The organism is Paraburkholderia sp. C35, assembly GCF_003121405.1.
Classification (GTDB): domain Bacteria; phylum Pseudomonadota; class Gammaproteobacteria; order Burkholderiales; family Burkholderiaceae; genus Paraburkholderia.
In genome coordinates this window covers 1-57671 of the sequence record NZ_QBUY01000018.1, presented here as the reverse complement: position 1 = coordinate 57671, position 57671 = coordinate 1, and the positions used below count along the sequence as shown (strand labels likewise).

General features: G+C 62.7%; 49 protein-coding genes and 6 tRNA genes. 21 read left to right on the top strand and 34 right to left on the bottom strand.

Features of this window, described 5'->3' with window-relative positions:
• Nucleotides 1-139 precede the first annotated feature (139 nt).
• Together lplT (DK391_RS14250) and thiD are read left to right on the top strand one after the other, a co-directional pair.
• Nucleotides 140-1447 carry a lysophospholipid transporter LplT gene (lplT, locus tag DK391_RS14250; RefSeq protein WP_109478608.1) on the top strand — a complete coding sequence of 436 codons (1308 nt, stop codon included), beginning with the start codon at nt 140-142 and terminating at the stop codon, nt 1445-1447.
• A 70-nt stretch (nt 1448-1517) separates the two neighbouring features.
• Entirely contained in the window at nt 1518-2324 is an 807-nt protein-coding gene (gene thiD / locus DK391_RS14245; protein ID WP_109478607.1) for a bifunctional hydroxymethylpyrimidine kinase/phosphomethylpyrimidine kinase, read from the top strand.
• 62 nt (nt 2325-2386) lie between these two features.
• Here the strand turns inward: thiD and DK391_RS14240 are convergent, their stop codons facing one another.
• Genes DK391_RS14240 through tsaB form a run of 4 tightly spaced genes read right to left on the bottom strand, consistent with a single transcriptional unit; the run spans nt 2387 to nt 5709 of the window.
• The gene (locus DK391_RS14240) at nt 2387-3397 is read right to left on the bottom strand and encodes a DUF1853 family protein (RefSeq protein WP_109478606.1); all 1011 of its coding nucleotides are present in this window, start codon (nt 3395-3397) and stop codon (nt 2387-2389) included.
• Nucleotides 3394-4452 carry a uracil-DNA glycosylase gene (locus DK391_RS14235; RefSeq protein ID WP_109478605.1) on the bottom strand — a complete coding sequence of 353 codons (1059 nt, stop codon included), beginning with the start codon at nt 4450-4452 and terminating at the stop codon, nt 3394-3396. The genes DK391_RS14240 and DK391_RS14235 overlap by 4 nt, the downstream gene beginning before the upstream one ends.
• Nucleotides 4439-4933 carry a ribosomal protein S18-alanine N-acetyltransferase gene (rimI, locus tag DK391_RS14230; RefSeq protein ID WP_109478604.1) on the bottom strand — a complete coding sequence of 165 codons (495 nt, stop codon included), beginning with the start codon at nt 4931-4933 and terminating at the stop codon, nt 4439-4441. Before rimI ends, DK391_RS14235 begins: the two co-directional genes overlap by 14 nt.
• Complete coding sequence (tsaB, locus tag DK391_RS14225; RefSeq protein WP_109478603.1) at nt 4930-5709, bottom strand: tRNA (adenosine(37)-N6)-threonylcarbamoyltransferase complex dimerization subunit type 1 TsaB; 780 nt, start codon at nt 5707-5709, stop codon at nt 4930-4932. Before tsaB ends, rimI begins: the two co-directional genes overlap by 4 nt.
• A 170-nt stretch (nt 5710-5879) precedes the next feature.
• On the opposite strand from tsaB, the gene DK391_RS14220 reads away from it, so the two are divergent.
• The 3 genes from DK391_RS14220 to aceA all read left to right on the top strand — a co-directional run bounded on the left by DK391_RS14220 (nt 5880) and on the right by aceA (nt 9916).
• Nucleotides 5880-6149, top strand: coding sequence for an acyl-CoA-binding protein (locus DK391_RS14220; protein ID WP_109478602.1), 270 nt, complete (start codon nt 5880-5882; stop codon nt 6147-6149).
• Nucleotides 6150-6542: 393 nt separating this feature from the next.
• Nucleotides 6543-8213: a DEAD/DEAH box helicase gene (locus tag DK391_RS14215; protein ID WP_109478601.1), complete on the top strand. Its 1671-nt coding sequence runs from the start codon at nt 6543-6545 to the stop codon at nt 8211-8213.
• Nucleotides 8214-8608: 395 nt separating this feature from the next.
• Nucleotides 8609-9916: an isocitrate lyase gene (aceA, locus tag DK391_RS14205; RefSeq protein WP_109478599.1), complete on the top strand. Its 1308-nt coding sequence runs from the start codon at nt 8609-8611 to the stop codon at nt 9914-9916.
• A gap of 277 nt (nt 9917-10193) precedes the next feature.
• On the opposite strand, the gene DK391_RS14200 is transcribed toward aceA, so the two are convergent.
• Nucleotides 10194-10628, bottom strand: coding sequence for a universal stress protein (locus DK391_RS14200; RefSeq protein ID WP_012400765.1), 435 nt, complete (start codon nt 10626-10628; stop codon nt 10194-10196).
• 230 nt (nt 10629-10858) lie between these two features.
• Complete coding sequence (locus DK391_RS14195) at nt 10859-11761, bottom strand: LysR family transcriptional regulator (protein WP_109478654.1); 903 nt, start codon at nt 11759-11761, stop codon at nt 10859-10861.
• A gap of 151 nt (nt 11762-11912) precedes the next feature.
• Between DK391_RS14195 and DK391_RS14190 the strand changes: the two genes are divergently transcribed.
• Nucleotides 11913-12722 (top strand): haloacid dehalogenase type II, encoded by an 810-nt coding sequence (locus DK391_RS14190; RefSeq protein WP_109478598.1) that lies wholly within the window; start codon nt 11913-11915, stop codon nt 12720-12722.
• Nucleotides 12723-12799: 77 nt separating this feature from the next.
• Nucleotides 12800-14392 (top strand): malate synthase A, encoded by a 1593-nt coding sequence (aceB, locus tag DK391_RS14185; RefSeq protein WP_109478597.1) that lies wholly within the window; start codon nt 12800-12802, stop codon nt 14390-14392.
• A gap of 82 nt (nt 14393-14474) precedes the next feature.
• Here aceB and DK391_RS14180 read toward each other — a convergent pair whose 3' ends face one another.
• Complete coding sequence (locus DK391_RS14180) at nt 14475-14882, bottom strand: gamma-glutamylcyclotransferase family protein (RefSeq protein WP_109478596.1); 408 nt, start codon at nt 14880-14882, stop codon at nt 14475-14477.
• Between the two features lie 49 nt (nt 14883-14931).
• Nucleotides 14932-15426 carry a ribonuclease E activity regulator RraA gene (gene rraA / locus DK391_RS14175; protein ID WP_109478595.1) on the bottom strand — a complete coding sequence of 165 codons (495 nt, stop codon included), beginning with the start codon at nt 15424-15426 and terminating at the stop codon, nt 14932-14934.
• A 154-nt stretch (nt 15427-15580) separates the two neighbouring features.
• Here rraA and DK391_RS14170 point away from each other — a divergent pair, with 154 nt between their 5' ends.
• Nucleotides 15581-16465, top strand: coding sequence for a helix-turn-helix transcriptional regulator (locus DK391_RS14170; RefSeq protein ID WP_109478653.1), 885 nt, complete (start codon nt 15581-15583; stop codon nt 16463-16465).
• 54 nt (nt 16466-16519) lie between these two features.
• Here the strand turns inward: DK391_RS14170 and DK391_RS14165 are convergent, their stop codons facing one another.
• The 7 genes from DK391_RS14165 to gltX all read right to left on the bottom strand — a co-directional run bounded on the left by DK391_RS14165 (nt 16520) and on the right by gltX (nt 19435).
• Nucleotides 16520-16984 carry a GNAT family N-acetyltransferase gene (locus DK391_RS14165; RefSeq protein WP_109478594.1) on the bottom strand — a complete coding sequence of 155 codons (465 nt, stop codon included), beginning with the start codon at nt 16982-16984 and terminating at the stop codon, nt 16520-16522.
• A gap of 174 nt (nt 16985-17158) precedes the next feature.
• Nucleotides 17159-17235: transfer RNA gene (locus DK391_RS14160), tRNA-Asp, on the bottom strand.
• A 78-nt stretch (nt 17236-17313) separates the two neighbouring features.
• Nucleotides 17314-17389 (bottom strand) — tRNA-Glu (locus DK391_RS14155).
• A gap of 66 nt (nt 17390-17455) precedes the next feature.
• Nucleotides 17456-17532: transfer RNA gene (locus tag DK391_RS14150), tRNA-Asp, on the bottom strand.
• Nucleotides 17533-17610: 78 nt separating this feature from the next.
• Nucleotides 17611-17686 (bottom strand) — tRNA-Glu (locus DK391_RS14145).
• A 143-nt stretch (nt 17687-17829) separates the two neighbouring features.
• Nucleotides 17830-17905: transfer RNA gene (locus DK391_RS14140), tRNA-Ala, on the bottom strand.
• Between the two features lie 120 nt (nt 17906-18025).
• Nucleotides 18026-19435: a glutamate--tRNA ligase gene (gltX, locus tag DK391_RS14135; protein ID WP_109478593.1), complete on the bottom strand. Its 1410-nt coding sequence runs from the start codon at nt 19433-19435 to the stop codon at nt 18026-18028.
• A 431-nt stretch (nt 19436-19866) separates the two neighbouring features.
• On the opposite strand from gltX, the gene DK391_RS14130 reads away from it, so the two are divergent.
• Nucleotides 19867-20823, top strand: coding sequence for a patatin-like phospholipase family protein (locus DK391_RS14130; RefSeq protein WP_109478592.1), 957 nt, complete (start codon nt 19867-19869; stop codon nt 20821-20823).
• A 107-nt stretch (nt 20824-20930) separates the two neighbouring features.
• Here DK391_RS14130 and DK391_RS14125 read toward each other — a convergent pair whose 3' ends face one another.
• The 5 genes from DK391_RS14125 to DK391_RS14105 form a co-directional block, all read right to left on the bottom strand.
• Nucleotides 20931-21602, bottom strand: a complete 672-nt coding sequence (locus DK391_RS14125) for a C40 family peptidase (protein ID WP_109478591.1) — start codon at nt 21600-21602, stop codon at nt 20931-20933.
• 158 nt (nt 21603-21760) lie between these two features.
• Complete coding sequence (locus DK391_RS14120) at nt 21761-23380, bottom strand: dipeptide ABC transporter ATP-binding protein (RefSeq protein WP_109478590.1); 1620 nt, start codon at nt 23378-23380, stop codon at nt 21761-21763.
• Entirely contained in the window at nt 23377-24480 is a 1104-nt protein-coding gene (locus tag DK391_RS14115) for an ABC transporter permease (RefSeq protein ID WP_109478589.1), read from the bottom strand. The genes DK391_RS14120 and DK391_RS14115 overlap by 4 nt, the downstream gene beginning before the upstream one ends.
• A 1-nt stretch (nt 24481) precedes the next feature.
• Nucleotides 24482-25522 (bottom strand): ABC transporter permease subunit, encoded by a 1041-nt coding sequence (locus DK391_RS14110; RefSeq protein ID WP_109478588.1) that lies wholly within the window; start codon nt 25520-25522, stop codon nt 24482-24484.
• A 49-nt stretch (nt 25523-25571) separates the two neighbouring features.
• Nucleotides 25572-27407 (bottom strand): extracellular solute-binding protein, encoded by a 1836-nt coding sequence (locus tag DK391_RS14105; protein ID WP_239482819.1) that lies wholly within the window; start codon nt 27405-27407, stop codon nt 25572-25574.
• A 209-nt stretch (nt 27408-27616) separates the two neighbouring features.
• On the opposite strand from DK391_RS14105, the gene fabI reads away from it, so the two are divergent.
• Nucleotides 27617-28408 carry an enoyl-ACP reductase FabI gene (fabI, locus tag DK391_RS14100; protein WP_109478586.1) on the top strand — a complete coding sequence of 264 codons (792 nt, stop codon included), beginning with the start codon at nt 27617-27619 and terminating at the stop codon, nt 28406-28408.
• A 102-nt stretch (nt 28409-28510) separates the two neighbouring features.
• On the opposite strand, the gene DK391_RS14095 is transcribed toward fabI, so the two are convergent.
• From DK391_RS14095 to cysS, 7 genes are all read right to left on the bottom strand, one after another.
• A complete protein-coding gene (locus DK391_RS14095; RefSeq protein WP_109478585.1) occupies nt 28511-28858 on the bottom strand; it encodes a hypothetical protein in 348 nt (115 codons plus the stop codon).
• A gap of 465 nt (nt 28859-29323) precedes the next feature.
• Nucleotides 29324-29417: transfer RNA gene (locus DK391_RS14090), tRNA-Ser, on the bottom strand.
• A gap of 208 nt (nt 29418-29625) precedes the next feature.
• Nucleotides 29626-30876 carry an aspartate kinase gene (locus tag DK391_RS14085; RefSeq protein WP_109478584.1) on the bottom strand — a complete coding sequence of 417 codons (1251 nt, stop codon included), beginning with the start codon at nt 30874-30876 and terminating at the stop codon, nt 29626-29628.
• Between the two features lie 461 nt (nt 30877-31337).
• Nucleotides 31338-32756: a tRNA lysidine(34) synthetase TilS gene (gene tilS / locus DK391_RS14080; protein WP_109478583.1), complete on the bottom strand. Its 1419-nt coding sequence runs from the start codon at nt 32754-32756 to the stop codon at nt 31338-31340.
• Between the two features lie 51 nt (nt 32757-32807).
• Nucleotides 32808-33779 carry an acetyl-CoA carboxylase carboxyltransferase subunit alpha gene (locus tag DK391_RS14075; RefSeq protein WP_109478582.1) on the bottom strand — a complete coding sequence of 324 codons (972 nt, stop codon included), beginning with the start codon at nt 33777-33779 and terminating at the stop codon, nt 32808-32810.
• A gap of 134 nt (nt 33780-33913) precedes the next feature.
• On the bottom strand, nt 33914-34969 hold the full coding sequence (locus DK391_RS14070) for a DNA-3-methyladenine glycosylase (protein WP_109478581.1): 1056 nt from the start codon (nt 34967-34969) through the stop codon (nt 33914-33916).
• Between the two features lie 47 nt (nt 34970-35016).
• A complete protein-coding gene (gene cysS, locus DK391_RS14065) occupies nt 35017-36414 on the bottom strand; it encodes a cysteine--tRNA ligase (protein ID WP_109478580.1) in 1398 nt (465 codons plus the stop codon).
• 249 nt (nt 36415-36663) lie between these two features.
• On the opposite strand from cysS, the gene DK391_RS14060 reads away from it, so the two are divergent.
• The 4 genes from DK391_RS14060 to DK391_RS14045 all read left to right on the top strand — a co-directional run bounded on the left by DK391_RS14060 (nt 36664) and on the right by DK391_RS14045 (nt 39693).
• The gene (locus tag DK391_RS14060; RefSeq protein WP_109478579.1) at nt 36664-37488 is read left to right on the top strand and encodes a tetratricopeptide repeat protein; all 825 of its coding nucleotides are present in this window, start codon (nt 36664-36666) and stop codon (nt 37486-37488) included.
• A gap of 82 nt (nt 37489-37570) precedes the next feature.
• A complete protein-coding gene (locus tag DK391_RS14055; RefSeq protein WP_109478578.1) occupies nt 37571-38152 on the top strand; it encodes a peptidylprolyl isomerase in 582 nt (193 codons plus the stop codon).
• A gap of 179 nt (nt 38153-38331) precedes the next feature.
• Nucleotides 38332-38826: a peptidylprolyl isomerase gene (locus DK391_RS14050; RefSeq protein WP_109478577.1), complete on the top strand. Its 495-nt coding sequence runs from the start codon at nt 38332-38334 to the stop codon at nt 38824-38826.
• A 66-nt stretch (nt 38827-38892) separates the two neighbouring features.
• Nucleotides 38893-39693, top strand: a complete 801-nt coding sequence (locus DK391_RS14045) for a UDP-2,3-diacylglucosamine diphosphatase (protein ID WP_109478576.1) — start codon at nt 38893-38895, stop codon at nt 39691-39693.
• A 106-nt stretch (nt 39694-39799) separates the two neighbouring features.
• On the opposite strand, the gene cysE is transcribed toward DK391_RS14045, so the two are convergent.
• The gene (gene cysE / locus DK391_RS14040; protein WP_109478652.1) at nt 39800-40600 is read right to left on the bottom strand and encodes a serine O-acetyltransferase; all 801 of its coding nucleotides are present in this window, start codon (nt 40598-40600) and stop codon (nt 39800-39802) included.
• 253 nt (nt 40601-40853) lie between these two features.
• Nucleotides 40854-41669 (bottom strand): RNA methyltransferase, encoded by an 816-nt coding sequence (locus tag DK391_RS14035; RefSeq protein ID WP_109478575.1) that lies wholly within the window; start codon nt 41667-41669, stop codon nt 40854-40856.
• 311 nt (nt 41670-41980) lie between these two features.
• Here DK391_RS14035 and DK391_RS14030 point away from each other — a divergent pair, with 311 nt between their 5' ends.
• The 4 genes from DK391_RS14030 to DK391_RS14015 all read left to right on the top strand — a co-directional run bounded on the left by DK391_RS14030 (nt 41981) and on the right by DK391_RS14015 (nt 48270).
• Entirely contained in the window at nt 41981-42784 is an 804-nt protein-coding gene (locus DK391_RS14030; protein WP_109478574.1) for an inositol monophosphatase family protein, read from the top strand.
• 133 nt (nt 42785-42917) lie between these two features.
• Complete coding sequence (gene lplT / locus DK391_RS14025; RefSeq protein WP_109478573.1) at nt 42918-44216, top strand: lysophospholipid transporter LplT; 1299 nt, start codon at nt 42918-42920, stop codon at nt 44214-44216.
• A 120-nt stretch (nt 44217-44336) separates the two neighbouring features.
• A complete protein-coding gene (gene mutS / locus DK391_RS14020; protein WP_109478572.1) occupies nt 44337-47015 on the top strand; it encodes a DNA mismatch repair protein MutS in 2679 nt (892 codons plus the stop codon).
• Nucleotides 47002-48270 (top strand): hypothetical protein, encoded by a 1269-nt coding sequence (locus DK391_RS14015; RefSeq protein WP_109478571.1) that lies wholly within the window; start codon nt 47002-47004, stop codon nt 48268-48270. Before mutS ends, DK391_RS14015 begins: the two co-directional genes overlap by 14 nt.
• A 134-nt stretch (nt 48271-48404) precedes the next feature.
• Here the strand turns inward: DK391_RS14015 and DK391_RS14010 are convergent, their stop codons facing one another.
• Nucleotides 48405-48956: a peptidylprolyl isomerase gene (locus DK391_RS14010; RefSeq protein WP_109478570.1), complete on the bottom strand. Its 552-nt coding sequence runs from the start codon at nt 48954-48956 to the stop codon at nt 48405-48407.
• Between the two features lie 32 nt (nt 48957-48988).
• Here DK391_RS14010 and DK391_RS14005 point away from each other — a divergent pair, with 32 nt between their 5' ends.
• Together DK391_RS14005 and DK391_RS13995 are read left to right on the top strand one after the other, a co-directional pair.
• On the top strand, nt 48989-50236 hold the full coding sequence (locus DK391_RS14005; RefSeq protein ID WP_109478569.1) for a cupin domain-containing protein: 1248 nt from the start codon (nt 48989-48991) through the stop codon (nt 50234-50236).
• 231 nt (nt 50237-50467) lie between these two features.
• Nucleotides 50468-50743: a hypothetical protein gene (locus tag DK391_RS13995; RefSeq protein ID WP_081767573.1), complete on the top strand. Its 276-nt coding sequence runs from the start codon at nt 50468-50470 to the stop codon at nt 50741-50743.
• Nucleotides 50744-51029: 286 nt separating this feature from the next.
• On the opposite strand, the gene DK391_RS13990 is transcribed toward DK391_RS13995, so the two are convergent.
• From DK391_RS13990 to DK391_RS13980, 3 genes are all read right to left on the bottom strand, one after another.
• Entirely contained in the window at nt 51030-53291 is a 2262-nt protein-coding gene (locus DK391_RS13990) for an ATP-dependent DNA helicase (RefSeq protein WP_109478651.1), read from the bottom strand.
• Nucleotides 53292-53360: 69 nt separating this feature from the next.
• On the bottom strand, nt 53361-53579 hold the full coding sequence (locus DK391_RS13985) for a DUF465 domain-containing protein (RefSeq protein WP_109478568.1): 219 nt from the start codon (nt 53577-53579) through the stop codon (nt 53361-53363).
• Nucleotides 53580-53712: 133 nt separating this feature from the next.
• Nucleotides 53713-54711, bottom strand: a complete 999-nt coding sequence (locus tag DK391_RS13980) for a colicin transporter (RefSeq protein WP_239482817.1) — start codon at nt 54709-54711, stop codon at nt 53713-53715.
• 161 nt (nt 54712-54872) lie between these two features.
• Here DK391_RS13980 and DK391_RS13975 point away from each other — a divergent pair, with 161 nt between their 5' ends.
• Complete coding sequence (locus DK391_RS13975; protein WP_109478567.1) at nt 54873-57224, top strand: Tex family protein; 2352 nt, start codon at nt 54873-54875, stop codon at nt 57222-57224.
• Nucleotides 57225-57487: 263 nt separating this feature from the next.
• Here DK391_RS13975 and DK391_RS44870 read toward each other — a convergent pair.
• On the bottom strand, nt 57488-57671 hold a 184-nt coding region (locus tag DK391_RS44870), incomplete at its 5' end, for a hypothetical protein (protein ID WP_204117361.1).

The window sequence follows — 57671 nt, the reverse complement described above, 5'->3', positions numbered from 1 at the left end:
ATCAAGGATTCTGCTAGTCGGGATTCGGCTATTTTCGTGATATAAAGCCGTGCGCACAACCCATTTCGAACGGAATAAGCCCGGACGCACATCTCACGGCCGGGGCGGACAGACCGCAGCGAGGAAAGCATCGCATCAGATGAAAAAAGGTTTTTACACCATCATGGCCGCGCAGTTTTTTTCCTCGCTGGCCGACAATGCGCTTCTGATCGCTGCTATTGCACTGCTGAAAGATCTTCACGCCCCAACCTGGATGACGCCGCTGCTCAAGCTGGTCTTTGTGCTGTCGTACGTCGTTCTTGCCGCCTTCGTCGGCGCCTTCGCGGATTCCCGCCCGAAGGGCCGCGTGATGTTCGTGACCAATACCATCAAGGTGGTCGGCTGTCTGACCATGCTGTTCGGCGCCCATCCGCTGCTGGCGTACGGCATCGTCGGTTTCGGGGCAGCCGCCTATTCGCCTGCCAAATACGGCATTCTTACCGAGCTGCTGCCGCCTGATCGCCTCGTCGCCGCAAATGGATGGATCGAAGGTACGACCGTCGGCTCGATCATTCTCGGCACCGTGCTCGGCGGCGCACTCATCAGTCCGCATATTGCATCGCACGTCATCAAGCACACGCCGCCCGCGATCCATACGCCGGCGGAAGCCGCGATGCTCATCATCATCCTGATCTATATCGTCGCCGCGCTTTTCAATCTGCGCATTCCCGACACGGGCGCCCGCTATCCGCGGCAGGCGCATGGCCCGATCAAACTCATTACCGATTTCGCCGACTGTTTCCTCGTGCTGTGGCGCGACAAGCTCGGCCAGATTTCGCTCGCCGTCACCACGCTGTTCTGGGGCGCAGGCGCGACGCTGCAGTTCATCGTGCTGAAATGGGCGGAAGTGTCGCTCGGCATGTCGTTGTCGGAAGGCGCGATTTTGCAGGCCGTGGTAGCAGTGGGCGTCGCGGCGGGCGCGATGATCGCCGCCGCGCGCATCCCGCTGAAGAAGTCACTCTCGGTGCTGCCCGTCGGCATCATCATGGGCATCGCCGTGATGCTGATGGCGTTCTATACGAAAAGTCGGTTTCCGGCGCACTGGGGCTTCAACTTCGGCCGGATGCATGTGCCCGGCTATCTGATCTTCGCTTATATTTTCCTGATGATAGTCGGCGCGCTGTCGGGCTTCTTCGTCGTGCCGATGAACGCGCTACTCCAGCATCGCGGGCACGTATTGCTGTCGGCGGGTCACTCGATCGCCGTGCAGAACTTCAACGAAAATCTCTCCGTGCTGGTGATGCTCTGCCTGTACGCCGTGCTCGTGTGGCTCGACGTACCCGTTGCCATCGTGATCGTGCTGTTCGGCACCTTCGTGTGCGTGATGATGTGGCTCGTGATGCGCCGTCACCAGGCAAACCAGCGCGCATTCGATTCCGTCTCGCTGATCGGCGAAGCGCGGCACTGACGCCCGCGCTGCACCAACCTCATTGGGCGCGCGCAGCGCCCTTTGCTTTTCAGGCTCTCCAGGTTTTCACATGACCCGACCGATTCCCAACGTCCTGACGATCGCCGGTTCCGATTCCGGCGGCGGCGCCGGCATTCAGGCCGATCTCAAGGCCTTTTCGGCGCTCGGCGCGTACGGCGCAAGCGTGATCACAGCGCTGACCGCGCAGAACACGCGCGGCGTGACGGCCATCCATACGCCCGACCCTGGCTTTGTCACGGCGCAACTGGACGCGGTATTCGATGACATCCGCATCGATGCCGTGAAGATCGGCATGCTGGCCAATGCGGGCATCGTGCGTGCCGTCGCCGATGCATTACGCCGCCATCAGCCGAAGCATGTGGTGCTCGATACCGTGATGATCTCGAAGAGCAATCACGCGCTGCTCGCGCCCGAAGCCGTCGATGCCGTGCGCGACGAACTGCTGCCGCTAGCCGATCTGCTGACGCCGAATCTGCCGGAAGCGGCTGCGCTGCTCGGCACGTCGAGCGCCAACGACGAAGCGGAGATGGTCGATCAGGGCGAAGCGCTGCGCAAGCTGGGCGCGCGCGCCGTGCTGATGAAAGGCGGCCATCTCGCCGCCGCCGACAGCCCCGACTGGCTGATCCAGGACAGCGGCACGATGCGCCTCGCCGCGCCGCGCGTGCCCGTGAAGAACACGCACGGCACGGGCTGCTCGCTGTCGTCGGCGATTGCGGCGCTGATTCCTCAACGCGACGACCTCGCCAGCGCAGTCGCCGATGCGAAGGTCTGGTTGACGGGCGCGCTCGAACAGAGCGGACGGCTCGATGTCGGTCATGGCGTCGGGCCGGTGCATCACTTTCATCGCTGGTGGTAAGCGGGCGCGCGCATCTTGCTGAGATCAAGCGCACGATCCATTGAGATTCCGCGGAAGCCTGCTCAGCTGGCTATCTCAGGCCGCTTCGACGCAGGGTGGTGCGGTATCGCCCGCGCATAGGCGTGCGCCCGCTCGGGCCAGTCGTCCGGAACGATGAAGCCGCGTGAGCGCTCCTTCCACCGCCCATCCTGCTGCTCGACAAATGCAGCCACCATCGTCGGCCCCGTCTGCTGTGCAACTTGCTGCGCCAGTTCATCTGCAGACACGAAACCTGGCGCAGGTTGCGCATCGCGCAGACGTGGCGCAAGCCATTCGAGCCTCGGCAGCAGCATCCATGCATCGGCGTGCCGGCTCGCAAACGACGGCCACTCGGTGTGCGTCGCCCACCAGCCGCGTGCGTGCGAAGGATCGATTTCAGCGGGATCGCGCTCCGCGAGACCGTTACGGTAGAACAGCCAGCCCTTGACGAACATCTGCGCCTCCCACGGACCGCGATGTCCCAGCGACGCAAACTCTTCGCGCGCGCTCAGCGGCAGCTGATGATCGAGCAAATGGGTGAGCTTCAGATCGAAGCGATCCTGCAAATTAGGCCCGACATAATCGGCCAGTGCGCCGCGGCCATCGCCCGCGTGCAGATAGCATTTGACGGCCAGTTCCCAATGCAGCCGCCTGCCCGTCTTCGTCTCCACCAGAAAGTCGCATTCGCCGAGCGTGATGCCCGCGCGCCGCAGCGGCACGTTCGCCGCGATCAGCCGCGCCGCCGGGCCTTCTTTCAGGAACCACGCGAGCAGACACTCGGCATAACGTCCGAGACGCGTTACGCGCGCCGCCGAAATATGACGATGCAAGTTGGCGGGGGCCGCATCCTGTGCTTCGAGCCAACCTATGGCGGCGGCTGCTTCAGCGGGAGATTCGAACGGCGTCGCCAGCACGCCGGGCGGCCGTTGCGGGCGCAACAGATCGGGACTGAAGAGCAGCCATGCGATATCGCGTACGGCTGTATCGGCAAGCGCATCCAGCCGGGCTGCTAACGGCGCCTCGAGTGAAGCGGTCGGCCCGGCGTCTTCGCTCATTTCGCCGCGTCCTCGATCTGTCCTTGCTGTCCTTGCGCGGCGGCGTTGCGCCAGGTGTCGCGCGCGAGGCACAGATCCTGCCAGGATTTCGCCTTGTCGCCGAGGCTGCGCAGCAGATACGCCGGATGGTACGTGACGATCACAGGCACGCCTTCGTACTCGTGAACGCGGCCTCGCAGCGACGAAATGCTCGCCTCCGTCTTCAACAGGCTTTGTGCGGCAAAGCGTCCGAGCGCGACGATCAGCTTCGGCTTCACCAGCGCGACCTGACGCTGCAGATACGGCTCGCAGCGCGCGACTTCATCCGGTTCAGGATTGCGATTGCCCGGCGGCCGGCACTTGATCACGTTCGCGATATACACGTTCGTGTCGCGCGCCAGTTCGAGCGAATGCAGCATGTTGTCGAGCAGTTTGCCGGCCTGACCGACGAATGGCTCGCCCTGCTTGTCCTCGTTTTCGCCGGGCGCTTCGACCATCAGCATCCAGTCGGCCTCGCGGTCGCCGACGCCGAACACCGTGTTCGTGCGGCGCTCGCACAGGCGGCAGCGTTCGCATGCCGAGACGCGGGCTTCGAGTGCCGTCCAGTCGAGTGTGTCGATGCCGGGCTGCGCGGGGCGATCGGCTTTCGCTTCGCTATCCAGCACATGCGAGAGAGGCTCGGCGGGGAGATCGTCGAACCAGGCGAAGTCGTCGTCGCTGGCGGGCGGCGGTGCGATGGGTGTTTCAGGCGCTTGCGCCTTTCGTGGCGACGGCGCCGTTTCTCCGGCCTTCGCCTCGGCGCGCGCGACAACCTGTTCGGTCTTCGTTTCGCCTGCATCGCGCGCAAGCGCGGACTGCGGCGCGGCTTCCGTTACCAGGCCAGTGGTCTCAGCCCTCAGCCGTTCGCGGCTGCCTTCAACCGAGGCGAAGGCCGCAGGCGGCGCCTCGTCCGGGTTCGCAGCAGCGGCATCGACGTCAATCACCTGCGACTCGCGAGCAACCTCTTGCGCCTGCCCGCGACGCACCCACATCGGCGCGAGGCCCAGCTCTTCCAGCGCGGATTCATGCAGCGCCATCTGCGCCCTCCTTGACGAAACTGAAACGCATGACGATGGCGTCCTCCCGGCTGCGATGCCGCGCCGGATAATAGTTCTTGCGACGGCCAATCGACGCAAAGCCAAAGCGCTCATACAGCTTGATCGCGCGATGGTTCGACGGCCGCACTTCGAGCAGCATGCCCGCGAGCTTCTCGGCATGCGCGATGCGCACGGCTTCGCGCAACAGCGCGAGCCCCGCGCCCGCATGCTGCGCAGCGGGCGCGACACACAGATTCAGCAGATGCATTTCATCGACGACGGGCATCAGCACGCAATAGCCGATCAGCGTGCCCGTCACATGCCGCAGGCACACGCCGAAGTAGCCGTTGCGCAGCGAGTCTTCGAAATTGCCCCGGCTCCACGGAAACTCGTAGGCGAGCTTTTCGACGACGGCGACCTCATCGAGATCTCCCTCCGTCATTGGCGACATATAGCGGTCCGCCAGCAGCACGCCACTCATCGCGCGCCCTCACCTTGCGCGGCCCTCGCGGCCATGCGCTCTTCCGTGGTCTGCGCGACCTTGTCGCGGATATAGACGGGTGCAGCCTGGTCGGCGGGCAGCGTGCGGCCGGCGCGGAACGCGCGCAGCGCGGCAAAGGCCACGGGCAGCGCATGCGGTACGGCTTCGTGATCGACGCTGCGGGCTACCGTCGCTGCTTTCAGGCGCTCGCCAAACGCGGCGGCTGCGTTGCCCGCGAGCGTGAACGGCTCGTCCGGCAAGGCCAGCGCATCCGGCGCACCCAGCGACGCGGCGTGAACCGTCCGCCATTCGCCTTCGCTGTCGTCCCAGGCGAAGTCTGCCCAGTAGACCTCGTCCATGCGTGCATCGAGCGCGGCCAGCACACGTGTCGTCGAGGGATCGCGCAGCCGTACGCTCTCGGCGCAGGCGAGCAAGGTGCCGATCGGCACGACCGGGCAATTCAGCCCGAAGGCCAGGCCCTGAGTGACACCCGTCGCCGTGCGCAAGCCCGTGAACGATCCGGGACCGGCGCCGAATGCAATCGCGTCGCAATCGGCAAGCGCGAGGCCTGCTTCGTCGAACAGTTCGCGGATCGCGGGAAGAAGACGCGTGCTGGAAACAGCGCCCGTCGCTTCGTGGCGCGCCCAGACGCGCGGTGAGTGAGCAGGCGTCGCCGCGTGGGCCGGCGATGCAGCATCGGCGGATTCGGCGGACAGCAGCGCGACCGAGCAATATTCGGTCGAAGTATCGAGGGCAAGCAGCACGGTTTTCGTCATGACCGCTATTGTAATGCGGCGCCCTGCGTCGACGGATGCGAACAAAACCCGACTCGCATGCCGGCGCGCGGCCCGGCGTTTGGAAGAATCGCTCCAGTCTGGCAGGGCTGCGCGTCACATATCGCTTGTTATGATCGACGCCCTATCTCGAATAAAGCATGGAGGAACGGATGAGCGACGTGGACGGTCTCTTCGCCAAGGCACAGGAAGACGTGAAACAACTGCCGGAGCGTCCGGGCAACCTGACCCTGCTGCGCCTGTACGCGCTCTTCAAGCAGGCCACGGACGGCGACGCGCACGGCGACAAGCCCGGCTTCACCGATATCGTCGGCAAGTACAAGTACGATGCGTGGGCCGCGCTGCAAGGCACCTCGCAGGATACGGCCCGCCAGCAGTATGTCGAACTGGTCGAATCGCTGAAGAACGGCACGGCGGCCTGATCAGAAAACGCGTTGGCGAGGTATCGTTTTCATCACACGAATCAGCCGTCCTCATTCGGAAAGTTCTTAACGGTGGCGCGGTGCAGCAAAAATCGATATAATGCTGGCTGCGTTTCACCGCTCAGGCGGAAAAAGCGCCTCGTAGCGTTTTGCTCCAATCCAGTTTAGAACCTGTCCCCTCCTGCAAGGCCCCACGGGCCGTCAAGTCCAGGCTGGCGGCAAGCCACTTCCGGCCTGTCGCATTCGATACAGCTTCTAACGAGAAACTCGCCTTCATTGTCGCGAGTTGCCCCCGTTTTTCGATTTGCTCGCTGCTGTTTTGCTCGCTGAATCCGACGACTTGGGTATGCCGATTGGCGCCGACGTTCTATTTCCCATGTTTCAAGGAGTCACATGACTTCGAGCAATACTTCCAGCCCGCTGAACGCCATCGCCGATCAGGCTCTCGGTCTCGACACGCCGGAAACGGCCGTCAAGGCCGATGAACCTCAGGGCCCGACGTTCGCTGAGCTGGGTCTGTCGGCGGAAATCGTCTCCGCGCTGACGGCTGCCGGCTACAAGTCGCCGACCCCCGTGCAGCAGCGCGCGATTCCCGCGGGCATCGCGGGCCGCGATCTGCTGGTGTCCAGCCCGACGGGTTCGGGCAAGACAGCAGCGTTCATGCTGCCCGCCATCGAGCGCTTCGCCCAGCTGCAAAAGACGCAAGCCGCCCAGCCGCGCGAGCCGCGTGACAGCAACACCGGTGGCCGCGGCCGCCGTCCGATGCCCGTCGCACGTCCCGGCCTTCTCGTTCTGACGCCGACCCGCGAACTCGCGATGCAGGTGACGACGGCCGCTTCCACGTACGGCAAGCACCTCAAGCGCCTGCGCACCGTCAGCAATCTCGGCGGCGTCGCAGACGGCCAGCAATTGATGCTGCTGGCGAAGAACCCCGAAATTCTGGTCGCTACGCCGGGCCGTCTGCTCGACCACCTGGAGCGCGGCCGCATCGACCTGTCGCAACTGCAGATGCTCGTGCTCGACGAAGCCGACCGCATGCTGGACATGGGCTTCATCGACGACATCGAACCGATCGTCGCCGCGACGCCCGCCACGCGCCAGACCATGCTGTTCTCGGCCACGCTCGACGGCAAGATCGGCTCGCTGACGGGTCGCCTGCTGAAGGATCCGGAGCGTATCGAGATCCAGCAACGCATCGAACAGCGCACGAACATCGCGCAGACGGTGCACTACGTCGACGACCGCGATCACAAGGATCGTCTGCTCGACCATCTGCTGCGTGCCGACGGCCTCGACCAGGCCATCGTCTTCACGGCAACCAAGAGCGACGCCGACATGCTGGCCGGCCGTCTTGCCGACGCAGGCTTCGAATCGGCTGCGCTGCACGGCGATCTGCCGCAAGGCGCGCGTAACCGCACGATCCGTGCGCTGCGCGAGCGCCGTGTGCGCGTGCTGGTGGCCACCGACGTCGCGGCGCGCGGCATCGACATCCCCGGCATCACGCACGTGTTCAACTACGATCTGCCGAAGTTCGCCGAAGACTACGTGCACCGTATCGGCCGTACGGGCCGCGCGGGCCGTTCGGGCATCGCCGTGAGCCTCGTGCATCACGCCGAGCAAGGCGCGCTCAAGCGTATCGAACGCTTCGTGCGTTCGCCGCTGCCCGTCAACGTGGTGGAAGGCTTCGAGCCGCGTAAGGCACCGCCGGCAAACGGCCGTGGCGGCTTCGGTGGCCGTGGCCGTCCGGGTGGCGGCAATGGCGGTGGCCGACGCTTCGGCAGCGGCGGCGGCAAGCCGGGCTACGGTGGGTCGCGTGACGGCCACGGCGGCGGCTATGGCTCGCGTGACGGCAATCGTGGCGGCTACGGCGCGCGCGAAGGCGGCAACAGCGAAGGCCGCAGCTGGGGCAACAAGCCCGCTGGTGGCAACCGTGAAGGCGGCTACGGCGGCGGTAACCGTGAAGGCGGTTACCGTGGCGGCAATCGCGAAGGCGGTTACTCGCGCGACGGCGGCTACGGCGCACGTCGCAACGATGGCCCGCGCAACACGCGCCGCGGCGACTAAGCTGACTATGAAGGGTGCTTCGGCACCCGCCTCGCCCAGGTCCTGACCTGCGGCGAATCCTGAAAACCGGCACTCGATGCCGGTTTTTTTTCGCTCCAAGCCAAATTTCACGATACGAAAAAATTTTTTGCGTCGTAAAAAGTCGTGTTGCGTGGCACAAGATACGCTATTGCAACATGGAAAATTTCATTTCTTATTGCGAAATTCAATCAGTAACTGATTGAATTTAAAACAATAAAAATCAACGAAAATGCCTTTGTCGCGTCTGGCCCGGCCAAAGCCTTTTGCCTAGACTCTTATATAAGACTTCGCGAAACAGAGCGCCTCCCGGCACCTCGCTTCGACGCAGTCACGAGTCCGACGAACCTGACTTCAAGGCAAAAAAGGAGCACACCATGACGCGCAACGAACAGGCAAAGCAGCTTCAACAACAATGGGAATCGGATAGCCGCTGGAACGGCATCAAGCGCGGCTTCTCGGCAGAAGACGTGGTGCGTCTGCGCGGCTCGGTGCAACCTGAGCACACGCTCGCTCGCCGCGGCGCCGAAAAGCTGTGGGCCGACATGCACCAGCAGCCGTTCGTCAACGCGCTCGGCGCACTGACGGGCAACCAGGCCATGCAGCAGGTCAAGGCCGGACTCAAGGCCATCTATCTGTCGGGCTGGCAGGTGGCAGGCGACGCCAACGTGGCGGGTGAAATGTATCCTGACCAGTCGCTGTACCCGGCCAACTCGGTGCCGCTCGTCGTGAAGCGCATCAACAACACGCTGACGCGCGCTGACCAGATCCAGTGGTCGGAAGGCAAGAATCCCGGCGACGAAGGCTACATCGACTATTTCGCACCGATCGTCGCGGACGCCGAAGCCGGTTTCGGTGGCGTGCTGAACGCATTCGAACTGATGAAGGCGATGATCGAAGCGGGCGCTGCAGGCGTGCACTTCGAGGATCAGCTGGCATCCGTGAAAAAGTGCGGCCACATGGGCGGCAAGGTGCTCGTGCCGACGCGCGAGAACGTCGCCAAGCTGACGGCTGCGCGTCTGGCCGCCGACGTGCTGGGCGTGCCGACCGTGCTGATCGCCCGCACCGATGCCGAAGCTGCCGATCTGATCACGTCAGATGTCGATGACAACGACAAGCCGTTCCTGACGGGCGAACGCACGGTGGAAGGTTTCTACCGCACCAAGCCGGGCCTCGAGCAAGCCGTGTCGCGCGGTCTCGCGTATGCGCCGTACGCCGATCTGATCTGGTGCGAAACGGGCAAGCCGGATCTCGAATACGCGAAAAAATTCGCCGAGGCGATCCACAAGGAATTCCCGGGCAAGATGCTGTCGTACAACTGCTCGCCGTCGTTCAACTGGAAGAAGAACCTCGACGACGCAACCATCGCGAAGTTCCAGAAGGAACTCGGCGCGATGGGCTACAAGTTCCAGTTCATCACGCTCGCGGGCTTCCATGCGCTGAACTACTCGATGTTCAACCTCGCGCACGGCTACGCTCGCCAGCAGATGAGCGCATTCGTCGAACTGCAGCAGGCCGAATTCGCTGCCGCCGAAAAGGGTTTCACCGCCGTCAAGCATCAGCGCGAAGTGGGCACCGGTTACTTCGACGCCGTCACGCAGACGGTCGAGCGCGAAGCGTCGACGACGGCCCTGCATGGTTCGACCGAAGACGAACAGTTCTTCGATAACAAGAAGGTCGCCTGAAGCGTCTGACGTCATCCGACGTCGACGGATTCAGCGATCAGACGATATGCGCCTTTTTCTCGCAGCAACGTGAAGAACGGCCCCGCAGAGGGCCGGTTTCAAATCATGTCGGAGAGGAGGATCGGGCGTTTCTCGCACGCCCGCTTCCGGTGAGACGAACCTGAGAGTGACACGATCAGGACAGCCCTGACGGGCTGCTATCCGCGAGAACCCACGCGCCAGCGCTCGCCGCTGGCGCGCGGCTTTCTGCAGTACTCCGGCCCGGATTCGGGGTACCTCATCGATACACGATCACCGGAATTTTCGTATGCGTGAGCACGCGCTGCGTCTCGCTGCCGATCAGCAGACTGCCCAGTCCGCGTCGCCCATGCGAGGCCATGAAGATGACGTCGCAGCCGCCCTGCTCGGCCGCTTCGATGATGCCCAGATATGGCGACGGGTGCACGCTCGTCTGACTCGTGCATTCGACACCCGCACCGCGCGCGGCCTCTTCCACTTCCTGCAGATGCTGACGCGCTTCGCGCTCGCTGCGGTCCTGGAAATCCACGGGCGGCTCGATCACGACTTCGGAAAATGGCGAGTACGGATACTGAGGCAGACAGGCATACGCCGTCACGCGCGCGCCGACGGCCTGGGCAAGATCGATTGCGCCGTCGATCGCTTTCTTCGACAGGTCCGAACCATCCGTCGGAACGAGGATGTGCTTGAACATGGTGCCCTCCGTCGTCGACTGCAGGTGTGGAATGCTCGCGCCTGCCGCTCGCCGCTTCGTGCCTTGGGGAGCAGGGAGGCGGACAACCGCCTGCGCCGCAGCGGTCAGCGGGGAGATGGACCGCGCGGCGGGCTGTCAAAACGATTGTAGTGCGTCGAAAAGTCGCGCAAGCAGCGCGTGCGGGCATGTCCGCATATCGGAAACCCGTGCGCACGGCACGTTCGGCTCGCTTATCCCCAATAGCCGGGGCTGCCGTAGGTATGCTTGAGAAAATCCAGAAACAGTCTCACACGCAACGGCAAATGCCGACGCTGCGGAAACACCGCGTGAATGCCGATGGGCGGCGCGGCGAAGTCGTCGAGTACGCTCACCAGCCGTCCTGCCGCGATGTCCGTGCCGACTTCCCACCAGGAGCGCCACGCGAGTCCATAGCCTTCCATGCACCACTCGTGGAGCACTGCGCCATCTGAACACTCCATCGTGCCCGAGACCTTGATGGTGACGACCTTGTCGCCTTGCTGGAACACCCAGCCGCGCTGCTGGTTCGCACTCGCGCCGAGCGCAAGGCAGTTGTGATGCGCGAGATCGGCAAGCGTCTGCGGCGCGGCGCGGTGCGCGAGGTACTTGGGCGAAGCGACGCACACGCGTTTGTTCTCACCTAATCTCAACGAAACCAGCGACGAATCAGGTAATTCGCCGAGTCGTATCGCGCAATCGAATCCTTCGTTGACGAGATCGACCATGCGATCGGAAAGATCGAGAGAAATCGATACGTCCGGATGGGCGACGGTGAACGCGGGCACCAATGGCGCGACATGCCTGCGCCCGAAACCGGCGGGCGCGGACAGACGCAAATGGCCGCTCGCCTTCACGCCACCCGCCGACACGCTCGCCTCGGCGTTCTGCATGTCGTGAATGACGCGCTGACAGTCTTCGAGAAACGCCGAGCCTTCGTACGTCAGCGTGATGCGGCGCGTGGTGCGCACCAGCAGCTTGACGCCCAGCCGTTCTTCGAGCGCGTCGATGCGACGGCCGATGATCGCCGGCGCGACGCCCTCGGCCTGCGCCGCCGCCGACAGGCTGCCGCGTGCCGCGACAGTGACGAAAGTCTCGATCTGCTTGAAGCGATCCATCTGCGGATGTTGCGCGCTGTGATCGCGCACGAATAGTCAGTCGCGTCAGATTAGGGTGATGAAAGTAAAAGATCAAGTGATCTTTAGACTCTTTTTTAGCACAAGGCGTCACGAATAAAATCGATTCCGACCTCTGAAGGAGCGCAAGGCAATGTCGGCCACAACGACACTCTTCCCTAAAGCAGTGATTTTCGATGCATACGGCACGCTGTTCGACGTGCATTCCGTCGTCGCTGCCGCGGAGCAGATGTTTCCGGGCCACGGCGATGCGCTTTCGCAGTTGTGGCGGCAAAAACAGATCGAATACACGCAGCTGCGCACGGCCTCGGATCCTGGCGGCGCGCGCTATCAGCCGTTCTGGAACATCACGCTCGACGCGCTGCGGTTCTCCGCGCGCAAGCTCGGCCTCACATTGAACGCGGCCGGCGAAAAACGCCTGATGGACGAATACGCGTGCCTGTCGGCATTCCCCGAGGTGCTGCCCGCGTTGCGGCAGATTCGCGCCATGCGCGCGGCAACGGGCGGCGAAGCCGTCGAATCCACTGGCCTTGCGATCCTGTCGAACGGCAATCCGCAGATGCTCGATATCGCCGTGAAAAGCGCGGGCATGTCGGGACTGTTCGACCACGTGCTGTCGGTGGATGCCGTGCGCGCCTTCAAACCGGCGCCCGCGACCTACGCGCTCGGCACGGCGGCATTCGGCGCGGCGGCACGCGAGATCGTGTTCGTGTCGTCGAACGGCTGGGACGCGAGCGGCGCGAACTGGTTCGGCTACACCGTGTTCTGGCTGAACCGCCAGAACGCGCCCGCCGAGGAACTGGGTGTCACGCCGCATGGCACCGGCACGAGCATGAGTGATTTGTTGTCGTTTATCGAAGACCCGTCGTCGTTCTCGAAAGCAGGCAAACGGGACAAATCCCGTGAGAAAAACCGCCGCCCGCGCCACAGCCCTGGCGCATGACGGCACGCAATCCAGGCACACGACGCATAGCAACTGCATCACACGCATTTTTGAAACTGACCGACCAAGGAGAAATCATGGCGAACACGTTATCGCTCCCGCAGGGCATGGCAATCACGGGCGAGATCCAGCCCGGCTTCGAAGCGATCCTGACGCCGCAAGCCCTCGAACTCGTCGCGGCCCTGCACCGGACCTTCGAGCCGCGCCGCCAGCAACTGCTGAAGGCACGCGTCGAACGCGTGAAGCGTCTGGACGCGGGCGAACGGCCTGACTTCCTCGCCGAAACGAAAAGCATCCGTGACGGCGACTGGACGATTGCGCCGCTGCCGCAGGATCTGCAGCGCCGCCGTGTCGAAATCACAGGCCCCGTCGATCGCAAGATGATCATCAACGCGCTGAATTCCGGCGCGGATTCGTACATGACCGACTTCGAGGATTCGAATGCGCCGAGCTGGGCTAACCAGATCACCGGCCATATCAATCTGAAGGAAGCCGTGCGGCGCACGATTTCGCTCGAGCAGAACGGCAAGTCATACAAGCTGAACGACAAGATCGCGACGCTGATCGTGCGTCCGCGTGGCTGGCATCTCGATGAGAAGCACGTGACGGTGGATGGCCAGCGCGTGTCCGGCGGCATCTTCGATTTCGCGCTCTTCCTGCATCACAACGCAAAAGAGCAACTGGCGCGCGGCACGGCGCCCTACTTCTATCTGCCGAAGATGGAAAGCCATCTCGAAGCGCGTCTGTGGAACGACATCTTCGTCGCCGCGCAGGAAGCCGTCGGCGTGCCGCGCGGCACGATTCGCGCAACGGTCTTGATCGAAACGATCCTGGCCGCGTTCGAAATGGATGAGATCCTGTACGAACTGCGCGAACATAGCTCGGGCCTGAACGCGGGTCGTTGGGACTACATCTTCTCAGCGATCAAGAAGTTCAAGAACGACAAGGACTTCTGCCTCGCCGACCGTTCGCAGATCACGATGACGGTGCCGTTCATGCGCGCCTACGCGCTGCAATTGCTGAAGACCTGCCATCGACGCAATGCGCCTGCTATCGGCGGCATGGCCGCGCTGATTCCGATCAAGAGCGACGCCGCCGCGAACGACAAGGCGATGGCCGGTGTGCGCTCGGACAAGGCGCGCGATGCCACCGACGGCTACGACGGCGGCTGGGTCGCGCACCCCGGACTCGTGCCCATCGCGATGGAAGAGTTCGTGAAGGTGCTCGGCGACAAGCCGAACCAGATCGGCAAGCAGCGCGACGACGTGCAGGTGACGGGCAAGGATCTGCTCGACTTCCGCCCGGAAGCGCCCATCACGGAAGCCGGCTTGCGCAACAACATCAACGTCGGCATCCACTATCTCGGCTCGTGGCTCGCGGGCAATGGATGCGTGCCGATTCACAACCTGATGGAAGATGCCGCGACGGCTGAAATCTCGCGCTCGCAAGTGTGGCAGTGGCTCCGCTCGCCGAAGGGCAAGCTCGACGACGGCCGCAAGGGGACGGCCGAACTCGTGCGTGATCTGAGCGCCCAGGAACTCGACAACGTGAAGACTTCGATCACGGGCGATACGCAACCGTATGATCGCGCCGCTCACATCTTCATCGACATGTCGACTTCGGAAAACTTCACCGAGTTTCTGACGCTGCCGCTTTACGAAGAACTCTGAGCAACACGCTTGCTCGACGGTTGACCGACCGGGATGGCCTGGCGGGCGTCATGCCTGCTGGGCCATTTTTTTATCTGCTGCATCAGCGCCCGTTTGAACGGCGGTGCGCGACCCAATCTCCGCTGTGAATTTCCTGCAGCCCTTTGACGGCATCGCGCTGAACCGGGTAATAGCGGCAGGTGACAGGCGCGCCTTCGACATTGACCGTCACCTCGCGCGGCATGAACAGACCCTCGACGCCGGGATACACCTGCTCGATCTCGTCGAGCACGGCAACCAGGTCGTCGTCGATCGCGTAGACGTCGCCGCGCACATGCACGCCGGCATCGTCAGGCACGAGGCCCGGATACGCGCCGAAGTCGAACAGCCGGCCACGCAAGGTGGCCGAGCCCAGCAGCGTCGGCGCGGCAATGTCGTTGCGCGCCGCGGCAGCGCCAATATCGTTGATTTCACCGGCACGCAAGGTGCCATACACAAAGACGTTTTGCATCAGTCCACAATCCTCTATCTACAACCGGTTTTCCGACTACACCTCGCCGTCAGATCAATGGCGCGCTCGCTACCAGCACGCCATCGCTGTCGGCATAAATCCATTCGCCCGGCCTGACGATCGTACCGGGCAGCAGCACGGGAATATCACGCTCGCCGCCGCCCACCTGCTGACAGCGTTGCGGATGGGTGGCGAGCGCGATGACGCCGAGATTGCATTCGTTCAGTTCCAATACATCGCGCACGCAACCGTACACGACGATGCCCGCCCAGCCATTTTTCTCGGCGAGCCGGCTCAGGTTACCGCCCACCAGCGCGCACCGCAGACTGCCGCCGCCGTCGACCACCAGCACGCGGCCCGCGCCTTTTTCTTCGAGCACCGCGCGCACCAGCGTGTTGTCTTCGAACACCTTCAGCGCGACCGCTTCGCCGCCGAAACACGTCGCACGGCCAAAACGGCTGAACACGGGATCGAGCACCCGCAGCGTGCCGGCCGCCAGTTGATCTTCGTGCTCGTCGCACAAATCTGCAGTGGCAAAGTTCATAGCTTCTCTCACTCAGCGAAACGGATGCGGTGCATTATGCCGCGACGCCTGAGGGATGTCGCATCGTCCGTTCGGCTAATGTGCGCAGGCCACGCACCACCCTACAATGACAGACGTCATGCGGCGTTTCATCTGCCGCGCAACCTGTGATGCCATGACCGACGCCGCCCGTACTACATCGCCCGCATCGAAGCCGTCTGCCGGATTATCGACGCGCGTCGATTTCGCCGACATTCCACCCGAGTTCGCGCCGACGCCGACGCACCCTATCCGTGTGCGCTCCCGGCCGATGCCGGCCGGCGTGCGCATCGCGCGACATACTCACGCGTGGGCGCAGGTGGCCTATGCGTCGCGCGGCGTGCTGCGTGTGGGTACTTTTGGCACGACGTGGATGGTGCCGCCGTCACGCGCAATCTGGGTGCCGCCTTATGTGCTGCACGAGGTGACGATCGTCGAAGAAGCGTTCCTGCGCACCTTGTACGTCAACGAGACCGTTGTGCCGCCTGGGCTGGATGCGTGTCGCGTGGTCGAGGTGGCGGGGCTGCTGCGTGAAGTCATCGCGTCGCTGGATATGCCCGGCTTGCCGCCAGACCGCGAGCGTCTGCTGGGTTCGCTGGCCCTCGACGAAATCACGCGCTCGCAGCCTTTGCCGTTGTCCGTGCCGATGCCGACTGAAAAACGCCTGCGATCGTTGTGTGAAGCCGTCCTCGCCGATCCCGCCAACGCAGACTCACTGGAGCGATGGGCATCGACCGTCGGCGCGAGCACGCGGACGATTGCGCGGCTGTTCCGGCAGGAACTGGGCGTGAGCTTCTCGCAGTGGCGCCAGCAGGCTGTGCTGGCTCGCGCGATTCCGTTGCTCAGCCAGGGAAAGCCGTTGTCGCACGTGGCGCGGGAGTTGGGCTACCAGAGTCAGAGCGCGTTTTCGGCGATGTTCCGGCGCGCGTTCGGCGAAAGTCCGCGAGCGTTCATGGTACGTGGCGCCGAACATCGGCACGACGAGCGGGAACAAGATGAAGAGGAAGATGAATCGAATTGATGCGACCCGTTGCGGCCGCGAGCCGGACGCTGGATCGATGCGCGCACAACGCTTCTAGACGCGCCGTGCCATATGCCGGATCGAGCCGAGCTGCGCCAGCCGCGGGCCCGCCAGACGGTAGCCCATGCGCTGATAGAGGCGCGCGGCCGGATTGTCGACGAACACACGCAACTGCAGCTCGGACAATCCCCGCGCCCTCGCCCAACGGTGCGAGGTGTTCAGCAGATAGGTGCCTGCACCGCGCCGCCGATGCCCTTCGGCGATCTGCACATCGCGGATATGCAGCGAGTCGCCCTCTTCGGTAATGCGCAATACGCCGATCCGCTCACCATCCGCTTCGAGAATAAAGTTCTCCGACTCGCGCCAACTGGCGAGGAACAGATCGCTCCGCCACACGAGATGATGCCGACGGTAATAACCGCCCATGTTGTTGCGCGTCAGCGCCTCGGCGAACTGGAAGTCGTCCATGCTGGCCTTGCGCAAGTGGAAGGGAGATGGATCGTCGGTGGGGTCGAGCATCGCACGGGGGACGAATATGTCGGTCCGCACAACGTTAAGTCACGCGGCCCGCGCTGGCAATGGCTGTTTGCCCCACAGTAGCGCAAGCGCCGTTGGGCGCGCTTTGGCGGAACACAGAAACGGGTAGCGCAAAAACAAAAAAGCCCGCTGACGATTCAGCGGGCTTCTTGTTTCTGGCGGAGCGGACGGGACTCGAACCCGCGACCCCCGGCGTGACAGGCCGGTATTCTAACCGACTGAACTACCGCTCCAGTCTTGCTACCTTCCTCGCGAGCGTCGGTTAGATCTCTCGCAAGTGCATCACTTGAATCTCAAGCAACGCCAGTATCTGGCGTCCCCTAGGGGATTCGAACCCCTGTACTCACCGTGAAAGGGTGATGTCCTAGGCCTCTAGACGAAGGGGACAACGTACTTCACATACTACTGCTTACACCTTTAATGAAAAAGCCCGCTCACCGAACGGGCTTAATCTGGCGGAGTGGACGGGACTCGAACCCGCGACCCCCGGCGTGACAGGCCGGTATTCTAACCGACTGAACTACCACTCCAGTCTTGCTACCTGACTTGCGAGCGTCGGTTAGATCTCTCGCAAGCGCATCACTTGAATCTCAAGTAACGCCAGTATTTGGCGTCCCCTAGGGGATTCGAACCCCTGTACTCACCGTGAAAGGGTGATGTCCTAGGCCTCTAGACGAAGGGGACATAATCTTTTCAGATCTGTCTCGTTCTTGCTGCTAACTTCATTCATCAGCAGCGAAGACCGCTATTCTAACTGCTTTACAACCGTTTGTGAAGTCTTTTTTTCTACAACTTCCGGCTAACCGGAAGACTTCACTCTGCTCTGATGGTGGAGGTAAGCGGGATCGAACCGCTGACCTCTTGCATGCCATGCAAGCGCTCTCCCAGCTGAGCTATACCCCCTTGCAGAACAGAAGCGAGATTGTAGTGAGCAATTTTCGCTTTGTAAATACCTCTTGAACCGCTTTCTGCAATTTTTTTGCGAAGCCGCGAAAACATCTTCCGCGGCCTCACTTCGCCGGCTTAAGCGAGCGCCTTTTCGATGCGGCTCACCACCACATCGCGGCCAAACAGCATCAGCACGCTATCGATAGAAGGCGTATGTGTCGTGCCCGCCACCAGCAGACGCACAGGCATCGCGAGTTGCGGCATCTTCAGCTTGTGCGTGCTGAGCGTTGCCTTCAACGCAGCAGCGATGCCCTCCTTCGTCCACTCGCACGTCTTCAATGCTGCGGCGAGATCGGCGAGTGCCGGGCGCACGACGTCCGTGACATGTTGCGCGAGCGCTTCGGCATCAGGCGTCGGTTCGCGGTAGAACATCGCGGCGTTCTCCACGACCTCCTTGATCGTCGATGCACGGTCCTTCATCAGGCCGATCACGCCCACGACATCCGCGCCCTTCGCGAGCGTTGCTTCGTCGATACCGAGCACCGCGAAGAACGGCTTGCTCAGCCCGGCCAGACGCGCGTTGTCGGCTTCCTTGATGTAGTGGTTGTTGAGCCAGTTGAGCTTGTTGTGGTCGTACTGCGCCGGGGACTTGCCGAGGTGTTCGAGATCGAACCATTCGACCAGTTGCTCACGCGAGAAAATTTCCGCGTCGCCATGTGACCAGCCCAGACGTGCCAGGTAATTCAGCACGGCTTCGGGCAGATAGCCTTCATCGCGATAACCCATCACGCTCATTGCGCCATGACGCTTGCTCATCTTTTCGCCCTGCTCGTTCAGCACGGTCGGCAGGTGCGCGTAGACGGGCGGCTCGGCGCCGAGCGCGCGCAGGATGTTGATCTGGCGCGGCGTGTTGTTCACGTGGTCGTCGCCGCGAATCACGTGCGTGATCTTCATGTCGAGGTCGTCGACGACCACGCAGAAGTTATAGGTCGGCGTGCCATCCGGACGCGCGATCACGAGATCGTCGAGTTCCTCATTCGAAATTTCGACGCGGCCCTTCACGGCATCGTCCCATGCGACCACGCCCGTCAGCGGATTGCGGAAGCGCGTCACGGGTTGCACGCCTGCGGGCGGCTCCGGCAGCACCTTGCCCGGCTCCGGGCGCCACGTGCCGTCATAGCGCGGCTTTTCGCCGGCGGCGCGCTGACGCTCGCGCAGCGCGTCCAGTTCTTCCGTCGACATGTAGCACGGGTACACGAGACCCTGCTCCTGCATCTGCTTGAGCACTTCGCGGTAACGGTCCATGCGCTGCATCTGATAGAACGGGCCTTCGTCGTAATCGAGGCCGAGCCATTGCATGCCTTCGAGAATTGCATCGACGGACTGCTCGGTCGAACGCTCGACGTCGGTGTCCTCGATGCGCAGCACGAACACGCCCTCCGATTTGCGCGCGAACGCCCACGGATACAGCGCAGAGCGAATGTTGCCGAGGTGGATGAAGCCGGTGGGGCTCGGTGCGAAGCGGGTGCGAACGGGAGTGGTCATGTGCGGTAACTCGAAGACGGATGCCGGCGCCGGCGAACATCGAAGCCAGGCGCAGCAACGAAAACGGTCCGTGCCCGACGACGGCAAGTCTGGCTGCCGAGGGCGCGAACGCGATGAAAAAGAGACCCGAATTATACCCGTCGGCACTGCCAACATGAGTCCGACGGAGCGCGCAACAGCCGCTATGGCGGGCGCACGCCGCAGGATCCTTGCGCGAACACTGTCAGTACGCGATACCGACAATCCAGCTTGTAGACGGTTTCCTCAGCCAACCGTCGCCGCGCGTCCGCTTTGCTTTATGATGTGCGCGCGCTGCCGCCAGTGCCACCCGGCGCCATGCAGCGCGCCCGGATCGCCGCCGGCGATCATCTACGCAAGACACGCGGCGCGACGCTTTCGGATGAACGTCGGCGCCGTCGCTGGAGAATTCGTTGAAACCGTCATCGCCACGCCTGTCCCGCCGCACGTTCTCGATCGCTGCGGCATCTGCTGTCCTGTCCGCCTGTGCGTCGACGGGCGGCACGCCCGACAACGTCACGCCCGACACCGCGTCCATTCCGGCGACGCCCACCACGCCGCCCGGCGTCAAGCCGCAGCGGCCGCTGCGCGTCGGCCTCGCCCTTGGCGGCGGCGCGGCGCGCGGGTTTGCGCACATCGGCGTGATCAAGGCGCTGGAAGCCCGCAACATTCAGGTCGACCTGATTTGCGGCACGAGCGCGGGCTCGGTGGTCGGCGCGTTGTACGCGTCGGGTCTGAACGGTTTTGCGCTCAACAAGCTCGCGCTGTCGATGGACGAAGCGTCGATCAGCGACTGGGCGATGCCGTTTCGCACGCGCGGCTTTCTGCAAGGCGTCGCGCTGCAGAACTATCTCAACAAGACGCTAGACAATCGTCCGATCGAGAAGATGGCAAAACCGCTCGGCGTGGTCGCAACGGATCTGAAGACCGGCCAGCCGATCCTGTTCCAGCGCGGCAACACGGGCATTGCCGTGCGCGCATCGTCGAGCGTGCCGTCGGTGTTCGAGCCGGTGAAGATCGGCGGACATGAGTACGTCGATGGCGGACTCGTCAGCCCCGTGCCGGCGTCGTTCGCGCGCAAGATGGGCGCCGATTTCGTGATCGCCGTCGATATTTCCGCGCGCCCCGAATCGGCTGTCACCGAAAGTTCGTTCGACGTGCTGATGCAGACCTTCACGATCATGGGTCAGACGATCAAGGCGTATGAACTCGACAAATACGCCGACGTCGTGATTCGTCCGAATCTGAATGCGATGAGCGGCACGGACTTCGGACAGCGTAATGCGGCGATTCTGGCGGGTGAAGAAGCGGCTGCGCGCGCCGCGCCGGAACTGTTGCGCAAGCTCGCAGCGGCGCGCGCTACGGCCTGATCAGCGTATGGCACGCGCGGCACGCGTGCGCCACGCTTCCAACGCCGCAAAACAAAAAGGCCCGCTTCGTATGAAGCGGGCCTTTTGCCTGAAACGGACAAAGCGACCTAGTTGCTGCCGCCAAGCGTCGCGCTCACGCGCTGACGCAGATCCTGCTGTTGCGGCACCGTCGTTTCGATGCGGCGTGCGCCCGTGAAACGCTTTTCCCAGTAACCGTCATCCATATCGTCGACGCGGAGCGTGCTGCCTGTGGACGGCGAATGCACGAACTTGTTGTCACCGATGTAGATGCCAACGTGCGAGAACGTGCGGCGCATCGTATTGAAGAACACGAGATCGCCCGGCTTCAGGTCGGAAACCCGCACCTTCTCGCCGACACGGCTCATTTCTTCCGCGCGGCGCGGCAGTGCCATGCCCAGCGTGTCCTGGAACACGTAGCGCACGAAGCCGCTGCAATCGAGGCCGGAATCCGGCGTGTCGCCGCCCCAGCGGTAGCGCACGCCAATCATGTTGAGGGCGCCGACCACCACGTCACCCGCTTTGCCGGCCATGCCGGACAAAAACGATCGAGCGCCACCATCGGAATTCGAGGTAGCGCTCTGGGTGTTTTGTGTGGTGGAGGACACAGAATTCGACCCGGAAGAGGTCGAATATGAGGCATTCTGGTTAAAGCTGCTTACTTCATCGGCGAACGCGCCGGGAGCTGCGGCCATCAGTACGCCAATGAACATCCCGGCGACGACGCGCGTACAAGCCTGGGTTAGGTTTTGGTGCTGCATTGGTCTGGTGGTTGGTTTTGGTTAGGACGGGTGTTGCGGAAATTTTTGCCTGAAAATCAACAGGCTAGGAAAAAGTTTGGTCGATACTAGCCAGTAAGTATTCCTATGTCAAAACAAATAGAAAAAATCAATGACTGGGCGCACCCAATTGGTGAATGTCAAGTCGTCAAGGCCGCTTTCAACAGCTTACGTGTGTAAGGGTGAGTCGGCTCGGCGAATATGCGTTCCACATCGCCTGTCTCGACGATCTCACCGTTTTTCATTACCGCGACACGATGCGCCATTGCGCCGATCACGGCCAGATCGTGGCTGATGAACACGAATCCCAGGTTGTATTTGCGCTGCAATCCCGCCAGCAGTTTCAGCACTTGCTGCTGGATGGAGACGTCGAGCGCGCTGGTCGGTTCGTCCAGAATCAGGATGCGCGGCTCCAGTACTAGCGCGCGCGCAATTGCAATCCGCTGGCGCTGTCCGCCCGAAAACTCATGCGGATAACGATGCAGCGCCGTCCGGTCGCTCCCCACTTCGCGCAGCACGGAAATGACCTTGTCGCGGCGCGCGTCGGCGGCCATCTGCGGACGGTGCAGCGCCAGCCCTTCTCCGACAATGCGCTCGATCGTTTGCCGTGGTGAAAGTGAACTAAAAGGATCCTGAAAGACCACCTGCATGTTCGAGCGCAGCGCCGTCTGGTCGCGTCCCTTGTAACTGCCGAGCGCCCTGCCCTGAAACTCGATTGCGCCGTGCGAGGTTCGTTGCAGGCCGAGCAGCGCCATCGCGAGCGTCGATTTTCCCGAACCCGATTCGCCGACAATACCCAGCGTCTCACCTTGACGCACCGACACGGTTGCATCGTCGACGGCACGAAAACGTCCCGACTGGAACCAGCCGGCGAAACCCGGCAGCTTCGTCCGGAAATCGACGCAGACATCGCGTGCATCGAGCAGCACGGGCGCGATCGGCAACACCGGCACCACCGTGCGCTCCGGCCGGCTTTGCAGCAGACGCTGCGTGTACGGATGCTGCGGCGAGTCGAACAGCGTCTCGACGGTGCCGCTCTCGACCAGCACGCCCTTCTCCATCACCGCGACGCGTTGCGCGAAGTGACGCACGAGGTTGAGATCGTGCGTGATCAGCAAGACGGCCATGCCGCGCTTTTCGGCTTCCTCGCGTTGCAGTTCCAGCAGCAGTTCGACGATCTGCGCCCGGATGGTCACATCGAGTGCCGTGGTCGGCTCGTCGGCGAGCAGCAGACGCGGACGGCACGCGAGCGCCATCGCGATCATCGCGCGTTGCCGCTGTCCGCCCGACAACTGATGCGGATAGCTGTTCACGCGCTTGCCCGGTTCCGTGATGCCCGTGCGTTCGAGCAGCGCAACCGCGCGCTTGCGCGCCTCATTGGCGCTCACGCCGTCGTGCAGCACGATCGTCTCCGCGATCTGGTCGCCGATCGTGTACAGCGGATTGAGCGCCGTCATCGGCTCCTGGAAGATCATCGCGATGTCGGAACCGCGCAACCCGCGCATCTCGCGCTCGCTTTTCGCGAGCAGATCTTCGCCGTCGAAGCGCACCACGCCGCTCGTCTGCGCGTCGTTCAGCAGACGCAGGATCGACAGCGCCGTCACGCTCTTGCCCGAACCCGACTCGCCGACCAGCGCGACGCGCTCGCCTCGCGCAATCGTCAGCGAGACATCGTTGACGGCAACCGTATCGCCGAACGTCACGCGCAGGTGATCGAGTTCGAGCAGCGGCCCGTCGTGTTTGGCTGGCGTCGCGCTCACTGGTTGCCTCCTGCTTTCATCGCATCGGCGATACGCGTGTCGAGCGCGTTGCGCAGCGCGTCGCCCATGAACGTCAGCAGCAACAGCGTCACGACCAGCACGCCGAACGTCGAAACAGAGATCCACCACGCGTCGAGGTTCGCCTTGCCCTGTGCGAGCAGTTCACCGAGACTCGGCGTCGGCGGCGGCACACCGAGGCCGAGAAAATCGAGGCTCGTCAGCGCGAGAATCGCGCCGCTCATCCGGAACGGCAAAAACGTGATGACGGGCGTCAGACTGTTCGGCAACACATGGCGCCAGATGATCTGCCAGTTCGACAGACCCATCGCGCGCGCAGCGCGCACGTAATCCTGTTGCCGGTTGCGCAGAAACTCGGCGCGCACGTAATCGGCCAGTCCGATCCAGCCGAACAGCGACAGCAGCACGATCAGCAGAATGAATCCCGGCTCGAAGATCGACGCGAAGATGATCAGCAGATACAGCTCCGGCATCGCACTCCAGATTTCGATCAGACGCTGCCCGATGATGTCCGTCTTGCCGCCGAAGAAGCCCTGCACGGCACCCGCCAGCACGCCGAGCACGGTGCCGATGATCGTCAGCACCAGTGCGAACTCGACCGACACGCGAAAGCCATACACGAGCCGCGCGAACAGGTCGCGCCCACGGTCGTCGGTGCCGAGCCAGTTGTCGCGCGAAGGCGGCGCCGGGTTGGGCGCCTTCGAAAAATAGTTGAGCGTGTCGTAGTAGTAGCGGTTCGGCGGATAGAGCACGAAGTTGCCCGGCGCGTCGAAACGATGCTTGATGTACGGATCGAGGTAATCGGCGGGCGTCGGGAAGTCGCCGCCGAAAGTGGTCTCCGCGTAATCCTTCACGAGCGGGAAATAGTAGTGGCCGTCATAGCGCACGACGATCGGCTTGTCGTTCGACCACAGCGGCGCAGCAAGGCTCGCCGCAAACGCGACGATATACACGATGAGGCTGTAGTAGCCAAGGCGTTGTTGCCGGAAGCGCGCCCACACGCGGCGCGCGGGCGACGGCGACACGAACGCGCGCACCGGCTGCGCGCGCGACACTTCGGCATCTGTACGGACGCGGCTCAAATCAGCGCTCCAGTTGTTCGAATTGAATGCGTGGATCGACCCACACATAGCAGAGATCGGAGATGAGCTTGGTGGCAAGCCCGATCAGCGTGAAGAGATAGAGCGTGCCGAGCACCACGGGATAATCGCGCCGCACCACCGACTCATACGACAGCAGCCCGAGCCCATCGAGCGAGAACAGCGTTTCGATCAGCAGGCTGCCCGTGAAGAACGCGCCGATAAACGCAGCCGGAAAGCCGACGATCAACGGCAGGAGCGCATTGCGAAACACGTGTTTCCATAGCACGCGCCGCTCGGACAAACCCTTCGCGCGCGCCGTCAACACATACTGTTTGCGGATTTCGTCGAGGAACGCGTTCTTGGTGAGCATCGTGACAACCGCAAAACTGCCAACCACGGAAGCGACAATCGGCAACGTGATATGCCACAGGTAATCGAGCACCTTGCCGACCAGGCTCAGTTGTGCCCAGTTGTCGGAGGTGAGATTGCGCAACGGAAACAGTTGCAGGAATGTGCCGCCGCCAAACAGCACGAGCAGCAGCACGCCGAGCACGAAGCCGGGAATCGCGTAACCGATCAGCACGATCAGACTCGTCGCAATATCGAAACGCGAGCCGTTGCGCACGGCCTTCGCAATGCCGAGCGGCACCGATATCAGATACGTGAGAAAGAACGTCCACAAGCCGATGCTGATCGACACCGGCAGCTTCGACACGATCAGCGACCACACGCTTTGATGGCGGAAATAGCTTTGCCCTAGATCGAAGTGTGAGAAGCGCTTGAGCATCAGCCAGTAACGTTCGAGCGGCGGTTTATCGAAGCCATAGAGCGCCTTGAGCTGCGCGATTTGCTGTGCATCGACGCCGCTATGCGCGCGCAGACCGAATGGCGTGCCGCCTTCGGACGTATTGCGGCGCAGTTCATGCACGGCCTGTTCGACCGGTCCGCCCGGCACGAACTGGATCACCACGAAGGTCAGCGTCAGCACGCCGATCAACGTCGGAATCATCAACAGAAGACGTTTGAGGATGTAGCTCCACATGGCAGCCGTCCAGAATCAAAAGTGCAGGTTAAGTACGCGCCGCGCGCGTTCATTGCGGGTTCGCGAACCACCACATCGATGTGATCCAGCCTTCCGCCGTATAGTACAGCGGCAGCGTCGCGGGCCAGGCCATGCCGCGCTTGAACGCCACGCGATGCGTGCCGCTATACCAGTGCGGCACCATGTAATAGCCGTTGATCAGCACGCGGTCTAGCGCGTGCGTCGCATCGACGAGTTGTTCGCGCGTTTGCGCGCCGACCAGCGCGCGCAGGATCGCATCGACGGCGGGCGACTTCAGGCCGATCAGGTTGCCCGAGCCGGGATCGTCGGCGGCCTTGCTGCCGAAGCGGTCGATCATGTCGGCACCCGGCACCTGCACGTCGGGAAAACGGATCGTCGTAACGTCGAAATCGAATGCGTCGAGACGCTTCTGATACACCGCAAAGTCCGCCGTGCGCACACGCGCCTCGATACCGAGCTTCTTCAGATTGCGGATGTAGGTGGCATACACGGGCTCGAAGGTGCCCGACGAACCGGAATCGTCGAGTATTTCGAACACGAACGGTTCACCCTTCGCATTGCGCAAGGCGCCGTCGCGATACGTCCAGCCGGCCTGCGCGAGCAGCGCGCGGGCTTCGAGCAGGTTCGCTCGCAGCGAGCTGGGCGGATCGGTGTCGGGCTGCTTCGGCGGCACGCCGAACACGGACGGTTCGAGTTTCGCGCGCCACGGTTCGAGCAGCGTCAGTTCACCCGGCGACGGCATGCCCTTTGCCTGCAGATCCGTATTGACGAAGTAGCTGTCGATCCGCTTGTACTGGCTGTAGAACAGTTGCCGGTTGAGCCACTGGAAATCGAGCGCGAGATCGAGTGCCTTGCGCACGCGCACATCGGAGAACAACGCCCGGCGCTGGTTCAGGATGAAGCCTTGCATGCCCGTGCCGTTATGCTGCGGAAACTCGCGCTTGATCAGTTCGCCGCTGTCGAACTTCTTGCCGACATCGCGACGCACCCAGTTGCGCGCAACGTATTCGACGAGCGCGTCATACTCCCCTGCCTTGAACGCTTCGAGACGCGCCGTCGTATCCGAATACAGCTTGTAGTTGATGCGCTCGAAGTTATACATGCCGACGCGCACGGGCAGCTTGTCGCCCCAATAGTTCGGGTCACGCTTATACGTGATCGTGCGGCCGTTGTCGTAGCTCTCGATCAGATACGGGCCGCTGCCGATCGGCTTTTCGAACGCGAGTTGATCGAACGCCGTGCGGCTGCCGTCCGGCTTCACGCCCCACTTGCGCGAGAACACGGGCATGCCGCCCGCGAGCAACGGCAGTTCACGGTCGCGCTGCTTGAACTCGAAGCGCACCGTCGCCGGATCGACGATCACGACGCGCGCGATCTCGGCGAAATACGCGGCATATTGCGGCGCGGCCTGCGGGCTGTTTAACGTGTCGATCGAGAACTTGATGTCGTCAGCCGTGACGGGATCGCCATTCGAAAAGCGCGCTTTGGGATTGATGTGGAAAGTGGTCGACAGGCCGTCGGGCGCGACGTTGATGTCGTCGGCGAGCAGGCCGTAGGCGGACGCGACTTCGTCGGCGCTGCCCGTTGTCAGGCTCTCGAACAGCAGGCCGATACCGGGCGCCGCGTTGCCGCGCAGCGTGAACGGATTGAACTTGTCGAAGCTCGTCGAGCGGTCGGGATTCGCGAGCACCAGCGTGCCGCCGCGCGGCGCATTGGGATTGACGTAGACGAAATGCTTGAAGTCAGCTGGATACTTCGGGTCGCCGTATTGAGCAATGGCGTAGGCAGCCTGCGCATGCTGCGCCAGCATCGGCGACAAAGCGATCAGCAAGCCCACGCATGCCGATGACACCACGCGCGGCATCCCCGTGCAACGCACACGCGACAACGGAACAGACAACGAACGAATCAGAGTGCGCCATCTCGGGCGCGGCGCTTCAACCCGTCGCGTGCCTGCTGTCATAGGAGCCTTGTTTGGTCGGTGGGCGGTTGCAATGTGAGAGAATTCTACCCAAAATCCCGCGCGTTCCCGCACTCTGTCATCGCGGCGCGCTGACCTCATTAGGAGAATTCATGGGCTTCCTCGCTGGTAAACGAATCTTGCTGACGGGCCTTCTGTCGAACCGTTCGATCGCGTACGGTATCGCGCAGGCCTGCAAGCGCGAAGGCGCCGAACTCGCGTTCACGTATGTCGGCGACCGCTTCAAAGACCGCATCACCGAATTCGCTACCGAATTCGGCAGCAACCTGGTGTTCCCGTGCGACGTCGCCGACGATGCGCAAATCGACGCGCTCTTCACGTCGCTGAAAGAACATTGGGACAGCCTCGACGGTCTCGTTCACTCGATCGGCTTTGCACCGCGTGAAGCGATCGCGGGCGATTTCCTCGACGGCATGACGCGCGAAAACTTCCGCATCGCGCACGACATCTCCGCGTACAGCTTCCCCGCCCTCGCGAAAGCTGCACTACCGATGCTGTCGAATGACGCGGCACTGCTCACGCTGTCGTATCTCGGCTCGGAAAAGGCCATTCCCAACTACAACACGATGGGTCTCGCCAAGGCATCGCTCGAAGCGAGCGTGCGTTACCTGGCGGTGTCGCTGGGCGGCAAGGGCATTCGTGTGAACGGCATTTCGGCTGGCCCGATCAAGACGCTCGCAGCGAGCGGCATCAAGGGCTTCGGCAAGATTCTCGATTTCGTCGAAGACAACGCGCCGCTCAAGCGCAATGTGACGATCGAACAGGTTGGCAATGCAGCCGCATTCCTGATGTCGGATCTCGCGGCCGGTGTGACGGCTGAGATCATGCATGTCGATAGCGGCTTCAGCAATGTGGTCGGTGGAATGGCCGCTGTCGCTGAGTAAGCGTTTTTGCCTGCATGCTGTACGCGCGCGTCGTTGCGCGTGCAACCAATAAAAAAACCGCCCCGAGGGGCGGTTTTTTTATCGGGCGCGTGCGCCGCTCGATCAATGCCAGCCGTTGTGACGACCGTTGTCGTAGTGACCGTGACCATGATCGTAGTAGCCGCCGTGGTGGCGGTAATAGTCGTCGCGGCCCCAGTAGCGGCGGCCATCCCAGTAACGATCGCCATGCCAGCCGATCACGATGGCAGGCGCTGCCACATCAGGCGCCGGCGCGTACACGACGGGCGGCGGGGGCGGCGGCGGCGGTGCATACACAGGCGCCGGCGCGACATAGACGGGAGCGGGAATACCGATGTTGACACCGACGTTCAGTCCCCCAGCCATCGCCGCACTCGACGCCCCAATCGCGAGTACACCGGCGATCAACGGGATAAGACGCATGGACTTCATGGTTTCACCTTTTCTTTGCTTTGCGGAGTTGTGTTTATCTCGACTGCTTGATTCGAATATAACAAAGCAACCCTTCACGCGTATTTCAAGTTTGTAATAACTGATGCATAACTTCGCATTCGAATGCGCTCCGTAACGTCCGGTTACACGCGACAGCATTTGGTGATATGCGATACCCGTCTGCTGTTGCGCGCACGCACACTTTGCGGGTCATGCGCCCCATTGGCGAGCGCGCAGGCAGTTCGTTTGGTTATGCCAGGCAAATTCAGGCCAATGTGTATCCGGCATAAACGATCGATCCGCGTATGCAATGCAAACGCAATTCGCCAATACCGACGTTTACGGATGCGCGAATAAAAAGTTGAGTGCGGACGACTCGAAGACAGGCGTGAACCGATATAAAAGCGGCGCGCAAAAAACAAAACCCCGCAGAGCCTAGACTCTGCGGGGTTCCACCGCCATTTCTGGCGGAGACGGAGGGATTCGAACCCTCGATCCAGGTTTTGGCCCAGATGCTCCCTTAGCAGGGGAGTGCCTTCGACCTCTCGGCCACGTCTCCCAAACTTTCGGTTGCGCCAGGGAGGCAGCGCAACGAAGCCAAGATAATAGCGGGTTCAAAGCCTCAGGTCAATTTTTACTTCACACTTTTTGTGCCAGAAGCGTCATTTCGATGACACTTCTCAAACCTGACGCACGATTGCCCGCTTTACCCTCATCCACCTTCACGCATCGGCCCATTACCGCAGCAACGGACCGCGTGATCGACATCAAGCCTGATCGAGTTCGAATGCCTTATGCAGCGCGCGCACGGCGAGCTCCATGTACTTCTCGTCGATCAGCACCGAGATCTTGATTTCCGACGTCGAGATCATCTGGATATTGATGCCCTCTTCCGACAGCGTGCGGAACATCTTGCTCGCGATGCCCACGTGCGAACGCATGCCGACACCAACCACGGACACCTTCGACACCTTCGGATCGCCGAGCACCTGCTCCGCGTTCACATGGCCCTTCACCTGGTTCGTGAGGATGTCCATGGCGCGCTGATAGTCGCCGCGACCGACCGTGAACGTGAACGCCGTCTTGCCCTCGACGCTCTGGTTCTGGATGATCATGTCGACATCGATATTCGCATCGGCGACCGGGCCGAGGATCTGATATGCGATGCCCGGCTTGTCGGGCACACCCATCACGGCGATACGGGCTTCGTCACGCTGAAACGCGATTCCCGAGATGACTGCTTTTTCCATGGTTTCGTCTTCTTCAAAAGTAATCAGGGTGCCCGACTTCATTTCTTCGTCGAGCGACATCAGCGGATCGGTCAGGCTCGACAGCACGCGCGTCTTGACCTGATATTTGCCGGCGAATTCCACCGAGCGGATCTGCAGCACCTTCGAACCGAGGCTGGCCATTTCCAGCATTTCTTCGAACGTCACGCGGTCGAGTCGGCGTGCTTCTTCCACCACGCGCGGGTCCGTCGTGTAGACGCCGTCGACGTCCGTGTAGATCAGGCATTCGTCCGCTTTCAGCGCGGCCGCCACGGCAACCGCCGAGGTGTCCGAGCCCCCGCGGCCGAGCGTCGTGATGTGGCCTTCGGGATCGATACCCTGGAAGCCCGTAATGACCACGACCTTGCCTTCGTCGAGATCGCGCAGCACGCGCTCGCCGTCGATGTCGCTGATGCGCGCTTTCGTGAATGCGCTGTCTGTTTTGACGGGCACTTGCCAGCCTGTGTAGCTGACGGCATCGACGCCTGCATCATGCAGCGCGATGGACAGCAGGCCGACGCTGACCTGTTCGCCCGTCGCCGCGATCATGTCGAGTTCGCGCGGGCTCGGCTGGGGCGAAATTTCTTTCGCGAGACCCAGCAGGCGGTTCGTTTCGCCGGACATCGCCGAGGGCACCACGACCATCTTGTGGCCTGCCTTGTGCCATTTCGCGACGCGCTTCGCGACGTTCTTGATGCGCTCGACCGAGCCCATCGATGTGCCGCCGTATTTGTGTACGATGAGTGCCATTGTCGTTCTGAACTGAAGGAGAAACTGATACGCCAACCGGTACGCGCCGGGCGCGCTGGAGACGGCCGCACAAAGAAAGCACAGGGCACAACGTTCGGGAACGACGGCGCAGTGTGGCGGCGCAGATGCAGCGCGCGTGCGATACGCGCGGATTTGCCGGGTTTGCTTTTTTCCGGCCCAGCCGATACCTGCCGATAAACAGGGCTGACGGACGCTAACGAGGTGGCTAACTGACGCTAACGGGGCTTGGCGCGCGCGGTCGTTCGCATAAGAACAGCCGGTAACACGACAAAAAGCGAGTTGGGCAAACAAGTTACCCTACATGATCGGCAATAAAAAGACAAGCCGCAAACCTGGCAAAAGCGGTGGCAAATGCTTGTCGGAGAAGGATTTGGGACGATTGTTGCGCACGTATGACGATGCCCGTCTGGTCGGTCGGACAACGCTGGTTGCGTGGGATGTCAGGCGAGCGTGAGATCCTCGCGCCAGTCGATCCGGATATGCCGGGCATTGTCTCGCGGCGCAGGGTCAATGAACGCCGCGCGGTTCCCGCCGATCAGCGGCACGAACAGCAAGGCCTCGCCGGCGAACAGCAACGGCACATCGCGCTTCCACGACGGCACGCCGCGCTCCTGAAACAGATTCTTCAGCGTGCGGCTGGCCCCATTCGCCGTGCACCGCATCCGTTCGCCGCCGCTGCGTGAGCGCACCGCGAGCGGCGCGCGCATGAGTTCATCGGCGGGAATCGCGTCGGGCGCATCGGCTTGAACGTCGCTGAACACAAAGGTGCCGCGCCATTGCGGCAGCCGCCCCACGCTTTGTCCTTGCCACACCAGCACGCTTTCGGCGCGTTCGACGAGCACGGTTTCATCGGCGGGATCGGCGCTGTCGCCGGCTTCCCAATAGATCTGCCCGCGATAGCAGCGCAACGCCTGTCCTGCGTGATCGACCCGCAGGCCGTGCGCGTCGCCGATTTCACGCAACTGGCGCAACGCATCCATGAGCCGCGCAGTCGATGCGGCGGGCAGGCCGAGCGTGCGCATCCAGTAGCGCAGCAGGTTTGCGCCGCGGTCTTCGTCGAGTGCGAGCAGCGCGTCTCGCGATAACGCGCCCTCTTCTTCGCCGAGCGCCGCGTGCAGATCGATACGCGCCAGTTCGTCCAGCAGGCGCTGCGCCGACGCCGCGTGCGCCGCTGTGCGGGCAAGTGCATCGCGAAAGCCCGGAAAATGCACGGCGAGTCCGGGCAGCACGTCGTGACGCAACGCGTTGCGCGCGTAGCGCGTGTCGGCATTCGATTCGTCTTCGATCCAGCGCAGATCGCGCGCATGCGCGTATTGCTCGAGTTGTGCGCGCAGCAGATGCAGCAATGGCCGCATGCGCGTCACGGACGCGCCCGACGGCAGATACTCGGGCGCCATCGCGGCCAGCCCTGCCATGCCCGCGCCACGCAGCAGTTGCAGCAGCACGGTTTCAGCCTGATCGTCCGCGTGCTGCGCGAGCCAGAGCGTGTGCAGGCCGTGTTGCGCGCACAAGGCGTCGAACGCGCGATAGCGTGCATCGCGCGCGGCCGCTTCGACACCTAGCCCAGCAGCGCGCGATACATCCACATGCAACGACGCAAACTCGACGCCTCGTTCATGCGCGAATCCGGCACAGTGCGCGAGCCATTCGTCCGCGTGAGCGCTCAGGCCGTGATGGATATGGAACGCGACGCACCTCGACGCGCCACCGACACGCACCGCCGCATCGAGCAGCACAGTGGAATCGACGCCGCCGCTGAATGCAATTGCGACGCGTGCGTCGGCAGGCAACGCACCAAAAACAACGCCGACCGCATCGAGAACGAGGCGGTCGGCGGGTGTGTCGGCTGACGGAGTCACGTTGTGACGTCGCTTATCGGGTACGGCGCCTTCTGACGATAACGCGAGCGCTTACGCGCCCGGCGTCGTTTCCTTGAACTTGCCGTACGACATCAGGCGTTCGAAACGGCGTTGACGCAGATCGTTCGTGCTCATGCCCTGGAACTGGCGCAGCGAATCGGCGAGTGCACGGCGCAACATGGCAGCCATGCCCTTCGGATCGCGATGTGCGCCACCGAGCGGCTCGTTGACGATCTTGTCGATCAGGTTCAGCGCCTTCAGACGATGTGCCGTCAGGCCCAGCGCTTCCGCTGCTTCCGGCGCCTTCGCGGCGCTCTTCCACAGAATGGACGCGCAGCCTTCCGGCGAGATCACCGAGTACGTCGAGAACTGCAGCATCAGCACGCTGTCAGCCACAGCGACAGCCAGCGCGCCGCCCGAACCGCCTTCGCCGATGATCGTCGAAATGATGGGCGTCTTCAGTTCGGCCATCACATACAGGTTGCGACCGATCGCTTCCGACTGGCCGCGCTCTTCCGCGCCAATGCCCGGATAGGCGCCCGGCGTATCGATGAACGTGAACAGCGGCAGGCCGAACTTCTCGGCCAGACGCATCAGACGCTCGGCCTTGCGATAGCCCTCCGGACGCGGCATGCCGAAGTTGCGCAGCGCGCGTTCCTTCGTGTCGCGACCCTTCTGATGGCCGATCACCATGCACGGCTGGCCATTGAAACGCGCGAGGCCGCCGACGATCGACAGGTCGTCCGCAAACGAGCGGTCGCCATGCAGTTCGTGGAAATCGGTGAACAGTTCGTTGATGTAATCCTGCGTGTACGGACGCTGCGGATGACGGGCGATTTGCGAAACCTGCCACGGCGACAGGTTCGTATACAGATCCTTGGTGAGCTGCTGGCTCTTCTTCGACAGCCGCTCGAGCTCTTCCGAAATATCGACGGCCGAATCGTCCTGCACGAAGCGCAATTCTTCGATTTTCGCTTCGAGTTCAGCGATCGGCTGCTCGAAATCCAGAAAGGTGGTCTTCATTGGTTTTTAATCCTTGGACTTACCGGCAGCGCGTATTCTAACCGCGCGCGCCCATGTCAAAACCGTCGCGAATCTATCAATTCTAGCAAATTGATAGCCGACAACGGTTTCCGCTTGCTTGTACTGTTATTGAATCAGTTGCCGGCCGGTGCCGGATCGAGGCTGCGCCACATATACCATGTCGCGACGGTGCGCCACGGTTCCCAGTTCGCGGCCACTTCACGCGCCTCGCTGCGCGTCACCGGCTCCCCGCTGAAATAGTTCTGGCTGATCGCGTGGATCAGGTTCGGATCGTCGAGCGGCAGCACGTCGGGACGCGACAGATCGAAGATCAGGAACATCTCGGCCGTCCAGCGGCTGATACCGCGGATCTGCGTGAGTTCGGCGATCACCGCTTCGTCTTCCATCGACGTCCACTTGCCGACGTGCAACGCGCCCGACACGAAGTGCTGGGCGAGATCGAGAATGTACTCGGCCTTGCGCTTCGACACGCCGCAATTCATCAGACTGTCCTGACCGAGCTTGATGATCTGCTGCGGCACCAGCTTCGGACACGCGGCGACGATGCGCTGCCACATTGCCTGCGCGGACGCGACGGAAATCTGCTGGCCGACCACCGAGCGCGCGAGCGTGACGAACGGATCGGCGCGGCTCGACAGATGCACGGGACCGAACTTCGGAATCAGCTTCTTCAGAATGCGGTCGCGCTTGACGAGGTCGGCGCAAGCCTTGTCCCAATACGCCGGACGCGTGACGACGGCCGGTTGCGCATCGCCCGATGCGCCCTGCCCGGCTTCCGCCGATGCAACAGCCGCAGCCGCACGCGGCTTGCGCGCCGTATCGGCTTCGCGATTTTCCTGCTCGAGCACCTGCTGGTCGCCCGCGAGTTCAGCGGGCAGCGTGCCGTTGCTCTTCGTGTGCGTGGAACGCACGCGCGAAGGCTTCACGGCGGCTACGTCTGCCGGCTCGGCGCCGTTGGGCGCGCGCTTCGGCGACACGGGCTTTGCGAGCGCGCCATGCGCGCTGGCCGGTTTGCGCGGCACGTGAAGGCCCGCCTTCGCGCCCTTCGACGACGCCGATTTCACTGCAACCTTCGTTGCGCCGCTTCGCGCACGCACTGCCTTTACCTTCGCTGCCGCGTTCGATTGAGACGCGGCTCGTTGAGCCGGCGTCTTCGTGGCCGTTGCCATCCTGCCTCCTGCCTGGCGAGTCGATCAGTGGGAAGTACGAGGTGCGCTCACACGCGCCGCCACTCGGTCAACCCGCCCGGTTTGTCTTCGAGCGCAACACCGGCATCCAGCAATTCCTTGCGGATCCGGTCTGCCTCGGCGTAGTCCTTTGCCTGCTTTGCGGCGACGCGCGCAGCGATCTTCGCTTCGATCGCCGCGACATCGAGCGCACCCTCGCCATCGCTGCCTGCCGCCTGCTGCAGATAATCGCGCGGCTCGCGCCTGAGCAGTCCGAGCACGAGCGCGAGACCCTGCAACTGACGCGCGAGCGCCGCATCGCGTGTGCGGTTCACTTCACTGGCCAGCTCGAACAGCACCGACACCGCGACAGGCGTATTGAAGTCGTCATTCATCGCTGCGCGAAAACGCTGCGCATACGCTTCGTTCCAGTCGATCTCGCCGGCCTGCGGCGGCGTATCCTTCAGCGCCGTGTACAGACGCGCCAGCGCGCCGCGTGCGTCGTCGAGATGCACGTCGCTGTAGTTCAGCGGCGAACGGTAATGCGCGCGTGCGATAAAGAAGCGCACCACTTCGGCATCGTACTTCGCGAGCACCTCGCGGATCGTGAAGAAGTTGCCGAGCGATTTCGACATCTTCTCATTGTCGATCTGCACGTAGCCGTTGTGCATCCAGTAATTGACGAAGGTTTGGCGCGTAGCGCCTTCACTTTGTGCGATTTCGTTTTCGTGGTGCGGAAACTGCAGATCCTGGCCACCGCCGTGAATGTCGAAATGATCGCCGAGCAGCGTGCAGCCCATCGCCGAGCACTCGATATGCCCGCCGGGACGGCCGCGCCCGTACTTCGAATCCCAGCCGGTGTCGGCGGGTTCGTCGGCCTTCGACTTTTTCCACAGCACGAAGTCGAGGGGATCCTGCTTCGCGTCATTCGCCGCCACGCGTTCGCCCGCGCGCAGGTCTTCGAGCGACTTGCCCGACAGCGCGCCGTAGTGCTCGAACTTGCGCACCGCGTAGTTCACGTCGCCGTCGGCGGCCTGATACGCGTAGCCGTTCTGCTCGAGCTTCTCGATCATGCCGAGCATCTGCGGAATGTATTCGGTGGCGCGCGGCTCGAGATCGGGACGCTCGATACCGAGCGCGTCGGCATCTTCGTGCAGCGCCGCGATGAAACGGTCCGTCAGCGAGCGAATGGTTTCGCCGTTCTCGACGGCGCGGCGAATGATCTTGTCGTCGATATCGGTGATGTTGCGCACATAGGTGACCTTGTAGCCGAGCGTGCGCAGCCAGCGCTGCACGATGTCGAACACGACCATCACCCGCGCATGGCCCACGTGACAGTAGTCGTACACCGTCATCCCGCAGACATACATACGCACTTCGCCTTCATGAAGCGGCACGAAATTTTGCTTGTCACGCGCGAGCGTGTTGTAGATGCGCAGAGATTCCATAGAGACGATGCGTGGGCCGAAAGAGATCCGCTAGTTGTTCGTTCATACCGCGCCCGAAGAAAGCATGCAACTGCATGCACGAACACGGGCGGTGCGGCATGACATGACAGCATGTCGCGCAATGCTGCGGGATCAGGCTGACGTCAAGGCGGAGACGACCACGAGTGGCGAAAAGACAGTCTGTGGTTCGACGGAACGCGCAGACCTTTTGTTAGAATGGGTCGGAGTATAACATCCCGACCTGAGCCTATGAAACACTCCAGCGGCCGCGCGCGAGGCGCCACGCCCCTCTTCGCGACGGCGCTCCGTGCGACGTTTCGCCCGAATTCCGGCGCGTCGTCGCGCAAGGGTCTGCTCGCCGCCTTGAGCACGGCAGCGGGCACGGTTGTCGGTACGGCCTGCTGCGGTCTTGCGCTGATCGCCCTGCCTGCCGCGCCTGCCTTCGCGCAGAAAGCGCCCACGGTCGCACACGGCCCGGCCGTGCGCGACGCCACGCCCGACGCCGACGCGTCGATCCAGCAGAAGAACTGGACCGCCGCACTCGAACAACTCGACGCCCGCATCAAGGCCAATCCGCGCGACGCGCAGGCGAAGTTCAAGCGCGCCACCGTGCTCGCGCGCCTGAACCGCGACGACGAAGCCATCGCCGCGTTCACCGAACTTACCGAGACCTACCCCGAACTGCCCGAACCGTACAACAACCTCGCTGCGCTCTACGCGAAGCAGGGTCGCTACACGGAAGCGCGTGCCGCGCTGGAAACGGCCGTCAAGGCAAGCCCCGGCTACGGACTCGGTTACGAGAATCTCGGCGACCTGTATCTGCGCATGGCCGATCAGGCGTATCGCCGCGCACAAAGTCTGGGCGCGGGCAACGCGACCACGGCGCAGCGCATCGCGGATATCGGAAAAATCGTCACGCCGAGCAAGACGCCCGTGAAGAAAGCGAGCCAGCCTGCCGCCGACGATTACACGTCGCGCGCCACGCAGAACATGACGACTTCGCCGTCGTTCCAGTTCGGCGGCCCGACGAATGGTTCACTGGCTACGCCGCCGTACGTTGCACCGTCGCAGTGAGCGCCCGCACGCGTGCTTGCGGGCCGCGTGCGTGCCGACGTTTTTCATCTGAGTTCACCCTGCTTTCACCCCGAGGATTTACATGAAATGGTTGATGTTGGCGCTCGGCAGCGCCGCCCTGATCGCGAACGCACCGGCATTTGCGCAAAACGGATCACAGGCTGCGCATCCGTCCGTTCTCTTCAAGACATCGGAAGGCGATATCCGCGTCGAGTTGTATCCTGAGAAAGCGCCGAAGACCGTCGCCAATTTCCTCGACTACGTGAAATCCGGTCAATATAGCGGCACGATCTTCCATCGCGTGATTCCCGGCTTCATGATCCAGGGCGGCGGCTACACCACGAGCTACGCGGAAAAGCCGACGCGCGCGCCGATTCCGCTCGAAAGCCGCAATGGCCTGAAGAACACCACGGGCACGCTCGCGATGGCGCGCACCAGCGATCCGAACTCGGCCACCGCGCAGTTCTTCATCAACACGGTCGATAACGCCGGCCTCGACTATCCGAATCCGGACGGCAACGGTTATGCGGTATTCGGCAAGGTCACGTCGGGCATGGATGTCGTGAAGAAGATCGAAGGCACGCCGACCACGTCGCGCGGCCCGATGAGCGATGTGCCGCAAAAGCAGGTTGTGATCCAGTCGGCGACAATTGTCGGCAAGTAAGCGCTGCGAGAAGCCGCGCTTGAGCAAACACGGTGACGCGCGCCGCCGGCAACATGACGCCATGTCATGCCCGGCACGCGCGCTGCACCAGAACTAACCATGCCACGGGCGCGGGCCATCGGCCGCATGAACGGCGATGCACCGCGCTTTCCACTCACCCAGACTCAAAGGAAATCATCATGGTTGAACTGCACACGAACCACGGCGTCATCAAGCTCGAACTGGATGCCGAGAAGGCGCCGAAGTCGGTCGAGAATTTCCTCGCCTACGTGAAGGCCGGTCACTACGACAACACGGTGTTCCACCGCGTGATCGACGGCTTCATGATCCAGGGCGGCGGTTTCGAGCCGGGCATGACGCAAAAGCCCACGAATACGCCGATCGCTAACGAAGCGAACAACGGTCTGAAGAACGTGAAGGGTTCGATCGCGATGGCGCGCACGAACGATCCGCACTCGGCCACGGCTCAGTTCTTCATCAACGTGAACGACAACGACTTCCTGAATCATTCGTCGCCGACGCCGCAAGGCTGGGGCTATGCCGTGTTCGGCAAGGTCGTCGAAGGCCTCGAAGTGGTCGACGCGATCCGCAAGGTGAAGACGGGTTCGAAGGGCTTCCTCCAGGACGTCCCCGCCGATGACGTGATCATCGAAAAGGCCGTGGTTGTCGAGTAAAAGCACGTTTTGTACGAACGGCCTATTCTTCAAGAAGCGCTGAGCAACTGAGAGAAGCACACTTCAATGCTGCAAGAAACGCCGCTGCGAAGCGTCGCTGCGGGCGTGCCTGGCGAGGGCAAACGCCCACACGCGGCGCGCCCGTTTTTTTTCATCGCTGATCTGCATCTGAGCGAGGCGATTCCACAAACGGTCGCCGCGTTCGAGCATTTCATCCGCGTGACGGCCGAGCACGCGGATTCCGTTTTCATACTCGGCGATCTGTTCGAGTACTGGATCGGCGACGACATGCTCGCCGAGCCCTTCCCCGCCCGCATGGCCACGCTGATGCACACGCTGTCGGAGCGCGGCATCGCGCTCTACATCATGCACGGCAATCGCGACTTCCTGCTGGGCAAGCGTTTCATGAAGGCGGCGGGCGCGATCTGGCTGCCCGATCCGTTCGTGATTACCGCGTTCGGCACCAAGATCGCGCTCACGCATGGCGACGCGCAATGCACGCTCGATCGCAAATATCAGCATTTTCGCGGCTTCGCGCGCAACCGGTTTGCACAGTGGCTGTTTCTGGTGTGGCCGTATCGCTGGCGCAAGGCGCTGGCGGAAAAGATGCGCAGCTCGAGCGAAGCGGGACGCATGCGCCCGGTGACACCGCGTTATGACGTGACATCCGAAGGCATCGCTGCGCTATTCAGGAAGACCAAGACGGCCACCATCATTCACGGCCACACCCATAGACCCGCGCTGCATCACGAGAAAGGCGGGATGCGCTGGGTGCTGCCCGATTGGGATCTCGACCACGGCGAGCGCCGCGGCGGTTATGTGCGCATCGATTCCGAAGGGATCAAGGCGCTGCGGCTGGATAAATAACGCGGCAGGCCGTTGCCGCTGGGCGCGGCATCGACGTTGCTGGCCATTCGTATATTCGTACGCCACGGTACGTTGCCGTGACGCACGATGCGCTTCCCGGCGCCGCCTAGCGAGCCTCCACCTCGACCTTCCCCTCCAGCGCCGCCGACAGACGGCGCAGATCCAGCAACGCCGCATCGGCGCCATGCAGCGCCTCGAGGCTCGTGCCGAGTCGCTCGAGCGCCGCGACGACTTCATCGATACGCTGCGATTGCGTCGCCGCGTGATTGATCAGGCCATGGATGGCGAGCGAAACGGGATCGTCTGCGTTAGGCGTGATGCCGTAGGCGCAGAAACCTGGGCGCGGTGCGGCGCTATCGGCGGTTGCCGACGCTGGCGCTGCTGCCGTCTTTGCCGGCATGATGACGCGCGCCGGATTGCCGACTGCCGTGCCACCCGCCGGCACCGGCTTCACGACGACGGCATTCGAGCCGATCTTCGCGTCCGCGCCGATCGTGAAGCCACCCAGCACCTTCGCGCCAGCACCGACGATCACACCGCGCTCCAGCGTCGGATGGCGTTTTGCGCCACGCGTGAGCGACGTCCCGCCGAGCGTGACGCCCTGATAGATGGTGCAGTCATCACCGATTTCAGCCGTCTCGCCGATCACGACGCCCATGCCGTGATCGATGAACACGCGCCGCCCAATGGTCGCGCCGGGGTGAATCTCGATACCCGTCATGAAGCGGCCAAACTGCGACGCGAAACGCGCGAGCCAGCGGCGATTCGCGCGCCAGCAGGCATGCGCGAACCGATGGAACATCAGCGCGTGCAGGCCCGGATAACACGTGAGGACTTCCCATGCGCTGCGAGCGGCGGGATCGCGCTCGCGGATCGTGGCAATGTCTTCGCGGAGTCTCGTGAACATGGCAGTGAGGCATTCGTAGGGATGGACCGCCGCCGCGCATCGCGCGGAAAGCGGGCTGCCGGTGCGCATGCGCGCGTGCCCGTGATCGGATCGCGTTGCGCCTATTGCAGCCGGCAAGCTTTGCTTATGACGTTTCGGGCCATTGTAGGGCGATTGCGCGAAACCTGCCGGAAGCCCACTCGGGCGACAAGGTTTGCCCTGTGCCTCGCTGTTTCCGGCCGGTTAACCGTGACAGCGCAAGGGCAAACGTCCCTCATTGCCCGTCGGCGTCGCGCCCTTTCGCTTTCAGCAGAATGTGTTTTGCGATGCCGCGCACAATATTGACCTCCTCGCGCTCGAGCCCCGAACGCGCGAACAGTCGCCGCAAGCGCGACATCAGTTTCTTCGGGTTGCCGGGATCGAGAAAATCCAGTGCGATCAGCGCGTTTTCCAGGTGCACATACATGCGTTCGATCTCGTCGCTTGCGGCGAGCACGCCCGCGCTGCCCGCGCCCTGTGGCGCATCGACGTCGACCAGATACGCCATGCGCAGTTCGTAGGCCAGCACCTGAATGGCTTGCGACAGATTCAGCGAGCTATACGCCGGATTGGCAGGAATATGCGCGAGCGCGCTGCAGCGCTCGACATCCTCATTCGACAGCCCCGTGCGCTCGTTGCCGAAAACCAGCGCGATATCGCTATGAGCGGCATGCTCGCGGGCTTGCGTGGCGGCGGCGCGCGGCGGGAGTTGCGGCGGGCCGTACTCGCGGGAGCGCGCCGTCAGCGCTACGGACCACTGCACGCCCGACAGCGCGTCGGCGAGCGTCGGCACGATATGCGCGGACGCGAGCACATCGTCCGCACCGCTCGCCATGGCGATCGCCTCGGGGTCGTTCTTGACATCCGCCACGCGCGGCGACACTAGCACGAGGCGCGAAAAGCCCATGGTTTTCAACGCGCGCGCCGCTGCGCCGACGTTGCCGGGATGACTCGGCTCGACGAGCACGAAACGCGTCGACGTGAAGCCGCCGGCGATGCTGGCGCTGTCCGAAGCGCTACTGGAAGAAGATGAAGAAGGCGTCTGACCCACGCTATGCACTTAAATTGCGGGAAACATCAATGGTAGCGCCAACCCGCCCCCTCTTTCCATCTGCCGGACGGCATAAGCCGTTTGCACAGGCGCTGATCCGCGCGAACTGCCTCGAACCGGCGAGACTCAGGTAAAATCCCGATATTCGCGCCGGGTCAGAACTGCCGTGCGCACCGCTCTTCTTCAATTCGTCTTCCGTCGACGGAACGTGCACCGGGTCTTTGCCCGCCGCCGTTTCGCATGATTAACAGCTTATTTTCAGCTCAACACCGGGCAGCCGCCGTGCGCGTCCGGCACAAGGATCGAGACTCATGCATCCCATGCTCAATATCGCTGTCAAGGCCGCTCGCCGCGCCGGGCAGATCATCAACCGCGCGTCGCTCGATCTCGACCTCGTGCAGGTCAGCAAGAAGCAGCACAACGATTTCGTCACGGAAGTCGACAAGGCATCGGAAGCGGCCATCATCGAAACGCTGACCACCGCCTATCCCGATCACGCGATCCTCGCCGAAGAGTCCGGCGAATCGGGCAACGAGTCCGAATACCAGTGGATCATCGATCCCCTCGACGGCACCACCAACTTCATCCACGGCTTCCAGTACTACTGTGTGTCGATCGCGCTCGCACACAAGGGCATCGTCACGCAGGCGGTCGTCTATGACCCGACGCGCAACGATCTGTTCACGGCTTCGCGCGGCCGCGGCGCGTACCTGAATGACCGCCGCATCCGCGTCGGCCGCCGCGACCGTCTGGCTGACAGCCTGATCGGCACGGGCTTCCCGTTCCGCGAAAAAGATACGCTCGACGGCTACATGGACCTGTTCGCCGACATGACCAAGGCGTGCGCAGGCCTTCGCCGCCCCCGCGCGGCTGCGCGGGATCTGGCGAACGTCGCAGCGGGCCGTCTGGACGGCTTCTTCGAGCAAGGCATCAGCGCGTGGGACATGGCAGCGGGCAGCCTGCTCGTCACGGAATCGGGCGGTCTCGTCGGCAACTACACGGGCGATTCGGACTTCCTGCATATGCATGAGATCGTCGCGGGCAACCCGAAGATTTATGCGCAGATGATCCCGATCCTCTCGCGCCACACCAGGACGAAGGAACAGGCAGCTTAAGAAGCTGCCCGCAGTTGAAAGCGGCTTCGGCCGCTTTTTTCTTTTGAAACTGCAGCTTGCGATGCAGTGCGCAAAATGAAATGACGGCGCAGTTCGAAGGCAAGATGCCGGGCGCTGTGTTCCAATCGGGACCATGAAGAAAGGTTTCTACACGATCATCGCGGCGCAGTTCGTGTCCTCGCTCGCCGATAACGCGCTGCTGATCGCGGCCATCGCGCTGCTCACCGAAATCCGCTCGGCCGCGTGGATCACACCGCTGCTGCAGATCTTCTTCACTATTTCCTACGTGCTGCTCGCGCCGTTCGTCGGTGCATTCGCCGATGCGCTGCAAAAGCGCCACGTGATGTTCGTCTCGAACGCGCTCAAGGCGTGCGGCTGCCTGCTGATGATCGGCGGCGTGCATCCGATGATCGCCTACGGCGTGGTCGGCTTCGGCGCGGCAGCCTATTCGCCCGCGAAATACGGCATTCTGACCGAGCTGCTGCCGGCCGAACGGCTCGTGGCCGCGAACGCGTGGCTCGAATCGGCAACCGTGCTGTCGACCATCGTCGGCACGATGCTCGGCGGCGCGCTGATCAGCACGTACGCGACGCATTTCGTGCAGCACGCGCACTGGCCGCTGATCCACTCCGCCGCCGATCTCGCGATGCTCGCCGTGATGATCACCTACGCGATCGCGGCGGCGCTCAACGTCGGCATTCCGGATACGGGTGCCCGTTATCCGAACCGGCTGACGGAGCCCGGCGAACTGGTCGGCGAGTTCGTGCGCTGCTTCAACGTGCTGTGGGCCGACCGCCTTGCGCAGATCGCGCTGTGGGTCACGACGCTGATGTGGGGCGGCGCCGTGACGCTGCAACTGCTGGTGCTCAAATGGGCCGATGCAAATCTCGGGCTGGCGCTGTCGAAGGCGGCCGTGATGCAGGGCGTGGCCGGCCTTGGCATCGCGATCGGTGCGGCGGCGGCGGCCGCGTATATTCCGCTGCGCGCGTCGCTCAAGGTGCTGCCGGTCGGGCTTATCACGGGCGCCGTGGCCGTTGCCATGGCCTTCTACAACAAAAACCTCTTTCCGCCCGGCGCGGGCCTGCGTGTGGGCGAACTGTTTGCGCCCGCCTACATCATCTTCGCGTATCCGCTGATGGTGCTGCTCGGCGCGCTGTCGGGCTTCTTCATCGTGCCGATGAACGCGATTCTCCAGCATCGCGGCGCCACGCTGCTCACGGCGGGTCATTCGATTGCCGTGCAGAACTTCAACCAGAACCTCGCCGTGCTGCTGATGCTCGGCGCCTATGCGATCCTGCTGACGGCGAAGATGCCCGTGCAGTGGATCATCACCGTGTTCGGCGTGTTCATTACGGGAATGATGTGGCTCGCGCAGCGGCGCAGCGCCGCGAATGCGCACAAGGTCGACATGCATGCGTTGATCGAAGAGTAGGCATATGCACAGATTACCTTCATAAATTTTGCGATGACAACCTGGCCATCAGGCCAGGTTCGCTCGACGCGTCGGCGGGTTAAACTCTCGCCCTGACAGTCACGCAAAAAAGACACGAGGATGGGCACTCAAACGGCAGCGGCAAGCGACAACGCGCAACATACTCCCATGATGCAGCAGTATTTGCGCATTAAAGGGGAGCATCCGGGCACGCTCGTGTTCTACCGGATGGGCGATTTCTATGAGCTGTTCTTCGAAGACGCAGAAAAAGCCTCGCGCCTGCTCGATCTGACGCTCACGCAGCGCGGCGCATCGGGCGGTAATCCGATCAAGATGGCGGGCGTGCCGCATCACGCCGTCGAACAGTATCTGGCGAAGCTCGTGAAGCTCGGCGAGTCGGTCGCGATCTGCGAGCAGATTGGCGACCCCGCTACCTCGAAAGGCCCCGTCGAACGCAAGGTCGTGCGGGTGGTGACGCCCGGCACGCTGACGGACGCCGCACTGCTCAACGACAAGAACGACAACTATCTGCTCGCCGTATGCGCCGGGCACAACCGGCGCGGTGTCGTGACGAACATCGGCCTCGCGTGGCTCAATCTGGCGAGCGGCGCGCTGCGCCTCGCGGAAGTCGCGCCCGATCAGGTCGCGGCTGCACTCGAGCGCATCCGGCCCGCTGAAATTCTGGTTGCCGATGCGCCCTCCACAAACGACGCGAACGCATGGACGGTGCCCACCGGCTTCGGCGCGACCACGCGCGTGCCGGCCTGGCATTTCGACGTCGCCTCGGGTACCCAGCGGCTGTGCGATCAACTGGAAGTGGCCGGACTCGACGGCTTCGGCGCGCATTCGCTTTCCAGCGCATGCGGCGCGGCGGGCGCCCTGCTGCTTTATGCAGCGGCGACGCAAGGTCAGCAACTGCGTCACGTGCGCAGCCTGAAAGTCGAATATGAATCGGAATATATCGGCCTCGATCCGTCCACGCGACGCAATCTCGAACTGACGGAGACGCTGCGCGGCACGGATTCGCCCACGCTGTGCTCGCTGCTCGACACCTGCTGCACGACCATGGGCAGCCGTCTGCTGCGTCACTGGCTGCATCATCCACCGCGCGATGCGTCGTTTGCCCAGGCCCGTCAGCAGGCCATCGGTGCGCTGCTCGAGGCGCCGCCTCAGGCGAGCGTCGATACGCTGCGCGGCGCACTGCGCCAGATTTCGGATATCGAGCGGATCACCGGGCGGCTCGCGTTGCTGTCGGCGCGTCCACGCGATCTGTCGAGTCTGCGTGACACGTTCATAGCCTTGCCGGAGCTGCGCGCGCAACTGTCGGCCGTGACGGCCGCTGCCGATTCACTTGCCCGCATCGACACAGCTTTGGTGCCGCCCGCCGAATGCGTCGATCTGCTGAAACTCGCGGTCGCGCAAGAACCCGCTGCGATGGTGCGGGACGGCGGCGTGATCGCACGAGGCTATGACGCGGAACTCGACGAACTGCGAGATATTTCGGAGAACTGCGGACAGTTCCTGATCGATCTCGAAACACGCGAGCGCGCACGCACGGGCATCAACAATCTGCGTGTCGAGTACAACAAAGTACATGGCTTCTATATCGAAGTCACACGCGGCCAGACGGACAAAGTACCCGATGACTATCGCCGGCGCCAGACGCTGAAGAATGCCGAGCGCTACATCACGCCCGAACTGAAGACGTTCGAAGACAAGGCGCTGTCCGCGCAGGAACGCGCGCTCGCCCGTGAAAAATCGCTGTACGACGCGCTGCTGCAAGCGCTGCTGCCGTTCATCGCCGATTGCCAGCGGGTCGCATCGGCGCTCGCCGAACTCGATCTGCTGGCCGCGTTCGCCGAGCGTGCGCGCGCACTCGACTGGGTCGCGCCGAGCTTCACGCCCGCGGGTGGCATCGATATCGAACAGGGTCGGCACCCTGTCGTCGAAGCGCAGGTCGAGCAGTTCATCGCCAACGACTGCGTGCTCAACCCCGACCGCAAACTGCTGCTGATCACCGGCCCGAACATGGGCGGTAAATCGACCTTCATGCGTCAGACGGCGCTGATTGCGCTGATGGCGTACGTGGGCAGCTATGTACCGGCACGCCGTGCGTCGTTTGGTCCGATCGATCGCATCTTCACACGCATCGGCGCCGCAGACGATCTCGCGGGCGGCCGCTCGACCTTCATGGTCGAAATGACGGAAGCCGCCGCGATCCTGAACGACGCCACGCCGCAAAGCCTCGTGCTGATGGATGAGATCGGGCGCGGTACGTCGACCTTCGATGGTCTTGCGCTCGCGTGGGCCATCGCGCGGCATCTGCTTGCGCACAACGGTTGCCATACGCTGTTCGCCACGCACTACTTCGAACTCACGCAATTGCCCGCCGAGTTCCCGCATGCGGCGAACGTGCACCTGTCCGCCGTCGAGCATGGGCATGGCATAGTGTTCCTGCACGCCGTCAACGAAGGTCCGGCAAACCAGAGTTACGGTCTGCAGGTCGCGCAACTGGCGGGCGTGCCGAACGCGGTGATCCGCGCCGCACGCAAGCATCTTGCCTATCTGGAGCAGCAGTCGGCTGCGCAGCCCGCGCCGCAACTCGATCTGTTCGCCGCGCCTGTCTTGATGCTCGAAGACGCCGACGACGAACCACCGGCACCGGCTCTCGACCCCGCCATGCAGGCACTCGTCGAGCGTCTGCGCGAGATCGATCCGAACGATCTGCGCCCGCGCGACGCGCTCGACCTGCTGTACGAACTGCATGAACTGGCCAAGTCGCCAGATGCGCCACACTGACGCGCACATTGATCATGCGCCGCCACGCACTCGCCGCACACGCGGCGCGGTGCGTGCGTTCGCTCTGGCTTTGGCACAAACGGCTGCGACACTGCTAGCCGTGCAAAGCGGCGATACGTTCGCCAAAGACGCTGCGCAACACTACGCGTTTGCGGTCATCGGCAGCACACTGCAAAGCCCCGCCGACGAAGCGCTCACCCAGCGGCTCCTCGATGCAATCGGACGCGACCCGGAGGTCTCGTTCATCGTCTACGACGGCAATCTGAAGAGCGGCAAGGAAGCCTGTCGCGATTCGCTGTTCGAGACTCGCCATACGGTGCTCGAAACCGCGAAGCCCGCACTTGTTTTTATTCCTGGCCAGCACGACTGGGCGGATTGCGGCACGGCCGAGGCCGGCAGTTACGATCCCGTCGAGCGGCTCGATCAGTTGCGGCAGACGCTGTTCGCCGATGCGTCGTCGATGGGACAGAATCCGCTGCCGCTTGCGCGTGAGAGCGAAGTGTCGCGCTTCCGGCCTTATCGCGAGAATGTGCGCTGGCTGGTCGGCGACACCGTGTTCGTCGGTATGAACGTGCCGGGTCCGAACAATCACTATCTGTATGCAGGTGGACGCAACGGCGAATTCGAAGACCGCGTGATCGCCAATGCGTTCTGGCTCGATCACGCTGCCGAGTACGCGAAACGCCGCGGCGCACGCGCGATCGTCGTGCTGGTGCAAGGCGACTTCGATCCCGAACGCTATGAACGCCCCGAGCGCTTCGCGTGGTTACGCTTTGGACATCACGAGAAACGCGACGGATTCATGGAGTTCAAACGCAGTCTGGTGAAACTCGCCGAGACGTTCCATGGACCTGTCGTCGTGATTCATCAGGATGACGATCGATCGCATACGGGCTTCATGATCGACCAGCCGTTACGCAACGACAAAGGCGATTTGGTGACCAATCTGACGCGCATCGCATTCGCGCCGCGCAGCCCTCAGAACCAGTGGGTACAAATCGATGTCGATCTGGACAAGCGCCCGCCATTTCGCGTGACTGTGCGAGATGTGCCGAGGAATCTGCCGCTGCCTGCCGCGCCGAACCTGCCTTCGCACAATGACAACGCCGTGCCGCCGACGCCGCCCTCGATGCCTGCCGTGCCCGATTTCGCGCCCGCGTCGGAGTTGCCGCCGATTCTGCCCGAACCCTCGCCCACGACGCCAGCGCCTGACTCGATCAATGGCGCGGGCGGCATGAACCATAGCAACCAGTAACGGCATGTAGCGCAGAGGTGGATCTAAAGCCGGCCTAAGCCAGAACAAGGCCACATATGACAACGGGCGCTTACGCGCCCGTTTCTTGACCCACACCGCCTCCGGGCCTCAGCCCGGGCGTCAACGCTGCCAGTTCAGTGCAGCGTCGGACGCGACGGCTCAGCGTCGTCGCCATCATCTTCGTCCTCGTCTTCATCGACGATTTCGAGACCGCTCGCACCGTGTGCATGTTCGTGCTGGATTTCGTCGTCCGTCGCTTCGCGCACGTCCTTCACCGTCAACGCGAAACGCAGCGCCATGCCCGCAAGGGGATGATTGCCGTCGAGCACGACCTTGTCTTCAGCGACGTCCGTCACCGTATAGATCAGCGAGTCGAGGTCTTCATCGCCCTCTTCCGGCGTGCCTTCGAACTGCATGCCGACTTCGAGCGGCTCGGGGAAACGGCTGCGCGGCTCGATCTTCACGAGCTCCGGATCGTACTCGCCGAACGCGTCAACCGGCTCGAGCTGGATCTGGGTTTCGAAGCCGGGCTCATGGCCGTCAAGCTCTTCCTCGATCTTGGGGAACGTGCCATCATAGCCGCCGTGCAGATAAACCATCGGCTCTTCGCTTTCCTCGATCAGATTGCCTTGCGCATCCGACAACTTGTAAGCGACCGATACGACGGTGTTCTTTGCGATTTTCATTCGATTCTCCAGATTACAACTCACATTATACGATGCCCGTGCGGCCCCCTGACTACCCCGCTGGCAAAGGTTCAGCGCGTCCTGCTCCCCGTCCCGTTTCCGCATCTTGCGCACCCGCGCCTGATCAGCCCACCGCGTTGCTGGGCAATCTGACGCCATCGCAATTCATGCGGCGCTACTGGCAGAAGAAGCCGCTGCTGATCCGTCAGGCGATCCCCGATATTGCCGCGCCGCTCGCACGCGACGAACTGTTCGAACTCGCCGATCAGGACGAAGTCGAGTCGCGCCTCATCACGCACTTTCGCAACAAGTGGCAACTCGAACACGGCCCGTTCGCCGTGGACGAGTTACCGTCCGTCAAACAGCGTGCATGGACGCTGCTTGTGCAAGGCGCCGATCTGCATAACGACCGCGCGCGTGCATTGCTTGACCGTTTTCGTTTCGTGCCCGACGCGCGTCTCGACGATCTGATGATCTCGTACGCGACGGATGGCGGCGGCGTCGGTCCGCACTTCGACTCTTACGATGTCTTCCTGTTGCAGGTGCATGGCAAGCGCCGCTGGCGCATCGGCGCGCAACGCGACCTGTCGTTGCAACCTGGCTTGCCATTGAAAGTTCTACAACACTTCGAGCCAGAAGAGGAATGGGTGCTGGAGCCCGGCGACATGCTTTACCTGCCTCCGCATATCGCGCACGACGGCGTCGCAGAAGGCGAATGCATGACGTGCTCGATCGGTTTTCGCGCTCCGTCGACCTCCGAGCTCGCCGCGCAGTTCCTGTACTACCTTGCGGAGCGCGGCGAAGCGGCCGGCTCGCCCGAGAACGCCGCACTGTACCGCGATCCGCAGCAACCCGCTGTCGCGAAGCCTGCTGAACTGCCCGCTGCGCTGGTCGACCGGGTGGGCGCGATCCTTGCTAAGATCAACTGGAATGACAAAGATGTTTCGTCGTTCCTCGGTACCTATCTGAGTGAACCGAAGCCCAGCGTGGTGTTCGATTCGCCGGAGCGGCCGCTCGATGAAACGCGTTTCGTGAAGCGCGCAAGCAAGGATGGCGTGCATCTCGATCGCAAAACTGTGCTGCTTTACGACAGCCGCTCTTTCTACCTGAATGGAGAAGAAAGCAGGCTGGCAGGCGTGAAAAGCTGGGTGATTGAACTCGCCGACAACCGCTATCTGAGTGCGAAACGCTTTGTAACACTCTCACAGCATTCGTCGATGACAGCCTTGCTACACGAGTGGTATCGTGCGGGCTGGATACAGATGGGTGAACTGAGATAAGATTCGCTCCGCTGTCATACCGTATAGCGAAAATTTGTCTGAGAAAGACAACGTATTGGCCCCGGATTTGTCGACGGTCGATACGAAAGTGCATATAATTTCCGCCCAAGCCGTAGGGAAGATTCACGCTCATGAAGTGCGGTCTCCACCAGCGGCCCAGGTCGGTGTTGGAGCACATTACCGGTATTATTTTGCGCTGTTGCTTACCTTTAACCATAAAAGGACGTGATCATGAAGAAATCCCTCCTCGTAGCATCCCTGTTGGCAGCTGTGGCACTGGCTGCATGCAACAAGAGCAGCGACCAGGCAGCTGCCCCGGCTAGCGACGCTGCTGCCGCTTCGGCACCGGCTGCTGCTGCTTCGGATTCGGCTGCTGCTGCTTCGGGCGCTGCTGCTGCTGCGAGCGACGCTGCTGCTTCGGCTACGGCTGCTGCTTCGGACGCAGGCGCTGCTGCTTCGGACGCTGCTGCTTCGGCAGCTGCTCCGGCTTCGGGCGCAAGCCAGTAAGCTGTAGCAGAGGGTTCGCCTTCGGGGCGAACTTGCAACGGGAAGTCCGAGGGCTTCCCGGGCAAAACAAAACGCCACGAGTTCAACTCGTGGCGTTTTGTTTTATGCATCGAAATTAATCGCGATTATTCGGCTCGCATGTAATCGATGCTTTTCAGCTTTTCGCGGGATTAATCTACATCAAGCATTTCTCGCATAATCGGCGCCTCGCTTATTCCTCGCTTCAGGCGCAATGATTTGCTCATTGTATCGGCAATAGTGTGTTTCGATGCAACGAGCGCCTCTTTCAAGACTGTGAAGCTTGTGCGTTTTCTTCGAAGAACTCGCGCACCACGTCGATTTCACGCGTGCGCTTGAACGGCGGCAGGCTCTGCCATATGCGGCGGCCATAGGGCTTGTCGACGAGACGCGTGTCGCAGATCATCAGCACGCCGCGATCGGTCTCCGAGCGGATCAGGCGCCCTGCGCCCTGCTTGAGCGTAATGACGGCTTGCGGCAGCTGATGCACGGCAAACGGACTCAAACCCTTCTTGGTCAGCGCGTCGAGCCGCGCCGACAGCACGGGATCATCGGGCGGTGCGAACGGCAGCTTGTCGATCACGACGAGCGACAATGCATCGCCGCGCACATCAACGCCTTCCCAGAAGCTCTGGCTGCCGACAAGAATCGCGTTGCCATACGAGCGGAAGCGATCGAGCAGTTCCGTACGGCTTGCATCGCCCTGCACGAGCAAGGGCATATTCCAGCCGCGTGACTCGATCACATCGCGCAACTTCGACGCGATCTTGTCGACGGCACGCAGCGTCGTGCACAACATAAACACGCCACCGCCCGACGCTTCGATCGCGGGCAACGCGGCATCGAACACGGCATCGGTGAAGGTCGGCGACGACGGCTGCGGCAGATTGCGCGGCACGTACAGCAGACCTTGCGTGCCGTAGTCGAAGGGACTGGGCAGCGACATCGAACGGCGCGAGTTCAGACCCATCTGCGCGGCATAGTGCGTGAAGTCGCCCCGCACCGACAGCGTGGCCGACGTGAACACCCATGCACGCGGCACACCCGCTCGCTGCTTCGCGAAAATAGGCGCAACCGACAGCGGCGTCTCATGCAACTGCACGGTATGCGAGAACACTTCGATCCAGCGTACCTTCTCGTTCGGATCGCTCTTCTCCGCCGATGCAGCATCGCTCGCCGCATCGCGCTCAGCTTCCGTCGGCGGCGTGGTCCAGCCCTTCAGCACTTCCTGCAATTCGCGCGCGCGGCGCAGCAGCGCGGCCAGCGACTCGGCCCGCTCCGACGAACTGGCCAGCGCACTCGCAAGCGCATCGAGCTCCGTCTCGACGGCTTCGAGCGAGGGGAACAACGGATGATCATCAAGCAGCTGTCCAATCGACATACGCACCGAGTCTTCCTTGAACGCGAGCCGCACATCGCGCGCGGAACGTTCGAGCGCGGCACCGAGCTTCACCCAGTCCACGGCATCGCGCGCATGGCCGAGGCCTTCGGCCACCGCATCGCGCGCCAGTTCGAGGAACTGCGTGGTGGACAGCGTCTCGCCAAAGAACAGCGTGGCCGTTTCGGGCAACTGATGCGCTTCGTCGAAATTCACCGTGTTTGCCGTCGGCAGCAACTCGGCCATGCCCGTATCGCGCAGCATGATGTCGGCGAAGAACAGATGGTGATTGACGACCACGATGTCGGCCTGCTGCGCCTCGCGGCGCGCCTGCATTACGAAGCAGTCCTTGTACTGCGGACACTCCTGGCCGAGACAGTTATCGCGCGTCGATGTCACCATCGACCAGACGGCAGCCGTCTCCGGCACGCTCGCGAGTTCTGCCTTGTCGCCCGTGCGCGTGATCTTCGCGAAACGGATGATGTCCTGCAAATAGGACGTTTCCTGCCGCGAAGGCAGTCGGCCGTTGTCGGCGGTGCGTTGCAGATAGTAGTGACACAGATAGTTCGCGCGGCCCTTCAGCATCGCAACGGACACGGGCACGGCGAGGGCATCGCGCACGGTCGGAATATCGCGTGCAAAGAGCTGATCCTGCAAGTGCTTGGTGCCCGTCGAGACGATCACCTTGCCGCCCCACAGCATCGCGGGCACGAGGTACGCATAGGTCTTGCCCGTGCCCGTGCCGGCTTCGACGATCAGCGTGTTTTCGCCGCCTTCGAGACTGCCTTCCGCGCTCGCGGTGTCGTCGGACGCCGATGCGTCCGCCGCTGAAGAAGGCGACTGCTGCAAACGCCGCGCGGGACGCGTCTGCGCCGCGAACATCGCGGGTTCGGGCATGGCGCGGCCCGAGGCTTCCATCGCGGCCGCCCCGGCGCGCGCCATCTCGATCTGCGACGCACGCGGCCGGTAGCCGTCGATCTGGCGCGCGAGCAGGCCGTCGGACGCGAAAATCTCGGCGAGTTCGGACGAGCGCTTGTGGCTCAGCGACGAGGCCAGCGTGACGCCACCCGAGGCCGGTTTCGCGGCGCGTTCGTCGGCACCCGATGCATCGGCCGATGCCGCCCGGGAAGAAGATTGAAGCGATGAATTCAAGGCAAGCGATTCCTGCAAAGTCCGGCGCGCCACCTGCTGCACGGGGCCGGCGCCTGCCTGGCCGCGCTGTCAGCTGCGTGCTTCCGGTTCAAGCTGCAATTGCAGCAAGATGATGGTGTCCTTGACCTTGAGTTTGCGCTTTTTCAGGCGCTGGATCTCGAGGTCGTCGATGCCGGGATACTCGGACATTCGGTCGATCAACCGATCAAGCCCACTGTGCTCCGATTCCAGTTGCAGAATGCGGTCGCGCAGTGTGTCCGAGTTGATGCCGCGATGATGGTCGCGCATGCTCGCCTCCTCTTTCGAAATGGCGAAGGCCGCGCTGCGCGGTCGCTCCGCTCGAGGTTGCTGTCCGGCCTGAAACGCGTTACGGCTGCTGCTGATCCTGCGGTTGCTGCTGTCCTGCCACACACTGCACAGCTTACTGCTGTTGCTGCTGCAGTTTCTGTTGCTGCTCCAGCTGCTGTTGCTGTTTGGCGTCGTCTTCCGCTTTCTGACGCGCCTTGTCGGCGGCCTGCTTCTGACGCTCGGTGACATCGGCCTTGTGCTGTTCGGCGTCCGTCTGCTTCTGCTGGTAGCGCTGCTGCTTCTCGACGCGCTGCTGAGCTTTTTCCGCAGCCTGCTGGTGGGCTTCGTCGAGCTTGCGCTGGAAGTCGGCCTGCTTCGCGTCGTACGCCTTCTGGTTCGCCGCCGCCTGCGACGGCGTGATGCCGCGCTGCGCCTGGTCGATGGCGTGCTGTTGCTGCTTCTGCTGATACGCCTGCTCGTTGGCGGTACGCTGCGGCGCTTCCGCGTCGCGCTGCGCCTGATTCAACTGATGCTGACGCTGCTTGTCGTCGAACGCCTGCGCGTTACGCTCGTCCTGCGCCGCGCGTGCGGGCGCATCGGCTTCATTTTGCGCGCGCTTGATGGCTGCCTGCTCATCGCGCTGGCGCGCGTGATCGGCGCGTTTTTCGTCGTCGAGCGCGAGTTGCTCCTTGCGGATATCGGCAGCGACGACGCGCATGTCTTCACGTGCGACGTTCAGGCAATGATTGACGAAAAACTTGCTATAACAGTTGTGCTGGGCGACGGCATAACGATAGTTGTTCGCTTCCGTGCGGGAATCGAGCGTCTTTTGACGTGCGTCGAAATCGTTCGCGGCGGGCACGCCCGAAGCCATATCGGGCGCCGCTGCCGCCACCGCGTCTTGCTGCGCATCGGCCGTCACGGGCGCCAGCGCCAGACATGTGGCGAACGCCAGCGACGCGGCCAGCGCGACGCGTCGAATGGAGGCTGCGACCCCGAAGGCGAAAGACGCCGTGCGGGCCTCCTGACGCCTGCCAGCGGGCGATGCGAGCGGAAACCGGCGTGAAGATCCGGGCAGATTTCCGGACGTGAGGCGTGAGGTCGGCAACGTCGTAGATGGGCAACGGAACATGCCCGAAATTCTATCATCCCGCGCTTGAGCGCTCGGGCATTTATGGCAAACTGCCCCGCTTCAACAAGCTTTCACGAGCTTGAGCGCCTTTTCAGCAACCCGGCTGCCGCGCGCCCGCGCAACGCGGCCACAGTCGAATCCGGCAGGAACATCAAGACCCTATGACGGACACCGTAGCACTCAAAATCGTACAGCGCATCGCCACCGAACTGACCGTCCAGCCGCGCCAGGTCGCCGCTGCGGTGGAACTACTCGATGAAGGAGCGACTGTTCCGTTTATCGCCCGGTACCGGAAGGAAGTCACCGGCAATCTCGACGACACGCAACTGCGTACGCTCGAAGAACGCCTGCTGTATCTGCGCGAACTCGAAGACCGCCGCGCCGCGATCATCGCGAGCATCGACGAGCAGGGCAAGCTCACCGACGAACTGCGCACGGCCATTGAAGGCGCCGACAGCAAACAGGTGCTCGAAGACCTCTATCTGCCGTACAAGCCGAAGCGCCGCACGCGTGCGCAGATCGCCCGCGAAGCCGGCCTGCAGCCGCTCGCCGACGCGCTGCTCGCCAATCCGCTGCTCGATCCCCAGACGGAAGCCGCGCAATACGTCGACGCCGAAAAGGGTGTTGCCGACGTCAAGGCCGCGCTCGACGGCGCGCGCGACATTCTCTCCGAGCAGTTCGGCGAAACGGCCGAGGTGCTCGGCAAGCTGCGCGACTACCTGTTCAACCAGGGCGTGGTGACGTCGACGGTCGTCGAAGGCAAGGAAGGCGAAGAAGGCGAGAAATTCCGCGACTACTACGACTACTCGGAAACGATCCGCACCGTGCCGTCGCACCGCGCGCTCGCCCTCTTCCGTGGCCGCAATGCCGGCGTGCTGATGGTCAAGCTCGGTCTCGGCGAAGAACTCGACGCGCAGGTGCCGCATCCGGGCGAAGCGATGATCGCGCGCCACTTCGGCATCGCCAATCAGGGCCGCCCGGCCGACAAATGGCTCTCCGACGTGTGCCGCTGGTGCTGGCGCGTGAAGGTGCAGCCGCATATCGAAAACGAACTGCTGACCAATCTGCGCGAAGAAGCCGAGAGCGAAGCGATCCGTGTGTTCGCACGCAATCTGAAGGATCTGCTGCTGGCTGCGCCGGCTGGCCCGAAGGCCGTGATCGGCCTCGATCCGGGTCTGCGCACGGGCGTGAAGGTGGCCGTCGTCGATCGTACCGGTAAGGTGCTCGCCACGGACACGATTTACCCGCACGAACCGCGCCGCGACTGGGACGGCTCGATCGCCAGGCTCGCGCGCATTGCCGCGCAGACGCAGGCGGAACTGGTGAGTATCGGCAACGGCACGGCGTCGCGCGAAACCGACAAGCTCGCGAGCGAGCTGATGGCGCGTCACCCCGAACTGAAATTGCAGAAGATCGTCGTGTCGGAAGCGGGCGCATCGGTGTATTCGGCATCGGAACTGGCGGCCAAGGAGTTCCCCGACATGGACGTGTCGCTGCGCGGCGCGGTGTCGATTGCACGACGCCTGCAGGACCCGCTCGCCGAACTCGTGAAGATCGAGCCGAAGGCGATCGGTGTCGGCCAGTACCAGCATGACGTGAACCAGCGCGAACTGGCGCGCTCGCTCGACGCCGTCGTTGAAGACTGCGTGAATGCCGTTGGCGTGGACGCGAACACGGCGTCGGCTGCGCTGCTCGCGCGCGTGTCGGGCCTGAACGCGACGCTCGCGCGCAACATCGTCGATTATCGCGATGCGAATGGACCGTTCCCGACGCGCGATCATCTGCGCAAGGTGCCGCGTCTGGGCGACAAGACGTTCGAGCAGGCTGCGGGCTTTTTGCGGATCAACGGCGGGGAGAATCCGCTGGACCGTTCGGCGGTTCACCCGGAAGCGTATCCCGTGGTCGAGCGGATGCTGGCGAAGATCAGCAAGAATATTGGCGAAGTATTGGGTAATCGCGAGTCGCTGTCGCGGCTCTCGCCTGCCGAGTTCGTCGATGATCGATTTGGTTTGCCGACCGTACGCGATATTCTCACCGAGCTTGAAAAGCCGGGCCGCGAACCGCGTCCTGAGTTCAAGACGGCTACCTTCCGTGAAGGCGTCGAGAAGATTTCGGATCTGTCGCCGGGGATGGTGCTCGAAGGCGTCGTGACCAATGTGGCGGCGTTCGGCGCGTTTATCGATATTGGCGTGCATCAGGATGGGCTGGTGCTCGTCTCCGTGTTGTCGACGAAGTTCATCAAGGATCCGCATGAGGTCGTCAAGGCCGGGCAGATCGTCAAGGTGAAGGTGCTGGAAGTCGACGTCAAGCGTCAGCGGATTTCACTGACGATGCGGATGGATGATGAAGTAGGCGCGTCGTCCGGCGGTGGGCGTGCTGGTAGTGCGGGTGGTGTCTCGCAGGATCGCGGTGGGAGATCTTCGGGTGGCGCTGCGCGTGGTCAGCAGCGGTCTTCGCGTGAGCCGGAAACCGTCAATGCGATGGCGGCGGCGTTTGCCAAGTTGAAACGGTGATCGAGAAGGGGCTTTGTTTTTGTTTGCTTTGACCTGGCTTTGGTGACTTCGGCCGCTGGCGGGTCGATTTGTGATTCGCGCTGGCTTTCGCGGTTTAGCCTCGGGGCTGGCATCCGCGTTTTGGTACTGGTTCTTCATGCGTTGCCCCTGTGCGGGGCGGCACCTACTTTTCTTTGCCGCCGCAAAGAAAAGTAGGCAAAAGAAAGCGGGCTAACACCGCCAATCCTTGTTATTGCCTGCGGGCCCCCGACCGGTCCTGCACCTCACGCGGCAACGTACTCGCTCATGCTCGTTGCCAACGTTCTAAAGCACTCATCCCCCGCTTCACGCGCCCGCGTCGCAACACGCGCGACCAAATTGCCCACGTTCTCCAGGTGGCAAACGGTGTGTCGGCTGTCGCGCCGTACACGCACCACTCCGGACTGAAAAGCAAAGGCGGTGTCTCTT

Bases quoted from the DNA above. Each gene is read 5' to 3' on its own strand.
- DK391_RS14105 (WP_239482819.1), bottom strand. From the start codon at position 27,407: ATGCCGCGCGTGGTGTCATCGGCATGCGTGGGCTTGCTGATCGCTTTG.
- DK391_RS14015 (WP_109478571.1), top strand. From the start codon at position 47,002: ATGCGCCACACTGACGCGCACATTGATCATGCGCCGCCACGCACTCGC.
- DK391_RS14030 (WP_109478574.1), top strand. From the start codon at position 41,981: ATGCATCCCATGCTCAATATCGCTGTCAAGGCCGCTCGCCGCGCCGGG.
- DK391_RS14005 (WP_109478569.1), top strand. From the start codon at position 48,989: ATGCCCGTGCGGCCCCCTGACTACCCCGCTGGCAAAGGTTCAGCGCGT.
- DK391_RS14125 (WP_109478591.1), bottom strand. From the start codon at position 21,602: ATGCAGCACCAAAACCTAACCCAGGCTTGTACGCGCGTCGTCGCCGGG.
- DK391_RS14220 (WP_109478602.1), top strand. From the start codon at position 5,880: ATGAGCGACGTGGACGGTCTCTTCGCCAAGGCACAGGAAGACGTGAAA.
- DK391_RS14195 (WP_109478654.1), bottom strand. From the start codon at position 11,761: ATGGATCGCTTCAAGCAGATCGAGACTTTCGTCACTGTCGCGGCACGC.
- rraA (WP_109478595.1), bottom strand. From the start codon at position 15,426: ATGAACTTTGCCACTGCAGATTTGTGCGACGAGCACGAAGATCAACTG.
- cysS (WP_109478580.1), bottom strand. From the start codon at position 36,414: ATGGAATCTCTGCGCATCTACAACACGCTCGCGCGTGACAAGCAAAAT.
- lplT (WP_109478608.1), top strand. From the start codon at position 140: ATGAAAAAAGGTTTTTACACCATCATGGCCGCGCAGTTTTTTTCCTCG.
- DK391_RS14070 (WP_109478581.1), bottom strand. From the start codon at position 34,969: ATGGCAACGGCCACGAAGACGCCGGCTCAACGAGCCGCGTCTCAATCG.
- DK391_RS14055 (WP_109478578.1), top strand. From the start codon at position 37,571: ATGAAATGGTTGATGTTGGCGCTCGGCAGCGCCGCCCTGATCGCGAAC.
- DK391_RS14060 (WP_109478579.1), top strand. From the start codon at position 36,664: ATGAAACACTCCAGCGGCCGCGCGCGAGGCGCCACGCCCCTCTTCGCG.
- tsaB (WP_109478603.1), bottom strand. From the start codon at position 5,709: ATGACGAAAACCGTGCTGCTTGCCCTCGATACTTCGACCGAATATTGC.
- aceB (WP_109478597.1), top strand. From the start codon at position 12,800: ATGGCGAACACGTTATCGCTCCCGCAGGGCATGGCAATCACGGGCGAG.
- DK391_RS14190 (WP_109478598.1), top strand. From the start codon at position 11,913: ATGTCGGCCACAACGACACTCTTCCCTAAAGCAGTGATTTTCGATGCA.
- DK391_RS13995 (WP_081767573.1), top strand. From the start codon at position 50,468: ATGAAGAAATCCCTCCTCGTAGCATCCCTGTTGGCAGCTGTGGCACTG.
- mutS (WP_109478572.1), top strand. From the start codon at position 44,337: ATGGGCACTCAAACGGCAGCGGCAAGCGACAACGCGCAACATACTCCC.
- DK391_RS14075 (WP_109478582.1), bottom strand. From the start codon at position 33,779: ATGAAGACCACCTTTCTGGATTTCGAGCAGCCGATCGCTGAACTCGAA.
- DK391_RS14200 (WP_012400765.1), bottom strand. From the start codon at position 10,628: ATGTTCAAGCACATCCTCGTTCCGACGGATGGTTCGGACCTGTCGAAG.
- DK391_RS14165 (WP_109478594.1), bottom strand. From the start codon at position 16,984: ATGCTCGACCCCACCGACGATCCATCTCCCTTCCACTTGCGCAAGGCC.
- DK391_RS13975 (WP_109478567.1), top strand. From the start codon at position 54,873: ATGACGGACACCGTAGCACTCAAAATCGTACAGCGCATCGCCACCGAA.
- fabI (WP_109478586.1), top strand. From the start codon at position 27,617: ATGGGCTTCCTCGCTGGTAAACGAATCTTGCTGACGGGCCTTCTGTCG.
- DK391_RS14050 (WP_109478577.1), top strand. From the start codon at position 38,332: ATGGTTGAACTGCACACGAACCACGGCGTCATCAAGCTCGAACTGGAT.
- DK391_RS14240 (WP_109478606.1), bottom strand. From the start codon at position 3,397: ATGAGCGAAGACGCCGGGCCGACCGCTTCACTCGAGGCGCCGTTAGCA.
- rimI (WP_109478604.1), bottom strand. From the start codon at position 4,933: ATGAGTGGCGTGCTGCTGGCGGACCGCTATATGTCGCCAATGACGGAG.
- DK391_RS14170 (WP_109478653.1), top strand. From the start codon at position 15,581: ATGACCGACGCCGCCCGTACTACATCGCCCGCATCGAAGCCGTCTGCC.
- cysE (WP_109478652.1), bottom strand. From the start codon at position 40,600: ATGTTCACGAGACTCCGCGAAGACATTGCCACGATCCGCGAGCGCGAT.
- aceA (WP_109478599.1), top strand. From the start codon at position 8,609: ATGACGCGCAACGAACAGGCAAAGCAGCTTCAACAACAATGGGAATCG.
- thiD (WP_109478607.1), top strand. From the start codon at position 1,518: ATGACCCGACCGATTCCCAACGTCCTGACGATCGCCGGTTCCGATTCC.
- DK391_RS14085 (WP_109478584.1), bottom strand. From the start codon at position 30,876: ATGGCACTCATCGTACACAAATACGGCGGCACATCGATGGGCTCGGTC.
- DK391_RS14180 (WP_109478596.1), bottom strand. From the start codon at position 14,882: ATGCAAAACGTCTTTGTGTATGGCACCTTGCGTGCCGGTGAAATCAAC.
- DK391_RS14095 (WP_109478585.1), bottom strand. From the start codon at position 28,858: ATGAAGTCCATGCGTCTTATCCCGTTGATCGCCGGTGTACTCGCGATT.
- DK391_RS14235 (WP_109478605.1), bottom strand. From the start codon at position 4,452: ATGGCGCTGCATGAATCCGCGCTGGAAGAGCTGGGCCTCGCGCCGATG.
- DK391_RS14045 (WP_109478576.1), top strand. From the start codon at position 38,893: ATGCTGCAAGAAACGCCGCTGCGAAGCGTCGCTGCGGGCGTGCCTGGC.
- lplT (WP_109478573.1), top strand. From the start codon at position 42,918: ATGAAGAAAGGTTTCTACACGATCATCGCGGCGCAGTTCGTGTCCTCG.
- DK391_RS14215 (WP_109478601.1), top strand. From the start codon at position 6,543: ATGACTTCGAGCAATACTTCCAGCCCGCTGAACGCCATCGCCGATCAG.
- DK391_RS14110 (WP_109478588.1), bottom strand. From the start codon at position 25,522: ATGTGGAGCTACATCCTCAAACGTCTTCTGTTGATGATTCCGACGTTG.
- DK391_RS13980 (WP_239482817.1), bottom strand. From the start codon at position 54,711: ATGTTCCGTTGCCCATCTACGACGTTGCCGACCTCACGCCTCACGTCC.
- DK391_RS14010 (WP_109478570.1), bottom strand. From the start codon at position 48,956: ATGAAAATCGCAAAGAACACCGTCGTATCGGTCGCTTACAAGTTGTCG.
- gltX (WP_109478593.1), bottom strand. From the start codon at position 19,435: ATGACCACTCCCGTTCGCACCCGCTTCGCACCGAGCCCCACCGGCTTC.
- DK391_RS13985 (WP_109478568.1), bottom strand. From the start codon at position 53,579: ATGCGCGACCATCATCGCGGCATCAACTCGGACACACTGCGCGACCGC.